Source organism: Novipirellula artificiosorum, assembly GCF_007860135.1.
Classification (GTDB): domain Bacteria; phylum Planctomycetota; class Planctomycetia; order Pirellulales; family Pirellulaceae; genus Novipirellula_A; species Novipirellula_A artificiosorum.
This window is the reverse complement of the sequence record NZ_SJPV01000016.1, coordinates 57672-115342: the sequence shown is the minus strand read 5'-3', so window position 1 is coordinate 115342 and position 57671 is coordinate 57672. Positions and strand designations below refer to the sequence as shown.

Here is a 57671-nt window from a genome sequence, read left to right as displayed (position 1 = left end):
GTGTGACGCTGTGTTTGCCAACCGACGGATGGGTTTCCTTCGAGTACCTCGCCTGGTGGCAAGATGGAATGGGGCTGCCCCCCTTGGTCACAACGAGCACCGACCCGAACGTTTCGCAGGCCAATGCGGGAGTTCTCGGTCAACCCACCACACGGACTTTATTCGGTGGCGAAGAAGTGCTGACCGATACCTTTGAAGGCGGTCGACTCCGCTTTGGCGTGTGGTTGGATCGATGCCACACCTGGGCGGTTTCCGCCGAGTACTTTCAGCTTGGCAGCCAAAGCGAATCGTTTTTCCAGAATAGCAACGGTGACCCGATTTTGGCCCGACCGTTCTTCAACGTGGATCCTACCTCCGGCAGTCCTCGTGAGGATTCGGAACTCGTCGCTTTCAACGGCACGGGGAACACGATCGTTTCGGGTGCTGTCGGTGCCACGGCCGAGAGTCAGTTGGTGGGAGGGGGATTCAATTTTCGCCGGCTCCAGAAAACCAGCGAAGGATGCAACCGATGGTTGTTCAACAATTGCCCTGAACAATACTGCTCGCGAGTTGAAACGTTGTTCGGTTACCGATACCTTCAACTCGACGAGAGCGTGGGCATCTTCGAAAACTTGACCGGTATCGCACCTCAAGCCAACTTCAATATCGTTGACAACTTCCGCACGAAGAACCAATTTAACGGCGTCGATATCGGTGCCGTCTACCGTCAAACTCGCGGAAATTGGACCATTGATGGCTTAGTGCGACTGGGCGTTGGAACGACACACCAAACCGTTAGCATCAACGGTTCGACCGTGATTTCAGGTGATACGACCAATCCAGGTAGCCAAACCTATCCGGGCGGCCTGTTGGCTCAGCAGACCAACATGGGAACCTACACTCGCGATCAGTTTTCGGTGATTCCTGAGTTCAATGCGAACCTGGGATACCAACTCAACGATCACTGGCGGATCATGCTCGGTTATACCTTTATCTACTGGTCGAACGTGGTTCGACCTGGCGAGCACATCTCGCGAGACCTGAACCCCAACCAATTGCCTCCACCGGTTGATCCCTTGACGGGGCCCGCTCGACCGAGCTTCGCATTCGATTCGGTTGATTACTGGGTCCAAGGTATCAACACGGGCTTAGAATACCGCTGGTAAGGGGTATGGCGAGGGATCGTCGAAGTGATTGGCGGATTGTGAATCGTTGTTAACGTTCAAGCCGATTGCACCGAATCTCCGATAGAACAACTACGATGCGCTGGGACGGCAGAAAGCCGACCGCGCTGGCCGAACAGGGACTCTGGTTCCCTTCTCTCAAGACAACTTGCACTCTCCGCACAGGAAACCGACGATGGTCTGGCACCGATTGATCAACCGTCTTGCATCGAAGTCACGAAAAAACGTGGCAAAGAACTCGCGACGCCGCATGCTTGTCGAACGACTCGACAAGCGAGAATTGCTAGCATCGGACCTGGGGGCCATCAGCGGCACAGCCTTCACCGACAGCAACGGTGACGGCACGCTACAGGCTGGCGAAATCCGCCTCGAAGGTGTCCAAGTGCAACTGTACAGCGACAATGGGGCGGGCAATGCCGGAACCCTGGTCACGACCGGTGCCAATGCGGACCAGTTGGTTCAAACCGACACGACCGATACGTCGGCCGCGCCGGCGCCAGGTCAGCCCGTCAAGTCGCCAGGTGAGTATCGTTTCGAAGGCCTTTCGCCGGGTGACTACTTTGTCGTTCAAGACGCGGTCGCTGGCCAGGACATTCCAGCCCCCATTTTGGTCACGATCAGCGACACGGATGACGATGGTTTGCGGACCGAGTTAATCGACGACTATTCGGCAACCGCGGTCACCGTGTTGGCCAATGCGGGTAGCCCGACGACGACCGATTCAACCAGCGCCTCCGAAGCGATTGGGGGCAGCCGTGACATCCAAGCGACGCGTACCAATGGCGTTGGGAATATCTTGATCGAAGTCGACACGGCACAGGACGCCTTGACGATCTCTTCGGGTGGTGGAGGTGTCGGTACCGCACTCGTTCAATATGATGGCGCCGACAATAGCATCGCACTCGATCCGAACGGACTCGGTGGCGTCTCGTTGTCGGGTGAGTTGCCGGTGGATCCAACGGACCCCACGGGCGCTCAGCGTGCTTTCCCCGGATCCGGAGTCTTGATTCAAACGCGTGGTGCGAATGCGGGTGAGATTCTGACGATCACCCTGTATACCGATGCCACGAACTTTTCCACGACTGACGTCAACGTGCCCGTCGATGCAGCTAACTTTATCGAAACCTTCGTGCGATTTGACTCGTTCACGGTTGGTGGCGGCAGCGGTGCGGATTTCCGCAGCATCGGAGCAATCGAAGCTTCCGCACCCTTGACCGGTGACAACGACATTCGCGTCTCGATCCTCGAAGCGTTACAGCCGACGCCTGTGGTCACGAACCTTGCGAACGTGCAGCCGCTGACGCTTGGCGGCGAGGTCTTTGTCGACAATGGTACCGGAGCGGCCCAGAACAACGGGCTCCGCGATGGCAGCGAACCGCTGGTTGTGACTCCAACCACCGTACAGTTGTTCCGAGCGGATCAGGACCCGACGGTCGATTCGCCCATAGCAACGACAACCACCTCTGCGGGAACCTACTCCTTCGCCGATCTGTTGCCAGGTGACTATGTGGTGGTGTTACCAGAGTCCAACTTTACCACCGGCGCCCCTTTGTTTGGTTTTTCCACGAGTACGGGAAACGATCCGGCACCCGATCCCGATGACGATGTTGACGGCGACGATAACGGTTCGCTGGTTGCGGGAGTGGGCGTTGTCAGCGGTGCGATTACCTTGGCAAGCAACACCGAACCCATTGATGATGCCGATACCGACCCGAATACGAATACGACGCTCGACTTTGGTTTCTTCCCTCAGGTGGATCTGTCGATCACCAAAACGGTCAACGCGGCGGGGTCGAATTTGCAAGCCGGGGGACAAGTCGTTTTCGACATCGCTGTGCTGAATGACTCACCGACAGGGGTCGACATCGTTGCTGCAACCAACGCCACGTTTACCGATACGCTGCCCGCGGGTTTGACGTTTGTTGAATTCCGCAATCTGCCTGGATCGGCAACGGGCGACACGGTCAATGGTCAAACGGCAACGGTCAACTTGGGAACGGTCAATCCGGACCAAGCCGCCGTGACGTTCCAGATCGTTGCATCGATTTCAGCGACGCAAACCACGACGGTCACCAATACAGCCTCGATCGCTACCGCCGATCAAGTGGACGTCGACGCAGCGAACAATTCGGAGCCAGAGGATGTCGTGCCAATCGCATCAGACCTCAGGCTGACCAAGACGGGGCCGACAACGCCCGTCAATGCGGGAACGTCGATGACTTACACGATTACCGTGTTCAACGATATCGCCGGATCCGATTTGGCGACCGGCGTGGTTGTGGTTGATACCTTGCCGGTGGGAATCGCGTTCGACAGCGGTAGCGTCGCGGGCGGTTCGGTCACCCAACCGGTCACCTTTGACCCGGCGACACGAGAGATTACGGCCGTGATCGGGGAATTGGCAGCCGGGACCGCTTCGGCCGTCGTTACGCTGAACGTGACGGTCGAGGAGGACGCCGCCAGTCCCTTGACGAACGAGGCGACCGTTTCCTCGACGACCTTCGACCCTGATTTGACGAACAATACCGACAGCGTCGATACAACGATCGATCGCTTGGTCGATGTGGAAATCCAAAAAGTCGTCGAAGCGGGTGATACCGTGGTCGCAGGTGGGACCTACACGTACCAATTCACCGTGGCCAACAATGGCCCCAGCGAAGCTCGTAACGTGCAGATCACCGACGCCCTCGATGCGGATTTGACCTTTGTCAGTTTCGATGCAGGAACGTCCGGGATCACGCGAGTCGCGGGGGATGACCAGAATTTGACGTTTGATGTCGGGATCTTGGCCAGCGGTCAAAGCGAGACCTTTACCGTTGACGTTACCCTGGCTTCATCGGCAACCGGGACGATCGACAACCTCGCAGCGGTTACGACGACCGACCCGGACTCGGATGACACCAACAATAGTGATTCGACCAGCGACGCGGTCACTCGGAATGTCGACTTGATCATCGAAAAGAGTGTTGTGATCTCTGGCGACACGACGGGACGCACCGATGCGGTGCCAGGGCAAGACGAACTGCTGTACACGATCACGGTTCGCCATGATGCCGCCAGCCAAAGCGATGCGACGGACGTCGTGATCACGGATACGTTGCCGGCGGGCGTCCTTGGTGACACGATCACCATCGTGGATATGGCGACCGGCGACTCCAGTTCGTTTGACTCGGCGAACCAGGTCGCAACAGTCACGTTAGGATCCGTCACCATTGGACAAACGCGAACGTTCACGATCTTGACCAGTACGGTAGACGAAGCCGCCACCGCGACGCTGACGAATACGGCCTCGTTGCCGGATCCAGCGGACGGAGTGATCAGCGCCTCGGTCGACACGCCCTTGGCACCCGATTTTGATGTAGTTGTCGCGAAGACCGTTGATAATGCAACGCCCGCCCCCAATGGCACGGTGGTCTATAGCGTTAACTTAACCAATGAAGGGCCGAGCACCGCGACAGGTGTGATCTTGTCGGACGACATTCCTGCCGGGTTGACGTTTGTCAGTGGGACGCTCAATGGTCTCAACGCGACCAGCGATGGAACGACCGTCACCTTCCCCACGATCACGCTTGATGCGAGCACGGCGGCAACCGCGACATTGACCTTCACCGTTGGCGCGTCGGCCAGCGGGCTGATCACCAACACCGCCAGTATCCCCGATCTGTCCGGGGTGGGTGAAAATGATGTGACCAACAACTCTGACACGGCGGACATCACCGTCACGCCGGTGGTGGATGTGTCGGTGACCAAAACCGTCAACCGAACTTTGGCAACCCATGGTGACACATTGACCTACACGGTTGTCGTCTCGAACGCGGGACCCTCGACCGCCGAGGCCGTGACCGCCGTCGATACGTTACCAGCCGGAGTTACCTTCGTAAGCGGAACGGGGCCAAACAATCAAGCCTTGACGGCTACCAACGGAGTCGTCACGGTCGACGGGGGCTCGCTGGCAAGCAGCCAGACCTTCTCGTTCACGATCAATGCAACCGTGAATGCCGGAATCAGCGCGGACCAATTGAACTCGGTCACCGTCAGCTCGACGACGAATGATTCGGATACGACAAACAACACGGCCACGGCAACCACCGCGGTGGATCCGGAAACAGCAACGATCGATGGATTTGTCTTCGTTGATGCAAACAACAATCAGCAATTTGATGCGGGCGAAACCCCTGTGTCGGGAGTCAGCGTCGAGTTGACGGGGACCGATGCGTTCGGGAATGCGGTATCGGTCCAGGACACGACCGACGCGACGGGGCAGTACCTGTTCGATGTTCTTTTTGGAGGAACCTACCAAGTTCAACGGACCGACCGGCCATCGGGATTTCGTGACGGTGGCGAACAAGTCGGAACCGGGGCCAACGCAACGATCAATGCCGTGGACAATGCCTTCACGGACCTTGGTCTCGCGCAAGCCACGGCGGCTGAAGATTTTAACTTCGGCCTGTTGACCGCCTTCATATCGAAACGAGACTTTTTGGCATCCTCGTAGGAATCAAGTCTGCCTTCGAGGACTCACGTCGGGCGCTTCTCGGATGAATCGGGAGCCGGTGTGGAACATCCGAAAGCGTGCGAGCTGATCACAGCAAGACGCGAGTCCTCGGGGGGAGTCGATACGATTCAAGAAAACGAAGCTGTCAGAGAGTGAAAACGCTCGGCCACCGGGGGGAGGCCGGGCGTTTTCTGCATGCCCAAGCGGTGCGGACTGCAACCGAGCAAGCGATCAAGGCTACCTACGGCTTCCGCCGATACGGAAGACCCGCAACGTTTGACCTGCTGCATTCGGGATTGCGGCCAACACCCGACCATCGTCGGAAAACGCCAGCGATTGGATGTACAGCACGTTGCCAAGATCAATCGTCGCTAAGTGCTCACTCGTTGTGATGTCCCACAGATAGGCTTTGCCGCGTCCACCCGAGATCAACCACCGCCCATTGGGGTGAAACCGCACCGCCCACTGCGTTTCCTTTGTTTCCTTCGCCAGCGAATTGCGGGGTTGTCCCGTGGCTGTATCGAAGATCGTGATCTCCCTTCCGCTGCTGACGGCCAACCATTTCGCGTCGTCCGAAAACGCGGCCGCTTGCGTACCCCCTCGGTCCAATGAGATCGTCTTTGTCTGCTTGGCAGTACGCAAGTCAAAAAAGACCAGCGACCGTCCATCGGTCGCCATTGCCTCGACTCCGGTTGTTGGCAACGAAGCTGCGAGTAGATTGCGATCGGACGCCTTGAGCGAACGCTCGGCGCCGGCGGAATCGCCATAGGTTTGCCACACCAATGTCCCACGGTCACCGCCGCTGAGGACAAACTTTGCAGCAGGACTCGGTAAGACCCAATCGGCAGATCGAGCGTATCGATACAGCAACTTCGCATCACCGACTTGTCCGGATTCGTCAACCGTATGCATCTGAGCCTCGCCGCTGCTGGTCGCAGCGAACAGCATTTTTCCATCGGGCGAGAAGGCAACCGACTCGACTTGGCCCTCACTGACCTGCTTCGCATCACCGAGTTGCGTTTGGTTCTGCAGATCAAACATCAAGATCGAGCGATCCAGTTTGCCGGCGGCCAGGAAGCGACCCTGTGGTGAGAATGCCAAGCATTTTACAGTCCAGCCAAGATCCTCGAATTGGCACAACGGTTCAATCTCAATGCCGTCAACGGCCATGTCGGTCGATTCAGCCACTGGCTTCGGTTTGCTCGGCGTCGAACGACTTGACCCCGTTGACGGTGCGCGGGGTGTTGGAAGGGGCCGTGGGGACGGCATCAGGTCCGCGAGATCGGGTGTGGCAAGCTCCGGCATTGGCGGAAATCCCGGTGGCGTGAGCGGGGCGGGCCCGAGCTCCAAGTCAGGCCTGTTGCCGATTTCTGGCATCGGGGGCATCGTTGAGGGTAAAATGGGCGTGGGAAACGATCCAGGTTGTTGCGTTGGATTCGGCATGACGTCAACGTCACGCTTTGCATCCAATGGCGACCGCGGGGATGCTGGGAAAAACGCGAACAACGCTTCACGCTCCACGATGGTGAAACGCTCCTCCCTGCCTGATCCGGGGACCTTGCCGGTCATGATCGCACCGTAGAGCAGCGTTCCACGCAATCCAACTGCCAACGAGTCCCCCGGTTGCAGTTCCTTCGCAGCCTCTCCGCAAGCGATCGTCCATCCGATCTCGGCCAATGCGTCCTTTGCCTCGTCGTCGAATTTCCGGTACGTCGGTACATGGACGATGAACGCACATCGATCCGGATGCAGTTCGCAGTGAACAACAAATTGCCCCTGAGACAGACTCAGGATCCGCTTGCGATCAGCGGTAAACAATGCCTCACGCATCAACTCGAATTTTTCAGAATAGGCGAGCGCCAATTTTTTCGCTGCGGGGCTGTTCCCGGTCGCTCCGTCACCGCCACTGGCGCTCATGACTTGCAGTTCCGCTTCTCGCAAACGCTGCTCATCGGTCGAGAAAGTGCTGGGGAATGCGTTGCCCGCCCCTCGGTCACGATCGGCCCTCCGCCATCCGTCGACGAACGACCCTCCCATGTAGAAAAGCACTACGATCGACAACACGAGCATCGGATAGCCGACGATCAAGCCCGTTAGGGCTTGGCCACGCCCTTCCATGCGGCCCGCGGACGCCTTGATTTTGGACAACGCGAAGTGCCCCGTCACGACTGCGACCAACGAAGGCAGGATCGACAATCCGCAAAGGCACAAGAAGACCGGTGAAACCAACGCCGTGATCATGCTGGTCAGTGCCAAACCCGATGAGACCGGCGGTTGGTTTGGCGAGGACTGCGCAGCGACTCGAACGTTTTCCGAAGCGGCACCCAACGGATCATCGTAAGGGTTCAATGAAGAGTCTCGTGGGTTAGGAAAAGCAAACTGGCCGGGAAACGGGAGGTCTGAATTGTAACTGCCGCGTTGGGTCAGAAGCAAATCCGTGCGAGTTCAGGCTGCTCCGTGCGCCAGGCATTGGGCAGTGGACGAGTGCACCAAGAGTGGAGGTCGTGCAGTTTAGTGTCGCCCACCCAGAGGGCGTTGTGATCGATACAAGTCCCGCTGATGGATTCTGGCTCCCCTCTCCCCGCGCGCTCGCGGGGAGAGGGGCCGGGGGAGAGGGGCTTTCCGTCGGGCAGGTTTATCGCTGTATTGACGGGCATTTGCGTCTGCTGAACCCCCTCATCCCCAGCCCTTGTCCCCCGGAAAATCGGGGGGGAGAAGGGAGCCAGGCCCTCGGATGAAACGGTATTTGCAAAGTCACTCCAAGTTGCCGCGTAGGCAGCATTCCCATCACGCCACAGGGAGGGTGAAGTCCGCAAACGCTTTTTACTTCAAGTACTTAAAAACTGCACGACGTCCGAGCGGGGGGTGGGGAGTGAGGGGCAACAGCCGTCCCTACCGCGGTCCAGTGTTGTTCGAGTTCTGGTGACACTACTTCACGGCGACGATGTAACAGATCCAACTCGGGTCGCTGCCAGCACTTTCTCGGCGTTCCCAATGGGTTTCTTCCTCGTCCTCCTCCTCTTCGATTTCCCAGTAGACATGGGTTTCGCTAAACCCCGCCTCGGCTAACATTTCACGGACCTCGGGAAGGGTCCAGAAACGCCAATGGTACTCGAACGCCCGTTTCAGCTTGCTGCCATCCTTGAACTTAAAGTGAATGTAGAAACTGGCGTCGGCCGTGATTGGGTTGAAGGAGGCTTGTTCCCAGTCATAGCGAAAGCCTTTGCGTCCCTTCTTGATCGTTCGCTTGTCAACGTGCTCTTCGGTGTAGCACTCGCCCCCTCCCATCATGTCCATCACCATGATCCCCTCGGCTTTCAGATTGGATCGGGCGATTTTGAAGTAGTCGATCACTTCAGGGCGTGTTTTGAATAGCCAAAACGAAAAATTTTGAGCCGCCAACACGTCGACTTGCGGGCGATTCCGTTTACGCACGTCTTGCTCAAGAATCTTGACACGGGACTGCTGAGCTTGATCCAGTTTCGCCAAGTTGTGCTCGCGGCCCCACGCCAGCGTTTCGCTACAAAGGTCGGTGCCGACGGCCGTTCGTTTGGAATCAGACTTGGCCCACTCGCAACAGATCGCGAAGGTGCCGCAGAAGTCTTCGCGGAGTGTGTACGGTTTCCGGTGGTACGCGTCTCGAAACGCTTGCTCAAAAAACTCAACTTCATGCTCGGGCGTTTGCACCGATTTCTGGTAACAGTCGAATTTGTCGGCGAGCTCCGCCATCGAAGGCTTGTTCTTGCGATTCTTTTTCTTGCTCATTCGCTTCCGAACGGTTCGTGGTGCGGTCCGGCATTCCGGCGGCAGGATGACACGCGAACTCCGCCGGGATGCTTCTCATGGATGTCGTGCTGGGTGTCGAGAACTCTAACAATCTAACCGCAAGCGCCAAGGCGACTAGGACCGCAGCACGAGCACGGGACAGGGAGCCGTTCGAACCACTCGCTCGGCGACCGACCCAAGCCAAACGTGCTTGAGGAACCCGTAGCCGTGCGACGGCATGACGATCAGATCAGCGGATTCGCGTTTGGCGCAAGCGACGATCTCATGTCCCGCGTCCCCCACAGCCACTCGGATTCGCACCTTTTGGTACTTCTCGTCGCTTAGCTTCTCCTTTAAGCGTTTGATGGTCGATTCCTTGCGATGTGAATCGGAAACGCTGCCGTAAAGATCACTCGGTTCCATCACCAGCATCGGTGGCAACACATGAATCACTTCCACGGTGTTTTCGACACCCGCAATTTCCAACGCTTTCTCCAGGGCTCCATAAGACAAGTCACTGAAGTCAATGGGAACGATCGTTTTCTTGGGATGCAGTCCAGACATGGTCGGTCCTCCGAGGTGAAGTGAAATCGCCGCCACCCTCCCCATGACGCAGGACGGTGACAGGCGTGTTGTGAATCTACCGCTCCATCGTGCCACTCTTTTGACGCAAAACTGGTGCCGCTGGAGCGCTGGTAGCAAAAACGGGCCAATCGGGACCTTCTGTTTTCAAAGCGGTGTGCGTGGATGTCGCAACCGGTGTGTCGAATCCGCACTGCCTTTTCTTCACTCGTCCTTTGTCAACTTTCCATCTTAGGGTAGTAGGACGAGCCCACGAGTCCTTTTGTGTGGCAATGGACAATGCGACGCAAGAAGCAGCCCAGCAGGATGACGAGAAAAGGCATTGCGGAGGTCATCGGTAGCTTCATTCTAGACTTAGTTGGCTATTCGCCGTTGTCGTTTGTCCATGGATTTGCCCCCAGCGACGACGCCCCAGTGCCTTCAAGCCTGTCGTAAATGCGACAGAAAAACATGTGGGTTCACCGTAAATCGTTTTGGGTTTGGACTTGCGACCCCGCTCAGGTGTCTTAGAATCAACCGTTGAACCATCAACGAAATGGAGCGGGCCTTGGCGATTTGGGTGTTGGGTTGGCCGATGCACTCGACCCGACCATACCTCGTTGATCAAAACGCGTTATGCGAGGAGACTGTTTTGCTTACCGAAAGAACCATCGAAAAGATGTTTCGTCAGTTGATGAATGATCCCGACCGCAATGAAGAAACCTTCGAGAAGGCTGAGCAGCTACTTGATGATGAACTTCGAGCGGAAAGTCCTCTTCGGCATCGGCTGACGGTCGAATTGGAAGAATTGCGAGAGTCTGCGGCAAAGACCTAGGACCTTCGCTCGTTGGGCAGGGCGTTCCATCGTGCTCTGCGAATCCAATCACGAAAGGCTGTGAGTCCATCGACAGTTCGGCGGGTGAGATCCGTCGAATGAAGCTGTCCAGGCTTGCAGTCTATTTTTATGTCATGTCAGGAGCGGGAGACGCACGCGAATGACGAGCTTCGCGGCACTCGGAAGCATGAACTCCAACGAGTGCATTGCCCAGATTTAACTTTAGGGTTGGGCCGTAGCGGAAGTCGCCAAGTCTTTCGGTGATTCCGGGGACGGCCGAAACTCACGCACGAGTTCCGCTGCCCCAATGCTTTGCTGTGAAAAACCACTCGTGGACCGTTAGCATTAAATTATAGGGTAGTGGATTTCGCCAGAAATCCGTTACTCAAATGCTCTTTGGGACTTCTGGCGAAGTCCACGACGTCCCAACTCGCAGTTTTAACCTTGACGGTCCACTAGCAGCTGACGCTCTTTCCCCCCCATCGCCACTTCTTGCAACCAGACGTTACCTTCCATGCGAACTCGCCTTGTTCTTTCCTTGACCCTCTTTTCCGCGGTCTTCGTGGGCTTCCTCGATGCCTCACAGCCGATCCACTTGCAAATCGAACCGGTCGCGGCTCCGCAAGCCATGCCGTTTTCGTTACACGATGTTCGCTTGTTGGACGGTCCTTTCAAGCAAGGACAACAGGTTGCTGCGCAGTACTTGCTCGATTTAGAAGCGGATCGATTGCTTGCAAATTTTCGTAAAGAGGCGGGGCTGTCACCCAAGGCGGAGCACTACGGTGGTTGGGAATCGCGGGGTGTGTCGGGGCATTGTGGTGGCCACTATCTGAGTGGTTGTTCGCTGGCCTTTGCGGCAACCGGTGATCCGCGTTTTTTAGAGCGAGTCAACTATTTTGTGCGAGAGCTCGCCGAATGCCAGAAAGCAAACGGGGATGGTTACGTTTCGGCGATTCCCGAAGGCCGCCGAGCTTACGAACAGGTCGCGGAGGGCAACATTCGATCTGCCGGATTCGACTTGAACGGTGTCTGGGTACCGAACTACACCATGCACAAGGTCTTCGCGGGACTGCGCGACGCATACCGATTGGCGGGAAACCGACAGGCGTTGGAAGTCGAGAAGCAGCTTGCGGATTGGTTTGAGAAAACCCATGCGACGTTAAGTGAAGGCCAGATGCAGCAGATCATGGTTGCGGAGCATGGTGGGTTGAACGAGACCTTTGCCGATTTGTACGGGGACACGGGCGATCGACGGTACCTTGCGCTGTCTCGGCGTTTTCATCACAAGGACATCCTTGATCCCTTGGCTCATGGGATCGATATTTTGCCCGGCAAGCACGCGAACACCCAAATACCAAAAATCATCGGTGTTGCGACGCGATACGAGTTGGCGGGCGACAATCAGGACCGGGCGATCGCCGATTTCTTTTGGGATCGTGTCGTCAACCACCACAGCTACGTGACCGGGGGGCATTGTGACCACGAGCACTTTGGTCCGCCTGATCAATTGAACGATCGGCTCAGCACGATGACGACCGAAACATGCAATGTCTACAACATGTTGGCGTTGACGACTCATGTGTTTGGGTGGAATCCTTCGGTGTTGGTCGCTGATTTCTATGAACGAGCGTTGCTGAACCACATGCGGGCGAGCCAGCACCCGGATGGACGGGTGATTTACAACCTTTCACTTCAACCCGGTCACCACAAAGAGTATCAATCGCAGTTTGATGGCTTCACCTGCTGTGTCGGCACGGGAATGGAAAACCATGTGAGGTATGGCGAAGGCATTTACTATCACGATGACCAGCGTCTTTGGGTGAATCTGTTCATTGCTTCGGAGCTGAATTGGCAGGATCTTGGAATCAAGCTGCGGCAAGAAACGGAGTGGCCCGAAGGCGACCAGAGTCAACTCACGATTTCAGCGAAGTCGCCGCAACGTTTTGAACTGCTGTTGCGGCGGCCAAATTGGGCGGGTGACGACTTCGCGGTGTCAGTCAATGGTGCCAAGGTCGGATCCGACGGGGATGCGAGTGGGTACGTCGTGATCGATCGAACGTGGAAGGGGGGCGACACCGTTACGGTCCACTTCCCGATGGAGCTTCATACCGAATCGATGCCGGACAACGCGAATCGAATTGCGATCTTGCATGGCCCGACGTTGCTGGCCGCCGACCTTGGCCCGATCAACGATCCCGAGTCATCCAAGCCGATGTACGTTCCCGCTCTGGTCACGGACGGGAAAGCGGTTGCGGAGTGGGTCAAGCCAACGGCGGCGGAAAAGTCGGAATTTCGAACCGCTGGCGTCGGCCGCCCTCGCGACGTCAACTTGGTGCCCTTTCATACACTTCACGATCGTCGTTATACGGTCTATTTGGACATCTTTGGCGAAGCACAATGGGCCGAGAAGGAACAGGAACTCCGTGCGGAACAGGCTCGAATTCAAGCACTCTCCGCTCGCACCCTCGACGAGCTTCGGATCGGTGAAATGCAGCCCGAGCGTGATCACCAACTGGTCAGTGAGAACAGCCGTGTGGGCGAGCATGCCGGACGCAAATGGCGCGATGCCCGTGACGGTGGTTGGTTCGAGTTTGAGATGCAGGCGGACGGCGAGGTGGCCAACGAATTGCACTGTACGTATTGGGGAAGCGATTCGGGGAACCGACATTTTGAGATCTTGATCGATGGCGAAAAAGTTGCCGACCAGTCGTTGGACCAAGACGCCCCGAACAAGTTCTTTGACGTAACCTATCCCGTTCCGCGATCCTTGACGGCAGGGAAATCGACGGTAGTGGTGACCTTCCAGGCTCACCCCACTGCAATGGCCGGTGGATTGTTTGGATGCCGAATGCTGAGAGCGGAACAATGACTGAGATGGAGCAACAAGCGGATGCATCGTCGGCCGAACCGCCCGCCGGTGTCTTTTTGGTGATCGACGGCATCGATGGTGCCGGCAAATCGACTCAAGTCGGGCGGTTGGCCGACTTGGTCCGGCTCGCTGGTCGGACGGTCTTGCAATCGCGTGAGCCGACCGACGGTCCTTGGGGTCGAAAGATACGTGAGAGTGCAATTTCCGGACGGATGTCCCCCGAGCAGGAACGGCATGCCTTCCTTCAAGACCGTCGTGAGCATGTGCTCACGCGCATCACGCCAGCGCTGCGTCGCGGCGACGTCGTGATCGTCGACCGATACTTTTACTCGACGGTTGCCTACCAAGGGTTGCGCGGTGGTGACACCGAGCATTTGCTTGAGCAGATGTTGGCAGAGTTTCCAATCCCTGACCTGACGCTGTTTTTTGATTTGCCGGTTCCGGTCGCATTGACACGAATCTCGGAAAACCGAGGCGATACGCCAAACGAGTTTGAAGCGAAAGAGGCGTTGACGAAGATTCGCAGCAGCTTCCAGCAGATGGCCAGTGTGTGCCCGGAAGTTTGCACGATTGACTGCAGCGGAACCGCGGATGACGTCACTCGATTGATTGCCAAGGCCTTGCTCGAGAGCCAGGTCTTTGGGAAATGGCCGAATGAATCTGTCGTTCAAGGGACGCTGGTCGCACTGCTGGCCGAGGCTGCTGCTTGATGCACCCAATTTGGCGAGCTATCCGGATGCAGCAAACAAGTTAGAATAGTCGCGACGTTTGGGGTTTTTTGGTGTCAAGCTTGGCGTTAAATTCTTGCCAGCGTCAGGCCGAAATCGCGAAAAGTGCCGCTTTGACTCGGTTCTAAGCGATTAATCGCGTGCCAGAATTGGTCGATACGCTACGGCGAGCACGTTTCTCCTCGAACGACACACCCTACCAGCGGAACGCACAACCAACCATGAGTTTTGACACGACCCCTCGTAAAGGTTCCGACTTTGCCGGTCTTTCCGTCGCGATCATCACTCCGTTTGCCGATGGCGAGGTGGATTACGGTCGGCTGCGAGAGCAGTTGGAGTTTCAGCTTGACGCGGGAACTCGGTGCATCGTTCCGGTCGGGACGACAGGCGAATCACCGACGCTGTCACACGACGAACATGAAAGAGTGATCATCGAGGTCATCCAGTGTGTCGCGGGGCGGGCGAAAGTCATGGCGGGGACCGGCAGCAACAGTACGGCCGAGGCCTTAAGGTTGACCCAGCGAGCGGCGGCCGAAGGTGCGGACGCCACGTTGCAAGTCGCCCCCTATTACAACAAGCCTGCGCAAGAAGGATTTTACCAGCACTTCAAAGCGGTTGCCGAAGCGGTCGATATTCCGGTATGCGTTTACAACATTCCAGGCCGCTGCGGCAAGGAAATCGAGGTCGAGACGATTCAGCGACTTGCGGAGGTTCCGGGCATCACGATGGTCAAGGAAGCAACGGGAAAACTGGACCAGTGCTCGGCCATCGTCGGTTCGACCGATCTAACCGTTCTCTGCGGCGATGATTCTTTAACGCTTCCGATGATGAGTGTCGGCGCCGAAGGGGTGATCTCGGTCGTTGGCAATTTGGTTCCAAGCGACATGATCGCTTTGGTCGAGGCTGCATCGGAGGGTGATCTCGCTCGCGCCGGTCGGCTGCATCACCAACTCTTTGCACTTTGCCAAAACATGCTGGGGTTGGCAACCAATCCGATTCCCGTCAAGGCGGCGATGCGATTGGTCGGCCGCGACACGGGGGAACTTCGTTTGCCGATGACATCCTTGGAAGAGGCTGCGGTTGCAAAGCTTCAGCAAACGCTCTTCGCCTATGGTATCGCCAGCGCGTCGGGTGTTTCGGCGTAGGCAGAGCTTCTTCTCGACTTCGTGTGTCCGCTTTCTGCGATCCCACGTCCCGCTGCAGACTGTGCTAGACTGGCGGGCAGCGACGCGTGAACCCGGGGTCGATGTGAACCAGGGTTTGCGCGTGAACCAGGGTTCCAGTCAAGCGGAGATTCATGTCGATGTTGAGGGTGGGTATCGTTAAGGAGACGTTTCCGCGGGAATCCCGTGTTGCCGCCACGCCGGAAACCGCACGTCGGTTGATCGACAAACTCGGCTTTCGCGTGCTGGTCGAGCAGTCCGCAGGTGACTCCGCCAGTTTTCACGACGAGGCTTACCTTGCGGCGGGCTGTGAGATCGCTGGCGATGCCGCCGATGTCTGGGCTGCTGCGGATATTGTGTTGAAGGTTCGCGCTCCGTCGGAGCACGAGATCGAGCAGATTCGGGAGGGCCAAACGGTGGTTGGTTTTCTTTCGCCTGCTACCAGCCGGCCCTTGTTGGAGCGTTTGGCCTCAAAGAACGCCAACGCATTAGCCATTGACGCGATTCCGCGGATCAGTCGTGCTCAGAAAATGGATGCCTTGAGTTCAACGGCCAATATCGCAGGCTATCGTGCTGTCGTCGAAGCGGCGGGCCTTTTCGGTCGTTTCTTCACTGGACAAATCACCGCGGCTGGAAAAGTCCCTCCGGCGAAAGTGCTTGTCATCGGGGCTGGGGTGGCTGGATTGTCAGCGATCGGAACGGCACGCGGGCTCGGCGCGATCGTACGAGCCTTTGACGTGCGGCCGGAAGTGGCGGAGCAGGTGCAAAGCATGGGTGCAGAGTTTTTGACGGTGCAAATCGAGACCGATGAACAAGGCGGGACGGCGGGTGGATATGCCAAAACCATGAGCAAGGAGTTCATCGATGCGGAGATGGCCTTATTTGCACAGCAGGCTAAGGATGTCGACATCATCATCACCACGGCATTGATTCCGGGAAAGACATCGCCAATCTTGATCACGCGCGAGATGGTCGAATCGATGAAACCCGGCAGCATTGTTGTCGACTTGGCAGCCGTTCAAGGCGGGAACTGCGAGTTGACCGTTGCCGACGAAGTCGTCACGCATGCCGGGGTGCATGTGATCGGCTACAGCGATTTGGCAAGTCGGCTTGGGCACACGTCGAGCCAGTTGTATGGCACCAATCTGTTCTACTTACTTGAAGAAATGGGTGGGGCCGAGCATTTCACGATCGACATGGACAATGTGGTCATTCGCAGTGCGACGGTGGTCAAAGACGGAGCGATCACGTGGCCGCCGCCATCGGTCGCGGTGTCGGCTGGGCAAAAAACATTGGCAAAGGAGCCGCCCGCCTCTCCTGCTGCGGTTGTGGAGCGAAGCTTCGGTTTTGTTGAAATCGTTTCACTGTTGATGGTGACCCTGCTGTTGGTGGCCATTGCGATGACAGGCAACCGCGAACTGATCACCAATTTTACGGTCTTCGCCTTGTCCTGTTTGGTGGGATGGCAAGTGATTTGGAACGTCAGTGCATCGTTGCACACGCCGCTGATGAGTGTGACCAACGCGATCAGTGGCATCATCATTGTCGGCGGCTTGGTCCAGGTCGGGACACAATCCTCCGCTGCGGCAATCCTTGGTGCCATCGCCATTTTCTTTGCCACCATCAATATTGCGGGCGGTTTCTTCGTCACCCAACGCATGTTGAAAATGTTTCGCAGGTAGGCGGAACGAGCCTTTTCGATCACCCCCCCGCAGAGTAATTCATGGACAGCTTGATGATCAGTCTTTTTGGCCTGTTGGCGGACCAAGCGATGCCCTTAAACCAATCGCTTGCAACGGTCGCGTACATCATCGCGGCGGTGCTGTTTATTTTTTCTCTGGCAGGCTTGGCGCATCAAACGACCGCCAAGCGAGGCAACTTACTCGGCATCGGAGGGATGATCCTCGCGATTGCCGCGACCGTTTTGGGTGGGATGACCGGCGGTTTGAATGCGATGGCGGTGGCGATGCTTCCCGCGGCATTGATCGGTGCGGTGATGGCATCGCGCGTTGCGATGACGGGGATGCCAGAGCTTGTGGCGCTGTTGCACAGTTTTGTGGGTTTAGCGGCGGTTCTGGTCGGCATTTCCAGTTACATCGAACCGGGCGTTGCGATCCCGCCGTCGGAGCAGTTGGTCCATGACATCGAGATTTTTGTGGGTGTTTTCATCGGTGCATTAACCTTCACCGGGTCTGTCTTCGCCTTCTTGAAACTGCGCGGAACGCTTTCCGGAAAACCGCTCATTCTGCCCGCCCGGCACCTGCTGAATTTCGTTTTGTTGCTGCTGTGCATTGTCCTCGGTGTTTGGTTCGCGAAAGCGGAGATGAATTCGGGGATGGCGCCGCTATTGATCATGACGGCGATTGCATCGTTCATCGGGATCCACATTGTCGTCGCCATTGGCGGGGCCGATATGCCCGTCGTCGTGTCGATGTTGAACTCCTATTCGGGTTGGGCCGCTGCAGCCGCCGGCTTCATGTTGAAAAACCACGCGCTGATCATCACTGGGGCCCTTGTCGGTAGCTCGGGGGCGATTTTGTCGTACATCATGTGTGAGGCCATGAATCGGAGTTTCTTGAGTGTGATCACCGGCGGTTTCGGTGGCGGCACAGCGGGGTCGGGTCCTGCGGTGGAAATCGAAGGCACCGTGAAGGAGTTTTCGGTTGCCGATACGGTCGATCTGCTTAACGAGTCTCAGAGCATCGTCATTGTGCCCGGCTATGGGATGGCCGTTGCTCAAGCCCAGCACTCGTTAGCCAAGGTGGTGAAGCTGTTGACCGGACGGAACAAGGAGGTTCGGTTCGCGATTCATCCGGTTGCCGGCCGATTGCCGGGCCACATGAACGTCTTGCTTGCCGAAGCCAATGTGCCCTACGACATTGTGCTCGAAATGGATGAGATCAACGAAGATATGTCCGGCACCGATGCGATCTTAGTCATTGGGGCGAATGATATTGTCAATCCTGCGGCGCTGGAGGACCCCAACAGCCCCATTGCGGGAATGCCGGTGATTGAGGTCTGGACCGCCAAGACCTGCGTGGTGATGAAGCGAGGCATGGCGACGGGATACGCGGGAGTCGACAATCCGCTGTTCTACAAAGACAACGCCTACATGTTGTTCGGCGATGCGAAGACGAACATCGACGCGATATCGCGAGCGTTGCAAGCGGGGGAAGAGCGGTAAATCGTCGCGGTCGCGTCACCGAAGAGGGAGCGTCTTAGCCGCCGCTGCCGTGCCGTCACAAAGCGGGTGCTTCTTTGAAAGGCGACCGAAGCGCCGTTGTGGCCGCGTACTAAGCTGCTTTTCTCCAATCCGTGCTCTCCAAGTCATTTTTCACACCAATGGATGTGAAAAAGATTGCCCTTGAAACGCCATGACGATGCCTGTATTTCCCGTCTCTCTTTGAGAAGAAGCGTCGACGTCTTATTGCCTAAGTTAAAAAAATAGGCCACGATTGACCTCGAGTTTGATCCTCTTTGCGATCGATATGCGAAGAAACGGCTTTAGGATTACCATGCTTATATTGAATGCGGTTTTAACAATCGGTGGGCTGACGTTCGTCTTGGCGTCACTACTGGTGGTTGCGAATCGCTACCTCCATGTGACTGAAGATGTGCGAATTGGCACAGTCGAGGACATGCTTCCGCACACCAATTGTGGTGCCTGCGGATTCCCCGGGTGCCGTGCTTTTGCCGAGGCGCTGGTTGAAGGCCAAACGATGGTTGCGAAATGTTCCGTGAGCGGTCCAGCGGACCACACACGGATCGCGGCTTACCTTGGCGTCGACGTCGGTTCTCAGGCCAAGCGGGTCGCCCGTTTGGCGTGTGCTGGCGGCAACAACGTTGCTCGCGATCGTGCGTTTTACCAAGGACATTCGTCTTGTGCCGCAGCCGCCTTGGTGGCGGGTGGGGGCAAAGCTTGTTTTTGGGGGTGTCTTGGGGTCGGCGATTGCGAAGTGGCATGCGACTTTGACGCGATCACGATGAACGTCCATGACATTCCGGTTGTCAACGAAGACCTTTGTACGGCGTGCGGTGATTGCGTTGAAGCGTGTCCCAAGGACTTGTTCTCGATTCATCCCGCCAATCAACGGCTTTGGGTCGCATGTTCGTCACTGGAAATGGGCGATGAAGTCCTTGAGGAATGCGAAGTCGCTTGCACCGGCTGCAGCCGGTGTGCGGCGGATGCACCCCACCAAATTGAGATGAAAAACAGTCTGCCGGTGATCGACTATTCCAAGGGGCCACTGACCGACATGCCGACCCAGCGATGTCCTACGGGGGCAATCGTATGGCTCGATAAGGAGCAAGGCCCGATCAAAGGGCAAGCCGCCAAGAAGGTCATCCGGCGCGGTGAAATCCATCGTGCGACGACGTGAGTTGGAGTTCAACCGTTTGGTTGCTCTGACCGGAAAGAAATGTAATCGATTGAAAGCAGGCTCAAGCCTGAACTCCAAGATTCTCCACACCCTCCCAATCTTATAGAACCCATGGCAAAACCAGCACCTTCATTTAAATTTCCTGGCAAACGCGGCGCCGTTGATGGCAACACGGCCGTCATTCTATGTGAGCGCGAAGGAACGGACGCGGCCGGTGCTTACCCCATTACGCCTTCCACCCAAATGGGTGAGTATTGGGCCGAGGCTGCCGCACAAGGTTACGTCAATACGTCCGGCCGACCGTTGATTTTCATCGAACCCGAAGGGGAGCATGCGGCCGCAGCGGTGACCGCAGGGCTTTCGATGACCGGGTTACGGGCGAGTAACTTTTCGTCCGGTCAAGGGATCGCCTACATGCACGAGTCGCTCTACGCGGCGGTTGGCAAGCGGTTGACTTACATCTTGAATGTTGGTGCTCGGGCGATGACCAAGTCGACGTTGAACGTCCACGCGGGGCACGACGACTACCACTGCATGGACGACACCGGTTTCTTCCAGTTGTTTGCCAAGGACGCGCAGGCTGCAGCCGATTTGAACATCATCTCGCATCGGATCGCCGAACTGGCGCTGACCCCCGGCGCGATCGCGCAAGACGGTTTTTTGACGACGCACTTGATCGAATCGATCCAGATTCCTGAGCGTGCTTTGATCGCACAGTATCTCGGCAATCCTGCGGACATCATCAACACGCCGACCGGGGCTCAGCAGATCCTTTACGGTGACAAGCGTCGTCGGATTCCGGAGGTTTGGACCGTTGACGATCCGATGATGACCGGGACGGTACAAAACCAAGATTCCTACATGCAAAGTGTCGCGGCACAGCGCCCCTACTTTTTCGATCACATTCCTGAGTTGACGCAGCAAGCGATTGACGAGTTCTACGATTTGACCGGTCGCCGATACGATCGAGTGATGACGTATCGTGTGGAGGATGCGGACTTCTTGATCCTTGGCCAAGGCAGCATGATTCCGACCGCGGAAGTGGTTGCCGACTACTTGCGTGAGAGTCGTGGTATCAAGGTGGGCGTGGTCAACCTCGTTATGTTCCGGCCCTTCCCTGCCGACCTGCTTGGCAAGATTTTGAAGGGCAAAAAGGGCGTCGCGGTTCTCGAGCGAATCGACCAACCGTTGGCAGTCGATCTGCCGTTGATGCGTGAAATCAGGGCAACGATGAGCCGTTGTATGGAAAACGGTCGCGACCGAAAAGAAACGCCCTATCCTGCTTTGGAAACCTACACCTCGCTCACCGACGCACCGTCGCTGTATTCAGGTTCGTTTGGGATGGGCAGTCGTGACTTGCAACCCGAAGGCATCATTGCTGCGGTGGAGAACATGCTTCCCGAGGGAGCGAAGCGAAAGTTCTACTACCTCTCGATTGACTTTTTGCGAGAGAACGCTGTCAGCCCGAAGCAGAAAATTCATCAGGAATCGATCGAAGACAAGTATCCGAATATCCGTGAACTTGCGATTCGTGGATCGGAAAACCCGAACCTGATGCCCGACAGCAGCATTACCGTTCGGATGCACTCGGTCGGTGGTTGGGGAGCGATCACGACAGGCAAGAACTTGGCGATGACGCTGTACGATTTGCTCGACTATCACATCAAAGCGAATCCAAAATACGGTAGCGAAAAGAAGGGCCAACCGACGACCTATTACTTGTCAGCATCGCCCGAGCCGATCCGCGTCAATAGCGAGTACTTTTACGTTGACGTTGTCTTGTCCCCCGACCCGAATGTCTTCAACCACACCAACGCGTTGGCGGGCCTCAAAGAGGGGGGCGTGTTCATCATCCAAAGCGATGCCAAAAGCCCCGAGGAAATGTGGGCGAGCATTCCCGAGCCTTACCGCCGAATCATCGTCGACAAAAAGATCAATCTGTTCTACCTCGATGCGTTTCAGATCGCTCGTGAAGTGGCCAGTGATTCGGACCTTCAATTGCGGATGCAAGGGATTGCTTTCCAAGGTGCTTTCTTTGCCGCCTCGCCCGTTGCGGAGAAAGCGGGCCTGTCCGAGCAACGATTGCTCGACGCGATTCACGCTCAGTTGCAGAAGAAATTTGGTGGCAAGGGTGCTCGAATCGTTACCGAAAACATGCAGGTCGTGAAACGCGGCTACGACGAAGTTCGGCAAATTCAACATGGCGACATCGCTCAGCCGGCATCCAATGGACAAGCGGCTTCGGCAGAACCCGCGTTGCCAATGGTGCTGCGGACGATGCCCCGCAGTCAATCGCCGACAACCGATATTCATCGCTTCTGGGAGCAAACCGGCTCCTTCTACGCTCGCGGCATGGGAACCGACACGATCACCGATCCGTTCGTCGGTCTCGGCACCATTCCCGCCGTCACGACCCTGTTCCGCGACATGAGCGGGATTCGGTTTGAATACCCTGAATGGATCGCCGAGAATTGCACCGCGTGTGGCAAGTGCTACACGGTTTGTCCCGATACGGCGATTCCTGGACTGGTGAACGAAGTGAACCAAGTCTTCGAAACGATTGTCAGTCGGGTTCGTAAACGCCAACCCGAATTGAAGCATTTGCCGCGGCAAGCGAGAAAGGTCGAAAAGCACCTGCGCGAGTTCTTGTCGGATTCGCAAGAAACCGACAACGTCGGCAAGATGATCGACGGTGCCATTGCACAAACGATTCGCGGTTTGAATTACGAACCGGAAAAGAATGAAGAGGTGAAGCAAGAGCTCGCGCTGTTCCGTGAAGAACTGGGAGACTTTCAATTTGCTCTTTCGCGTCCCTACTTCACGAATAAAGAAAAGGAAGCCGCGGGTGAAGGTGGATTGCTTTGCATTACGGTGAATCCTTACACCTGCAAAGGCTGTATGGAATGTGTCGAGGTGTGTGATGACGATGCGCTTCGGCCTGCGAAACAAACCGACGAGGCAGTCGCAAAATTGCGTCGCAATTGGAGCGTTTGGCAAGACTTGCCGACGACGCCTCCGAAGTACATCCGTGTCCAGGATCTCGAACAAGGCATCGGTGCACTCGAAACCATGCTGCTCGACAAACGTAACTACTCGGCTCTGGCCAGCGGGGATGGTGCATGTTTGGGATGCGGCGAAAAGAGTATCGTGCACATCTTCACGGCGACGATCGAAGCGCTGATGCAGCCTCGGGTGGCCAAGCATGTCGAATATGTCGATGGCTTGATCGAAAAAATGGAAAGCCATATCCATCGCAAGTTGATTCAAGAAATCGATGTCAGCGATCCGGCTGCCCTGTCAAAGATCATTGACGAGATCGGTTCGGGCGATGTGACGCTTGGCGGAATCGCTGGCTTGGTCGAACAGAAGAGTGGTGGCCAGCCCATCGATCAGCAGTGGCTTGGTCAGATCACCGATCTGCTTGCGAAATTGAAGAAGTTGAAGTGGCGTTACACCGAGGGGACGACCGGTAAGGGCCGAGCCAACGCCGGGATGGTGAACTCGACTGGGTGTTCGTCGGTTTGGGGCAGTACCTTCCCGTTCAACCCCTATCCGTTCCCCTGGGCGAACCATCTGTTCCAAGACGCAACCTCGGTGGCGCTTGGATTGTTCGAGGGCCATATGAGCAAGATGGCCGAAGGTTTCAAAACCATTCGGATGGTTGAAAACGAACTCAGCGGTGGCAAGCCGATGGATGAGGCGATGACCTACTTCAATTGGGAGCAGTTCACCGACGAAGAGTGGGAACTGTGTCCACCGGTTGTCGCGATGGGGGGGGACGGTGCGATGTACGACATCGGGTTCCAAAACCTGTCGCGAGCGATGATGTCCGGCAAACCGATCAAAGTGGTTGTGCTGGATACCCAGGTGTACTCGAACACAGGCGGGCAAGCTTGTACGTCTGGATTCTTTGGGCAAATTTCTGACATGGCCCAGTACGGCAAGGCAACCAAGGGGAAACCCGAGATTCGCAAGGAAATTGGTTTGATCGGAATGGCGCATCGTACGACCTACGTGATGCAAAGTTCGATCTCGAATCCAAACCACTTGATCGAAGGATTCATCGAAGGGTTGAAAACTCGCCGGCCTGCTCTGTTTAACCTCTACACATCGTGCCAGCCCGAACATGGCATCGGCGACGACATGAGTGCCAACCAAGCGAAGTTGGCGGTGGAGTCTCGAGCCTATCCACTGTTCAAGTACAACCCCGACCATGGTGTGCTGCCTGAGGACTGTTTTGATCTCGACGGAAATCCAGCAATGGATGAAACGTGGCCAACCTACGAGTTGCAGTACATTGACAACGGACGCAAGAAGTCAATGGAAATTCCGATGACCTTCGCTGATTTCGCGGCGACGGAAATTCGTTTCCGGAAACATTACCGAGTGGCTCCGATTGAAACTTGGAATGACAACATGGTCCTGATGCATGAGTTCTTAGAGCTTTCCGACGACGAGCGCGAGGGCAAGTTCCCGTTCATTTGGAGCGTGGGCCGTGACAAGGAATTGATGCGTTTGTTGGTTGCGGAGCCGATCGTTCGGTCGTGCGAAGATCGCCGCGATTTCTGGGCCATGCTCCGCTCGATCGCCAAGGTCGGTGAACCGACCATCGATCGTGGTGCGGTGGAAGCCGAAGTTCGCCAAGAGATGACTCAGCGGATCGCGGTGGGAATCGCCAACATGATGAGTGGTGGCGGCGCCGCAGCACTGCTGGATGCACCCGTTGTGCCTTCGACCACCGCCGCAGCCTCGTCCAATGGTTCTGCGTCCGGGGACGGCGAGTACATGGCGCCGTGGATCGATACGCCCGAATGCACGTCGTGTGACGAATGCGTCAACGTGAACAAGAAGATCTTTAAGTACAACGATAAGAAGAAGGCTGAGATCATTGATCCCAATGGCGGGCCCTATTCCGATTTGGTGAAAGCCGCCGAACGTTGTACCGCAGCGATCATTCACCCTGGATTGCCTAAGGATCGTAGTGCGAAAGACATTGAAAAGTGGATCGCGCGGGGTGAAAAGTTTAACTGATGATAGACGCAGTCAAACATCTTTTCGGTGTGAAAACCTTTTCGCACGGAATCCATCCCCCCGACTCCAAGGACGGGACTCGCGATCTACCGATCCGCCAGTTTGCGTTTGCGCCGCTGTTGATCGTGCCGTTTTCTCAGCACATCGGCAAACCGGCGATCCCGGTCGTCGGCGAAGGTGCCGAGGTGACTCGCGGCCAAATGCTTGCGAAGCCGGACGGTTTTATGTCGGTGGCGATCCATGCCCCGGCGACAGGCGTGATTAGCCGCATCGGCTTGACTCCCGCGATCAACGGCAAGATGACGCCGGGTTTCTTTTTGAAGCCCTACGAAGCTTCGACGCAAGAAGTGATGGAAGGTGCTGTGGTCGACCCCGAAACAGCGACGCCCGAAGAAATCTTGACGGCGATTCAGAACGCAGGGGTGGTGGGGCTTGGCGGTGCGGGGTTTCCAACGCATGCCAAGCTGAAAGTTCCCGAAGGCCGCTCGATCGATACGCTGATTCTTAACGGTGCGGAGTGCGAACCGTATTTGACGACGGACCACCGCGTCATGCTGGAACATGCCGAAGATGTGATGCGAGGGATTCCCTATTTGCTTCGGGCCACCCGTGCCGAACGTGTGATCATCGCGGTCGAATCGAACAAACGCGATGCGGCCGAGTCGCTCCGTGCGGCAATCCCTCCGGGTCAGCCGATCACGGTGGAAGTGTTGCCGGTGAAGTACCCGCAAGGTGCGGAGAAAATGTTGACTTCCGCCTTGGTGGGACGCGAAATTCCTTCGGGGGGCTTGCCGCTTGATGTCGGGGTGATTTGCACGAACATCGGTACCACGGCCGAGATCGGGCACTTGTTGCCGCGAGGCATGGGGCTTTACGAGCGAGTGATTACCGTTGGTGGTCCAGCCGTTAAAAAGAAGGGGAACTATCGGATACCGATCGGTACCCCATTGCGGTTTATTCTCGATGTTGTCGGCGTCGAAGACGACATCACGACCGTTGTGATGGGCGGCCCGATGATGGGCGCGGCGGCCTCAAGCCTCGATATCTCGATCACCAAGGGCTCGACCGGCGTGATTGCGTTCACCGAGCGTGAAACGGGGCGGGTGAACAACCAAACTGAGTATCCGTGTATCAAGTGCGGAGCGTGTGTCGATGCGTGTCCGATTTTCTTGAATCCTTCCTCCTTAGGTCTGCTTGCCGAGAAAGGGCGGTACGACGAAATGGTGGACGATTTCCACTTGCGTGATTGTTTCGAGTGCGGTTGTTGCACGTTTGTTTGCCCATCGCATATTCCGCTTGTGCAAAAGTTCCGCGTTGCCAAGGCCGCGGTTCGAAAGGCAGCACAGGTGGCGAAATGACTCAATTAGCTAAAACACTCACCATCCGAAGTTCACCCCATATTCGAGCCAACTCGGGGGTGGACACGATCATGTTCAACGTCGTGCTGGCGATGTTGCCCGTTTGTGCCTATGCGGTCTACGTCTTCGGCATGGCGGCCTTGCTTGTGTTGGTAACGGCGACATTGACCTGCGTTTTGACCGAACATGTCTTGTGTCGGATCAATGGGAAGCCGACCACGATTGGTGATTGGTCGGTGACCATCACCGGCATCTTGTATGGATTGACCTTACCGCCAAGCTTGCCCCTTTGGATCGTGATCGCCGGTGGTGTGATCGCAGTCGGCGTTGGCAAGTACTTGTTCGGCGGCCTCGGCTACAACACGTTCAATCCGGCGCTGGTGGGTCGAGCGGTTTTACAAGCGGCGTTTCCGGCGGCCATGACGACATGGCCCGATGCACCGCTGAACCGGTTTGGATCCTTGCCATCGTCCACGTTAGCGATTCCGCTGACCAAGCCGGTCTATGACGGAGTCTCGGGGGCGACCCCGCTTTCGGATTGGAAGTTCAACGGGGATGCGGCGGACACCAGTGATTTGTTCTTGGGCACGATTAGCGGATCGACGGGCGAAACCTGTGCGTTGTTGATCCTGATTGGCGGAGCCTATTTAGCGGCTCGCAAGATGATGAATTGGCAGATCCCCGCTGCGATTTTGGTGACCGTTGCTGTTTTCAGCGGCGTGCTTTCCCTGATCGACTCGGATCAATTCGCCGGACCTTCCTTCATGTTGTTTTCAGGTGGTTTGATGTTGGGTGCCGTGTTCATGGCGACCGACATGGTCGGTTCGCCGATCACACATCTCGGCAGCATCCTCTATGGGATTTTGATCGGTGTGTTAGTCGTGCTCATCCGAGTATGGGGTGGGATGCCCGAAGGGGTGATGTATGCGATTCTGATTGGTAACGCGGTGACACCGCAAATCGACAATTGGATTCAGCCTCGAGTGTATGGAAGTGTAAAGAAGAGGCCGGCATCATGAGCGAAGAACAATTGAATGTTAGCGACAGTGGTGCTTCGGCCGCAAAGATTTACGGCGTGGTGCTGAGCGTCGGTGTGGTTTGCAGTTTGCTGATTGTCAGCACCTACGAATTCACCAAGCCGATCATCCAAGCGAATAAGTTGGCGGCTCGCGAGCTTGCGATTTTGGAGGTGATTTCGGATGCGGTGACGAGCGAAGCCTTTGTCTTGGACGAAGCGACGGGTGAGTTTCAGAAAGCCTCGGCAAGCTCGGAGGATCAGAATCTTGTCTTTGCGGGGTACAATCAAAAGGGCGAGTTGGCTGGCTTAGCGCTCGGCACGAAAGGCATGGGGTATCAAGATTACATCCATGTGCTGTACGGCTATTCGCCAGAGCAACAGGCCATCGTAGGGATCAGCGTTTTGGAAAGCCGTGAAACGCCCGGTCTCGGCGATCGCATTCAAACGGACCCCGCGTTTTTGAAGAATTTTGAGAAGTTGGACGTCCGTGTCGACGGTGACAAGCTTGCTCACGAGCTTGAGTATGTCAAAGCAGGTGAGAAGACGGACGAGTGGCAGATCGATGGAATTAGTGGTGCGACGATTTCATCACAGGCGACCGCGGACATGTTGCGTGAGAGTACCAACAAGTGGATTCCGCGAGTGTATTCGCGGACCGATGATTTTCGTGGAGGGACCGAATGATGGCCGTTGATCAACAGGCCCCTACGGGCGCGAACGATTTTCTTGACGGTGTGCTGAAACGCAATCCGGTCTTTGTACAAGTTCTTGGCATGTGTCCTGTCTTGGCGGTAACCAATACGGGGATCAACGCATTAGCGATGGGACTTGCGACCGCGTTTGTTTTGCTTTGCTCGAACACCGTCGTGTCACTGATCCGAAAAATCGTTCCTCCGCAAGTTCGAATCGTGACCTTTATTTTGGTGATCGCTACGTTTGTGACGATCGTCGACTATTTGATCCAAGCCATCAGCTTGGACCTTCATAAGGCGCTCGGGGCGTTCATTTCGCTGATTGTGGTGAATTGTTTGATTCTCGGCCGCGCCGAAGCCTTTGCCTCCAAGCATGGAGTCAAACGATCGGTTCTCGATGCCCTCGGCATGGGATCGGGTTTCTTGCTGGGGTTGCTTTGTCTGGGTTGCGTTCGCGAGGTGTTGGGCAACGGATCGCTGTTTGGTTTCCGGGTCTTTGGTGAGTCGTTCCAAGAGTGGACGATCATGATGTTGCCCCCCGGTGGCTTTTTCACCTTGGCCGCATGGCTTTTGTTTTTCAATTGGTACACACAGCGGCGTGCCGTGAAAGCCGAATTGGAAGGAGCGACGGAATGAGTGACGCGTCCTATTGGTCGATTTTTATCAACGCCTGTTTGATCAATAATTTTGTGCTGGCGTATTTTCTCGGCATTTGTCCGTTTTTGGGCGTGTCGGGGAAACGAGACACGGCGTTGCGGATGGGTGCCGCGGTGACGTTTGTGATGTTGGTGAGCTCGATGGCAGCGTTCGGAATCCATGCGCTGTTGCAGTGGGTCGACGCACCCTACCTCGAACTGATTTCGTTCATCGCGGTGATTGCATCGACGGTGCAATTGGTCGAAATGTTTATCAAAAAGATGAGTCCGGCGTTATTCAAGGCGCTAGGGATTTTCTTGCCACTGATCACGACCAACTGTGCGATCTTGGCAGTTGCCCTGTTTCAAACCAATCGTGGATATGGATTCTTACAGTCGATTGTCTTTGCACTCGGTGCGGGTGTTGGATTCACGTTGGCATTGGTTTTGATGGCGGGACTGCGAGAGAAGTTAGAGCTAGCGAAGACACCCGAGATGGTCAAAGGAACTGCGATCACGTTGATTTTGGCGGGACTCTTGTCCGTCTGTTTTATGGGGTTTGCAGGGTTGTTTAATTGAGATGATTGAAAGCCTTCTCAAAGCGACGTTTGGAATCAGCCTGGTGATGGGTGGATGGCTAGCGGTTCAAGCGGTCTGGCGGCATTTCCTCGGAGCGTCGTCGCAAACCGATGCACTCGGAGGAAGAACCGGTTGCCATAGTTGCAATTGCAGCGAGCCATGCGACAATTCGAAAACACCAAAAGGATAACGCGGGAGCATTGTCGTTCAGCCATTTTTTGCTGCGTCCGAGCAATGCTTGAGCCATTTAAGAATTGACCGACGCCTGACGCAGGCGGAAGCCTGTGCATTAACATCAGGTAAATAACTTAATCGAACGAGAGAGAGAGAATGCGATTACAGGATTACGATACGAAGACACGCTACCAAGCAAAAGTGCTTCGCAGTGAACGACTCACTCCGGCTGAATCACGGCATGAGGTGCGCGACATTACGGTCGAAATTGAAGGTCCGGATTTTAACGTCGAGGTGGGTCGGAACATTGGCGTGCTCGCGCCGGGGCGAGCGGAACTCGGCCAAGAGTATCATCTGCGTCTGTACGGCGTGGCCGATTTGCCGGGGACGTCCGATGATGGCAGCAAACAAGTCACCATCTGCGTTCGTCGCTGTACTTACATTGATCAATACAGCGGGGAAGAGTATCCCGGCGTTGCCTCCAATTACCTCTGCGATCTGAGCCCCGGCGATGCCTTGACCATCACCGGACCTTATGGCCAGCCGTTTGAGGTGCCGGCAGATAACGAAGCCAATTTGATTCTGATTTGTGCCGGTACCGGGATCGCGCCGTTTCGAGCTTTTGTGAAACATCTCTACAAAGAGCAACCCGACTTCAAGGGTTGCATCAAGTTATTCCATGGCGGACAAACGGGGCTCGATCTGTTGTACCGAAACGACGAGAAGGATGACTTTTCTTTGTACTATGATCGCGACACCTTCGAGGCAATCGACGCACTGAGCAAGCGTCCTGGGTGGAGCGATGCCAGTGGATGGGGCCACGCGATGCTTGATCGTGCCGAAGAGCTTTCGAGTCTGCTGAATGATTCGAAGACGTATGTTTACGTCGCAGGTGTCGAGCGGATTCGCGACGAATTGGATGAAGTGCTCTCGTCGGTCGTTGGACCGCACCAGAATTGGGCCCAGCGAAAGGCTGAACTGCAGAGCGAAGGCCGTTGGACCGAGTTGCTCTACTAGAACATCGTTTTATGAACGTAGCCACCGTCGCCAGACGGTGGAGCATTTCAAAAAATGACATGGGATGTAGGGCCGCTTCTATCGATCCACTCGCGGCTGGGCGAGGAATTCGTTTGCCGTGGCGATGCGCTCGGTTTCAGCGGGTTCACGCGGGCCGAACAGCGATCCAAAGAACCCGGGCGAATCGGGCTTGGACGCGGGATCCTCTTTTTGGACGAAAAGGTTGGACGGAGAAAGCCGACTCGGGTCAAAGATTTCCTTCGTTTTCTGCCAGCTCTTGGACGCCGTCTGTTTGACGTCGCTGACCAGCCCGTCTTTCTTTTTGACGATCCGAGTTTTGTCATCCTGGCCTGGCAACATGCTCTTCAGCGATGGCATTTTCCATTGGGGCATTTTCCAGTTCATCGGATTCAGACCACTGGCAAACTCACCGAAGGTGGGGGGTGAGGTGCCTGTTGGCGATTCAGCCATCGCTTGCTTGCATGGCGACATCAAACCGAACGCGATCACACAACTCGCCAACGCTGTTGTTGCCTTGTTCATTCCAGAAGCTCCTACTGCTATCAAAACCGGTTTTCGCCAACGCCTCCGAATCAGATGGAGCGGATTCGAGCGTTGGATCTGTAACGAATGTATCGACCGCGGCTATCGCATTTCCTGAGCGATGCTGGCAAGATCAATTTTTTTCAGGTCAAGTGCAGGGCACCGCTGAGCGAAAGCCTTTACTGGTGGACCGGAATTTCATAATTGAGGATTCGCCGTCCGTCCTGCTCACGTGCTATCAATAGCATGGTGCCTCCCAAAAGCTGTGCACCATCCGGCCAATAAAAATCGCGGCGGGTGGTTTGCCCGGGTTCGATGGTGATGAATCGGCGTTGGTATTGCCGTCCTGCTTGTGGGAACAGCATGCAATCATAGGATTGAGTTGCGTCGGAGTGATTGATCATCTCCATTTCGACTCTCAGTTGACCGCCATCGAGGATCCGCGTCGTGGATTTCAGTTCGAGCCCGGTCGGGCCCACCGTCACATTGCGGTAAACGGTCAGACGTTTGGGTGGGACGGTTTGGAGTTCGAAATCGAGCGCCAATTCATATTTTCCCACTTTGGCATTATTACCGAGCACGACCTCGACCTGCTGGTTCGTCGTGCTGCCGCCAAGCAATTCCCACTCGATGGACGGTTGCTCAAATGACCATGCTTCGGGCCCGCGAATTCGCATCGTCCCCGCCAATCCATCGCGGCTGGGGTTTGCGAAGGTCACATCGATCGGTTGGATTTGGCCCAACAGACTGTCGACCTGCGTTTGTGCGATATCGACCGACATGCGAAATGCTAGCAGGTCAGGATCCACGCCGACCAAGAAGAGGGGTAGTTTGCCGATCTTAATCCGGTGCACTTGGCGATTTTCATAGGTTTCGACCGGCAACTTCTCCGTTTTCCCCCACACATCGATGGCTTGGACGTTTTCGCCTAAGTACAGGATCTCTTCTTGGGGTTGGTTGGACCAGACCATCAGGACGGCACGGTTTGCTGCCGCGAAAACGATATTCGGAGCGTCGCATCTCAACCGCAGCGAGCCGACTTGACGGAGGTTTCCGATCAACTGTGCGGTGGTTCGCCATGGCAACAGAAGCACATCGGGGCGGCTTTCATGATTGAGTAGGCCGTGATCTTCGTCATGTGGGTTGCTGACAAACGCGGCTTCGACACGATGCTTGCGCACCGTTGCCATCCGCAAGACGAGGTCCAACACGCGGTCGTCTCGATCATAACGCGTTTTTGAAATGGGATCGAGCAGCACCCACGTGTCAGGGCCGTCCGACTGGCTTTGTTGATGTTGATGCAACTCGAGGGCGGCGTCCAATTCATCGGCCGTTAATTCGGGAGATCCGGATCGACACACCGCCTGCCAGGATGTCTCGCTCTCGGGTAGTGGCGGCTCGCTCCAAGGCCAGCAGATCGCAACTTCGAGCGGTTGGCCGTACCCTTGTAGCCCGATCGAGATGTTGTTGATCGAATCTCGTAGGTGGCTCCGTCCGAGAAAACTAAAATCTTGGTCCGATCCCAGTTGCCACTTGCGTACCTTCAGCGTCAATCGGGTCATCACCGGTTCCAACAAAGGCTGCCAGATCTTGGCATCGCGGAACAGCTGAGAGGCAACCACTTCGCGGCGCGAGCGAAGGTCGTAAAGTGGCACCTGATCTTCACGTGGTTGATCCAGCATCCCGACGGTTTGAATCTCGTTGTCCTGAAAACGCGTAAAGATCTCGGCAACTCGGTTCGCCTGCTGATTGTCATCGGGGGCAACCCAGCATGGGTACTTGACCCAATCCACACCGAGCTGCGTTAGCCAGGTCACGAGCTCGCGGGGCGAGATGCGTTCATGATAATCATTGCGCGGCGTTTGAATTTCGGAAGTGTTGATGTCTCGATGACTTCCTCCACGGGGCAGTCGATCGCCGGTCGGAAGTGTCCATCCAAAGCATCCAGGACTGGTATCCCCGGGCAGCGGTTCGATCACGGCCAACGTGGTTTCCGTCGCCAGCGAAGAAAGGTTTTGACCCTCCAGTGATGCGGCGATTTGATAAAACCCGGGCGGCAATCGAGGGAGATCCCAACTGACCTGCATGTCCAACTTCGTTGTCGGCGGCGCCGTTGTTCTGCCAGCCTCGTCATGTTCGCTGCTCGCTGCGTTGGGTTCAATCGACGCGAGTTGCGACTTGATCTCGTTTCCATCCACATCGAACAAACGAAAATGGACGCGTGACGCCCCCGTTGGTAATCCAAGGACGATCGCGGTCGCGGTGGCCGTTCGGCCGTAGGGGTAGATACCGAGTGGCTCATTGGTAACGAGTTGCAATTGAGGAAAGGGCTCGATTTGTAGGTCATCAAACCCGATGCTGCCGCGTATGTCTTCGAGACCGTCTTCGGCGCCATCGACGATCAAACGCACACACATCTCGGTCGCCGCGGGCGGTGGCTGGACATTATTGACAACCAATTTTGTCCATGCCGTCGTCCCGCGAACCGGCTCTGTCGCATGAGATTCGATCTCTTTGCCGCTCGCATCATAGAAAACGAACTCGACTCTGGCGTGGTCATGCCGGAGCCCTTGTGTTGTGACCCGCGCCGTAAAGCGATACTGGTACAGACCGCTGGTGTTGACTTTGGCCGACTGGACCATGGCGAGTCCGCCGTCCAGGTCGACTCTCAGATAGCGGTCGACCAAGAAGTCCGCGATCGAAGGCGGCAACACCGGCAAACCGCTGAATTGTTTTCGCAACTTGGGCCAAACACGCATCACGGCGCTGTCGAGGTTTTGGCATTGCTGTTCAAACGCGGGGTCGTGGGCTGCGATCGCAATTCCGACGTATTGAGGGTGGCGGTGTCCGCGAGAGCGTCGCCAACCGTCTGGCCAATCGTCAAAGTTCGCGTCGCTTTCACGACCGAAACTCCAACGGAACGTTTCAAGTTGGCGATGAATATTACTTGAGACGCCGCTGTCTGCGTTAGCCTCGGCACCGCTCGCTGGATTGCCACCCAACAACTGACCACTCGCTGTCACCACACATACCGATAAAAACAAGATTCGCAGCACTCCACCACCCCTTGTGGCGGTGGTTCGCCGCACATCAAGCGTCCTTTCGTTTTGATCAGGGTGGCTTAAACTACCGCAAGTTTGGCGAATCATAGGGATGAACAAAAAGAGGACAGACAGTGGCGGAAATCAAAGTAGCGGTCCGAATCGATAGCATTCCCGTGAAGTTGCCAAAAGCACTCCAATTGGCTGCTCAGTGTGGAGCGACGGCCGTGGAACTGTGCGCGCGCACTGCAGTTCGGCCTTCGGATTTATCGGACACTGGCATGCGGCAATTGCGGAAAATGCTGGATGATCTGAATTTGCGGGTTGCCGCACTCCGTTTTCCGACCCGACGTGGCTACGATAATCCGCGGGATTTGGAGCAGCGAGTCGATGCGACCAAGGCGGCGATGCGGTTGGCCTACCAACTGGGTGCCAATGTGGTGGTCAACCAAATCGGCACGATTCCCGAGTCGGAGGAGGACACCGGATATCAAACGCTCAAGGCCGTGATCAATGATCTCGGCCGCTATGGAGCCCGTGTCGGAGCTTTCTTTGCCGCGGAAACCGGAAGTGAATCCGGCGAGAGGTTGGCGGAACTGCTCGACGAGAGCGAAGAGGCTTTTGTCGCTGCGGCACTCAATCCGGGGCAATTGATCGTGAATCGTCACAGCCCCGCGGATGCGATTTCTGCATTGAAAGAACGGATCCTGGTGGTCAATGCGGTCGATGGCGTGATTGACTTGGCCGCCGGTCGAGGGATCTCGGTTCCTCTGGGCCAGGGGACGGCCGATTTCCCAGAGCTCCTTGGTCGACTCGAGGATTTTCAGTATCGCGGGTATTTTGTCGTCGGCAGACGCGAAATGGCGAAAGAATCGGTTCTCGAGGAACTGCAACAAGGCGTCGAGTATTTGAGGAGCCTTTGAATTGTGGCGTGCATTCGTCACGCTGCCATTCCAAACCGATTACAATGTCTGCATTCGCAACGTCACGCACTCCCTTACCGAGCGAACCGATTCGAATGACCGAACCGTCCTCCTCCCTCGCCGCCCTCCTTTTTCTCGGGATTGATGTTGGCGGTACGGATGTCAAGTTGGGTGTGGTCGACACCGAGGGGCAACTTGTCGCCGAAGATCGCACGCCGACCGCTCGTTTGGGGACGCCAGCCAACGTCTTTGAACATGCTCAAGCGTTCGCTGAAACCGTGATGGCTTCGCCGGTTGGCGACAACGGACAACTTGCGGCGGTCGGATTGGCGGTCCCAGGCGTGTTGGATACGCGTGAGTCGGTGATCCGTGAAGTGGTCAATTTGCAGGGCTGGCTCGGAGTTCGGCTGCAGGATGAACTCGATCGCGTCTTTCAACTGCCCTCGACCGTGACCAATGATGCTAATGCCGCCGCCTATGCAGAACACGCGCTGCGACATCTTCAGACCCAATCATTGGCTCTGGTGACACTCGGTACCGGAGTGGGATGTGGAATGGTGGTCGCTGGTGAACCGTTTGGTGGTGATCATGGTTGTGCCGGCGAACTGGGACACATCACCATCGACTTCAGCGATGCTGCGCTCGCGTGTACGTGTGGCAGTCGAGGTCATCTGGAAACCTACGCCGGCTCCGGTGGCGTGGTTGCACGAATGCAAGCGCTGCTCGAAAAATCCGACCAAGCGAACTCCACGGGGCGATCCCTTGATCCGTCCGATCCGATCACGCCTCGCATCATCGCTGCGGGAGCGGAATCCGGCGATTTGCTCTGTCAGCAAGTCATTGCAGAGACGGCCGCCTATGTTGGCCGAGCGATTGGTTTGATCGGACAAATTGCCAACCCCGCCGTCGTGTTGCTCGGCGGAGCCATGACATTCGGAGGTGAGGCGAGTGAAGTGGGACGTCGCTTTCTGGAAACCGTTCGCGAGACGGTGAAACGGACAACGCTGGTTCAAGTGGGTGAGAACATCTGTGTCGACTTCGCGACCTTGGGCAACCAAGCTGGCGTGATCGGTGCCGCGATGGTCGCTCAGCATCGTTTAGAGGTTCTAAACACTTCTCGCCAAATGTCGAATTCCTAGACCTCGGGCTGCGTGGATCACGCGATGGCTTGATGCAGAACGCCCAACCGCAAGGAGCGAAACCGCGAAATCCTCAATGTGGTTTGGGTTCGATTTTCTCCTGACGCTGTATCTCGGTTGACGCGGGAGTCTCATGATCCGTAGACGCGGCCTTCTGCTGAAAAAAAAGAAGATTGCTGGTTTTGTGGCCAAGCTCGCGGAATGCGCAACGAATTCCCAAACAGCATCGTCTTGTTGCGTCGGTCCGCAAATGGATCCAGTCCGCTAAGATGGATGGTGCGCGCAGAAGACGTCCCGCCCGCAGCCGTCCCATTCCATGGGGTGACTCCACCCTTCACGTTGTTGTAGAGTTGGTAACATGAGTCAGGTTCTCGAATCCATCTTATCCCTTCAGACGCCATTCAACATGGTCGTGATGGTTGTGTTGATCGGCTGCACCGCAGGAGTGATCACGGGGATTGCGAAGGAGGTTCGCAAGTACATGTGCCATCGCGAGGAGGTCGAGCTGAAACGTGACCTGCTCGCCCGAGGCATGAGTGCCACGGAGATCGACCAAGTGGTGCGCTCGCAATCGCCTTCGGTGTGACACCCTTGGCAGAGAACCACTCGGGACGGCGGTTGCGACGGCCCCTCGAGACCCACCGGCGGATACACAAGCTCTTGCTAGAAGGAACGATATCCAAACGAGCCATTTGCTTTGCCAGGCACTTGCTGCAAGCGGTTTGTTGAGTTGCCAGCTTACTCAATGGATATATCGACAATCCGAAGCACGCCTGCGGGTACCGTTAGTGAGATTCGTCCTTGGGTGATCGGCAAAGATTTGCCACTGAGAATGTCGCGGCAACTGGCACCTTGAACGTGCTGCAACACAATCGTCGCATCGCGATCCGCAGGCGACACGTATCCCGGGTCAATCAAGGTAATGCGAATATGCGTTTTATTGATCCGAGATACAACCCACGCAACATCACCCTCGACTCGAATCGGTAGCCGGGTGGCGGAACGCTCAAGGGCTGCGACAGCGGTCTCTTTGTACTCGCGAGCCGACACACTGCGACAGTGTTTGTTATAGAAGAACTCGCCGTCCGTCACCAATTTTTCGCGAAACCGACTATGTTCCGAAAGATCGATGTCAGCTGGAACGCTCGCAATCAGCCCGTAGGGATTGGTCAGCAGAGAATTGAGCATGCGACGTCGGCTTCCCATTGCGTAGTTGCTGAAGTCAGCATCGTCGGTCAGAGCGTCACCCCAGTAGCAATCCATCCGATCGAAAACCATCGGTTCTTCTCTCGGAGCATAAAGTGACGTCGCATGGCCATTTTTGCCGTGCTCAAGAAATCGACTTGCCGGAGTTTTCATTCCCAAACACAAGTCTGAGACCGACAGCAAATCCTCTGGATCTGGTGGCGTGATGATCCCTTTATCAAGCATCTGATAGAACGTCGCCAAGTCTCGGGGATCGCCCTGGTCGATGTTTACCAAACACGTCTCAGCACCCAACGCCGTTCTCATCGCCAAGGATCTCATTAAATGCGTCTGGTTCTGCTGTGCACCCCATTCCCAGAACCGAGAGAAGTTGGCATTGTCGGTCACCGCTCTTGCGGACAAAACGTCGAAATAGCCACACAACCAAAGCCCCATGCGTCCTGATAAACTGATTGTCTGCGTTCGTCCATTCGTCTCTTCCATGCTTGGAACGAAGACGTCACGGTACTTGTCGCCCAACAAAGTCTCACGCCATAGATCCAAGTAGCAACTGGCATTCCAGAAGATATTCTTATTGCGAAGAACAACCTTCGCGGTACCGTGCTGTCGGCAAAGCTCCGCGATGGGAATCAAATGCGTGCGAACGGCATATTCCATCGCTTCATCGGTTCTTTCCATCTCCGGAAAGACGAACGCCTTTGCCATCGTCGGCGCTGCCTCAAGAATTCCTTCAATCGTACGGAGCTGCATGTAGAAAGGATCATTGCCGTGACCGGCCCAAAGCGCAAACGGCTCTTTCCGCTCCTCACGCTCTCTGGCAAACGCAATAATCTGCGCCGCCGAGAAATCGTACTTGTGCCGCGTTTCGCCTTTGGTGCTCCAGGGAGCAGCCAAGATGTCTCGATCATAGTCTTCAGTAAAAAGATTGTATTGAACAAAACACACGTTCTCGTAGTCGTGCCGGCTGAGGAAATCCTCGCCAATCTCCTCAGCAGACCCACCGGTAACGATCGTCGTTGGCTTCACTGCCGTCTGGTAATCAGGTCGAGAAAACTGTTCAACTTGGTTCGCTAGCTGCTGCAAGTTATTCTCCACTTCAGCAAGTCGCCCAACGGCCGTTAGATTCTGGTACTCAGATTTCCAGTCTTCTTGACCCAGATGCAACGAATAGATTCCGTCACCACCCGAAATGCTGCTTCCTAGAAACACGGTTTCGGTTTCCGGATCAAATGCCGCGCACGCGTGTGAGTAGGGGCCATCGACGACATCTTCAATTGTTCCGCTCGGCGAGTAAATGATCATTTCATCTCCGTATAGCCCCAGGATCCGTTCGCTGTGCTTGCTTTCCCCTCCGATTTTCGTCAGCCGATTCATTTGATAAGGCCGATTCTGAATCCGACCATCCGGCGGCGACGAAAGCACCGTGTGCCCATCCGTCGAGAAACTATCTGCCGCGAAGCTCGTCGTTGCCACAGAAATATGAAAGAAAACGGCAGCTGCAATCCATGGAATTGCATGGCTCGAAATAAAGGATGCGACTTTGGAATCCATGCTGAAAGTCAGACGTGTTTGGCCAGAGGGAGGCGGTGGGAGAAGAATCCAGAAATTTACAACTAGAGAATTGTATCATCACTCGCCGAGCGACGCGTCGGATTGCCCAATCAAAGGCTTATCGCGAATCGATCGACGACATTGAAAGGAACCTCGAACTGAAAACCGAAAAACTAACCTGACTCCGGCGAAGCCTTCCTTAGGAACTGTTCACGCCAGACGGATTGCATCAAGAAGTTTACGCAAGCGATGCACTCCGATCATCTTTGGATGAAGCCGGTATTATCCGAAACTCTCGATCAACTGCGTGGTTGAAGTTAGAGGCGTGGGGTGACCGTATCGGGCTCGACACGACTTGTTGTGTCGGGACATGCTGGCAAAATGTAGCCGGATGGCCGTATGACAGCAGATGACCATAGGCTCAAAATTCACAAACAGGAAACAGCATTGACTAGCCGAAACAGAATCATAGTGGCGTCGCTCGTTCTGTTGCTCAGCGCGTGGTCAGGATTTTTCTGCGTAGCCCAGAACTATCCCATCGTAGACACTGGCCAGGAGCGAGCCTACGACAACCGCATTGAGATTGTCTATCCCAAGAGCAGTGAACCGTTTTTTGGCCAGGACGCTCAGTACGAAGGAAATCAACCGTCGTACCGAGACAACGGGGATGGGACGATCACGGATTTGGTAACAGGACTCATGTGGCAGAAGGATCCTGGGCCGAAGAAAACGCTTGACCAGGCGATTGCTGGTGCGCCCGCCTGCAGACTCGCGGAATACGACGATTGGCGGCTGCCGAGCATCAAAGAACTCTACTCGCTGATCCTATTCAGCGGCGAGGACGTCAATCCTCAATTGACGGACACCTCGGGCCTAAAGCCTTTCATCAATACCGAGTATTTCGATTTCTCGTATGGCGATCCAGCCAAGGGCGAACGAATCATCGATTCGCAAATGGCGACGTCAACGAAATACGTCAGCACTACGATGAACGGCAGTGATACCGTCTTCGGCGTCAACTTTGCCGACGGCCGCATCAAGGGCTACCCCGCCAGCATCCATCGACCTGGCAGGGGGGCGAAAGGCTTTTTCGTCTTCTACGTTCGCGGCAACCCCGACTACGGAAAGAACATTTTTTGCGACAATGGCGACGGAACGATCACCGACGAAGGTACCGACCTGACCTGGATGCAGCTAGATAGCGGGCACCTGAAAGCTGGAAAATCCAAGGACGGAAAGCTGAACTGGGAGCAGTCGCTGCAATGGGCCGAAAATCTGGAATACGCGGGGCATTCCGATTGGCGGCTGCCGAACATCAAGGAACTTCAGAGTATCGTCGACTACTCGCGTTCGCCCGACACGTCCAATTCGGCGGCAATCGATCCGTTGTTTCGCGTGACGCCGATCCGTGACGGGCTCGGGGATCTCAATTATCCGTTCTACTGGAGCAGCACATCACATCTTCGCGATGGCGGAAATGCATCGACGGGCTGTTACGTTGCGTTCGGCCGTTCGCAGGGATGGATGCAGGGAAGATCTGGCGGCCAATACAACCTGCTTGACGTCCATGGCGCCGGCTCACAACGTAGTGATCCGAAGGCAGGCGACCCAACGCAGTTCCCTCACGGCCGCGGCCCACAGGGAGACGTGATCGAAATCTACAACATGGTCCGGGCTGTGCGAGGCGGCGATGTTACGACACGGAGCGAAGGCCCGGAGTTGGAACCGCAGCGGGAGATGCCGCAACGTTCTTCCAACAGACCGTCTGAAGGCATGATGCCCAGCATGCGAGGCAATCCCCAACAAGGCAACATGCGAGGTGGGCGACGGCCCCTGGGAGAGCGAAACGCTCCAGGCGACGGGCAGCTTCGGGAGCCGAACGATCGGAGTTCGCTCGAAAGCCCCGCGAGTGAATGGCCGACGGACACCGGCCACGAAGCTCGCGCCAACGCTGCTTTGAAAGAGCTGCCGCCGAGTTTCGTGTTCATCTTGGCGGATGACATGGGCTGGACCGGGCTTTCCACTTCGATGGACCGGAGGATTCCCAACTCGAAAAGTGACTTCTATCAGACGCCGAGGATCGACGAGTTGGCTCGCCAGGGCATGCGGTTTTCTAACGCCTACTCGCCAAGTTCGTTGTGTACTCCTAGTCGTGGTAGCATCCTGACCGGAAAGAGCCCGGCTCTAACTCGCATCACCACGCCGGGTCGTGCAAGCGGCCAATCGAGGGGAAATCACAAACTGATTCCTCCACGTCACGTCGACGCGCTGCCCGAAAGTGAGACCACGATTGCCGAGGTCCTTCAGAATCATGGTTACTCGACGGCACATTTTGGAAAATGGCATTTGAATGGAGGGGGCCCCGGATATCACGGCTTCGATACGCATGATGGCGATACTGGAAATGGCGGCGGCGGAGAGTACGAAGATCCTAATCCGAAAGATATCTTTGGAATCACCGATCGAGGCATTGCGTTCATGCGACAGCAGGTGGCCCAACGCAAGCCTTTCTATCTGCAATTGTCACACTACGCTGTGCATTCCCCGCCGAAGGCCCTCGCCGCTACAAAGAGCGAGTACGAGCAGAAGCCATCAGGTGCGCGTCACAGTAGCGTTATTCATGCAGCGATGACTCGTGACTTGGACACGGGAGTCGGCATGATTCTGGATAGTATCGAGCGTCTGGGAATTGCGGAAAACACCTACGTGATCTTCATGTCTGACAACGGCGCCCCGGCGGGCCCACGCAAGAGATCTGAGAATATGCCACTGTCCGGGGGCAAGGCAACATTCTGGGAGGGCGGCATTCGAGTTCCCCTGATCATTCGGGGACCGGATGTTCCCTCGGACGCTACTTGCCACGAACGCGTCGTGGGGTTCGATCTTTTTCCGACACTTTGCGATTTGGCCGGTGGGATTGAGATTCCCGACGACGTGGAGGGCGGCAGCTTAACATCGATGATGACAAGCAATCCAATGGGCATGGTCCAACGTCCAAGTCCCGACTTGGTGTTCCATTTTCCCCACTATGCTCAAGGTGCCGAGCAATACCCGCAATCGGCGATCTACCAGGGTGACTTCAAGCTACTGCGAATCTACGAGACGAAAACCAACCACCTGTTCAAATTGTCCGATGATATCGGGGAGCTAAACGACTTGGCCAAGAACATGCCAGAGAAGGTCGCCAAAATGGAGAAGGATCTCTTCGCATATTTTAGCGAAGTGGAGGCTCAGATGCCCATCGAGAATCCCAACTATGTGCCTGAGGCCTCCCCGCCAAGCGGTCGCGCGTCCGGCGGTCGGTCAATGGGCGGTGAGGAGCGTTCTACTGGAAATCGGCAAGGCGGCGCCGGTCGACCAAATCGTAGACCACGCAGAGGAAGTTGACGAACTTCATCGAGGAGGCGATCAAGGCAAGGCTGCTTCGCACGAATCCCGGTCTGCGATTCTGTCCGATCTTCCCTCGGTTGCGTCCACTGCTTGATGCACCCTGATGATTCGCAAGGGTTTGGGCAGTACCCCCTAAGGGATTCGAACCCCTGTTTCTGGACCGAGAAGTCCAGCGTCCTGGGCCGCTAGACGAAGGGGGCGGATGTCGGAGGTCAGCAAACAGCAAGTCGTTGTAGCTGCCAGCGGACCTCGGTTTCCTGTTGACGAATCACCGACGCCTGCCCTAATCGGCTTCGCCAGCACGAGTGACGACTTTGTCGATCAACCCGTATTCGCACGCTTCTTCCGCACTCATGAAGCGATCACGATCGGTATCTTGTTCGATTTTTTCGAGCGTGTGACCGGTATGCTCGATCATGATCTCGTTCATGCGCTGTTTGATACGGCGAAGTTCACCGACATGAATTTCGACTTCGCGTGCGGTGCCTTGCATCCCCGCAAGCGGTTGGTGGATCATGATTCGGGCATTGGGCAAGGCGTACCGTTTGCCGCTGGCGCCGGCGGTCAGCAGCACCGCACCCATCGAGGCGGCTTGGCCAATGCAATAGGTTGCAACATCACACGAGACAAATTGCATGGTGTCGTAAATCGCCATCCCCGCGGTGATGCTGCCGCCGGGTGAGTTGATGTAAAGATGAATGTCGGCCTTGGGGTCGTCCGATTGCAGGAACAACATTTGGGCGACCAAGGCATTCGAAATGTGATCGTCAACTTGCTGGCCGAGGAAGATAATTCGATCTTTCAGCAGCCGGCTGTAGATGTCGTAGACGCGTTCTTCGCGACCGCTTTTTTCGACAACGTAGGGAATCATGGGCATGGTTGATCTTTCGGGTGGATGAGTTGTGCGTGTTGATCGTGCAAAAGGGATGCGGGTTAGTCGTCGTCTTCCTCGGTCGCCGGTGGCTTGGTCAGGATGTCATCGACCAAGCCATAATCTTTGGCTTCCGAAGCACTGAGGAAAAAGTCGCGATCGGTATCTTTGGCAATTTGTTCCACCGATTTACCGCTATGAGAGCTGATGATCCCGTTCAGGACATCACGGTAACGGAACATCTCCGCTGCTTGAATCTCGATATCGCTGACTTGGCCGCCGACGCCACCCATCGGTTGGTGGAGCATGACTCGGCTGTTGGGTAGGCAGAAGCGTTTCCCCTTGCTGCCGCCAACCAAAAGGACCGCGGCGCCGCTGCACGCTTCACCGACACAATAGGTTGCAACGGGGCACGACAGCATTTGCATCGTATCGTAGATCGCGAGCGTCGCGGTGACCGATCCGCCAGGCGAATTGAGGTAGAAATGAATGTCTTTCCGTCGATTTTCGCTTTGCAGGTAAAGCAGCTTCATTACGACATCGTTGGCGTTCGCATAGTGGATCTCGCCCTGGAGAAACACGATCCGGTTTTCGAGCAGCAAGTCGCCCAGGGTCAATTGGCGTTGGCGTTGGTAGCTCTGGTACGAATGGCTGTTGGTCAGTTCGTGGTTGTGAGGCAAACCGTGAACAGGCGGCAGGTTCATGCAATAATCTTTCAGACGAGTGGCTGTTGTTTTGACGAACGTTTCCGAACCCCGCTGTCGCGTGACGTCCGTCGCGTGACGCAGGCCGGCTTTTGAAACGCAGAAGTCGACTCGGGTGTGGCCCATTAGTGTTCGTGATTCTGGCCGAGATGGCAAGCCGGGTTGGAAAAGCGGGCCGAGGTTTGAAAGCGGGTCGTGCTTCGCTTGGTCCGGACCTGCCCTGGCACGAAACCTCACCACTGCCGGAACAGCGCGCTCCGTCCAAGGTTGGTTTGGCAAACTAGGGTAAATCGCCCACGAAGTGCCGCTGTCCAGCTAGGCGGCGTGTTGCTGAGGAACGGGGGAGGCGTCACCGAATTCGGCGTCGGATTCGAGCTCCAGTAGCATTTCCAACGAGCGACACATCCCGTCGATCGCTTCATCGCGGCGGAGCACCGGGCGAGCAGCCCAGGCACGGTTCAGCAAGACTTCAATGCCGATGAAGGTTTGTTCGGGAAACGCCGACCGCATCGCCGTCACCAGGCTCTCGGTCGTACCTCGACGCGGGTAGTTCCTGCGGACGCGAACCATCGGCACCTCCTCGTACATTTCGTCGATCCAATCCAGGCAAAAATCCACCTCATCTTCCCGTGATGGATCATAAAGTAGCCCCACGTCGGTGCGACGAAGGGTACCGTTTTTTCGCGAGACAAAGGAGCGGATCGACAGATGGACCACCACGGGATGCTGATGAAGTAACTCGGCAATCGCCGTTTGGATTCTTTGGCGGTAGGGGTGATGGATTTCCGCAAGCAAGCGATGGCGGGTTTCGTCCCCAAAACGTCGTGCCGACGGGGGGAAAACCGAGCGATGTCGGGCGGATCGGGTGACATCAACCAAGTCCGCAGCGTATTCGTTTTCAATCAGCGGTACCGACAACCTTGCCGCCATCTTCCGAGCCGCGTAGCGTGCGGCTGGGTCCAGCAGCGATTCCCCAAGCGACGAGCTGCCGTGTGGTGTGGAGTTGCCGGAATCGATCAGCCACGAAGGCGTCCGATCGCCTCCCGTTTCGCAGCTAATGAGAACGCTCATTGAATTTGCCTTCGGGTGGGTAGGTGATTGCAGGGCCGCCGGGTCGAAAGCACGTTCAACGGCGGACTCCAACAATCGACTGTTTTCTACCCCAAAACTCTGGCTCGCGTAAACGCCGATCTGAGGCGCCGAGTTCCTTGTTGCTAGCATAACGGATCGGCGATTTCGCCCTTGCAAATGCTTTGACTTAACGCGTATACGAGAACCATCAAATACTCTTTTTCCTATCGAACTGGAATCGAATCGATGCGTCCAGCCGTGATTGCCTGTTTGTTCTGCGCCGTAACCCTGCTGACCAACCCCTGTCGTTTGGCAGAGGCACAAGCTCCTTCCGGAGGCATGGGGCTTCCGGCTGCCGAAGTGCCGCCGAGTCTGCAGCAGCAACCTAGTTTCCGGCCACCCCCAACCGGGTTTCAGCCAAGCGGGACCGCGACGCAAGGTCCATCGACGAATCCAGCCCCCGCGTCGCAAAGACAAACCAGCGGGCAAGTTAGCGCAGGGGGGCAGTTGCCGCGATCGGCGGGGCAAGAGCACCGCGTTTACGATTTGACGCCCTACACGCGTTATTTGACCAAGCAAGATCACCCCGAGCAGGCGGTGGTGGATTGGATTTTACGAGAAACGGGCACCGACGTCTGGTTTTCGGAACCCTTCGGTTTTTTGAACGCCAATCGTGAAACGTTGTCGGTTTACCACACTCCCGAGGTCCATGCCGTGATCGCAGGGATCGTGGATCGGTTTGTTGCCGGAGAGACGGAGCCGCAGATCATGCATCTCAGACTGATGACGGTCGGCAACCCGAATTGGCGAGCGCGAGCACACATGTTGATGACCCATGTCCCTGTGGACACGCCGGGCGTTCAAGCGTGGCTTTTGAGCAAGGAAAACGCTGCGATGGTGTTGAATCTGCTGCGGCAACGGACCGATGCTCGAGAAGTTCAGGCGGTCGACATCCCCGTGTACAACGGACAAACGCAAAATCTATCGAAAACCAACGGCCGCAACTATGTTTGCAACGTTCGTGAGTCACCCAATGGATGGCCTCCCTACGAACCGGAAACGGGCGAAGTCCAAGAAGGGTATCGATTGGGGCTCAGTCCGCTGCTGAGTACCGATGGTCGCGTGATTGATTGCATGATCAAGGCCGAGATCGACCAAGTGGACAAACTAAATCACGTGGATCTTGAATTGCCGCTGCGAAACCAGCAAGTCCACCGGGCGCGAATCGATGTGCCTCAGGTGGTCAGTTGGCGGTTGCACGAGCGTTTTCGATGGGAATCCGATAAGGTCTTGCTGTTGTCGTGTGGTGTCGTGGCCAGCCCCGAGCGGTCGGCGGTCTCTTCGATCCCCTACCTCGACGCATTCACCGGAACGACGTCGGGTCGAGCCGACGCGTTGTTGTTCATCGCGTTTCGTGGTCGAGCCTCGGAAAACCTGGCATCCCCGATGGCTCCCGCCGCGGTCCCCCAAACGGCAGCTGCTGCGACTTACGACTCAACCAGTCGCGGGCGATATTAACCCCCCTCAAAGTTTCGTGTCATCTGTTTAGAATGTCGGAGTTCAATTCCATCCCGATCCTTCCCCAATCAGAAAACACGCCGGCTACGACCGCGAACCTTTATGGACAGATCCAAATCACAACGCGTGGTCATCACCGGTCGCGGCGTTGTCAGCCCTCTTGGAAACGATCCCGGTGAGTTATTGGCCGCATTGCGGTCGGGCAAAAGTGGCGTTCGCCCGTTCACTCAGGTCCCGCGCGGCGTGTTGTGCGTCGATCACGGAGCCGAAGCGGTCGACTTTACCGGCCATATCTCTAACTACGGACCGCTCGACAAGTCTTTGCAACGGACGATTCGCAAAGGCAGCAAGGTGATGTGCCGCGAAATCGAGATGGGGGTGGCGGTCGCTCAATTGGCCATGCACAATGCCGGATTGACCGAAGACAAACGGGATCCGGAGCGAGTGGGCGTGGTGTATGGATGTGATTACATCATGTCACTGCCCGAGGAATTTATTTCCGGAATTCGCAAATGCATGAACGAGGATGGCAGCTTTGACTTTGATCGTTGGGGGCAAGAGGGCAAACCCGAAGTCAACCCACTTTGGTTGTTGAAGTATTTGCCAAACATGCCGGCCAGTCATATTGCGATCTACAACAATTTACGTGCAGCCAATAACTCGATCACGGTCCGTGAAGCGTCAAGCGGTGCGGCGTTGGGTGAGGCCGTTTCAACGATTCAGCGAGGACATGCAGACGCATTGATTGTTGGGGCGACGGGGTCGCGAGTCCATCCGTTGCGAACGTTGCATGCTTCGCTGCAAGAAAAATTGGCCGCAGACACCGACGATCCATCCAAGATGAGTCGTCCGTTCGACGCGTCCCGGGACGGTAGCGTTGTCGGTGAGGGTGCAGCGGCGATGGTGTGTGAATCGCTTGAGCATGCAAACGCGCGGGGAGCAAACATTCTTGGCGAGATCGTTGGCTACAGCAGCAGTGCAGTAGGCCCTTCGGCGGGTCCAGACTATCTCAAACAAGCGGTTCGAAACGTTTTGCTCGGCGCGCTTGGTCAAGCCGATCCAAAATCGATTGGGCACCTCCATGCTCATGGCCTCGGGACGGTGGAATCGGATCGGGATGAGGCGGAGGCGATCGCCGAATTGTTTGGTCACCCGCAGTCGCAACCGCCGGTGACCGCGGCAAAAGGCCACTTTGGTAACCTCGGTGCCGGTGGGGGCATGGTCGAGATGGTGGCAAGTCTCGATGCGCTCGGTGGCGAACTGTTCTCGATCCTGAACTGCAGCCACTTGGATCCTGCTTGCCCGATCAATGCTTGTGTCGATCCCACCACGCCGGCCGGAGACAACTTCATCAGCGTCAACGTGACCCCACAGGGCCAAGCGTCGGCGGTTCGGATTCGGCGTTTCGAATAGTCGCGGCAAGGGTGGCCGATTCTTGGTACCATGAAGGGGGCAGCGACGCTTTGCATGGGTAGCCTCGCGTCGCCGTTGTTTTTTTGACATTTTGCTGCAAAGCCGTCTTGAGGCCGATAGCTCCAATCACGGCCCCCCATCCCCTGCGAGGTGACCCCCGATGAATCAATGTGACAGGTTTGAGCGACGCCAGGTTTTGAGGGTGGGGGTCGCTGCGGCGATCAGCGCCGGCACGGTCACGAGATGGATCGATCGCGCTGCCGCCGAAGAAAATGTCGGAAAGATCGGTTCGCCTTGGCTTCGCAAAACGTTAAAGATCGGCATGATCAGGGTCGAGGGAACGTTGACCGACAAGTTCGCGGCTGCCAAGCAAGCGGGGTTCGCGGGAGTTGAACTTAGCGCTCCTGGGTTTGATGTGACCGCAGCCACCGAGGCCGCTCAAGCGACGGGGCTTGTCGTTGATGGAACGGTCGGAGCCGACCACTGGCAAGTCCGTCACACCGACCCCGATCCCGAGGTCCGGGCAAAGGCGCTTCAGAGCCTCAAAAGGGGCCTCCAGCAAACCGCAGACGTGGGGGCCGACACGATGTTGTTGGTGGCCGGTCACGGTAAGGATGGCAGCGACGAGGAAGTTTACAAACGAGCGTTTGACAACATCAAACAAGCGTTACCGGTCGCCGAGAAGCTTGGCGTGTCCATCTTGATCGAAAACGTTTGGAACGATTTTTTATATGACCACGAAGGTGGGGCGGACCAAACCGCCGATGCGTTGGCCGCCTTTATCGACGATTTTGATTCGCCTTGGATCGGTGTTCAGTACGATATCGGGAACCATTGGCGCTACGGCGATCCTGCGGCTTGGATCCGGACGTTGGACAAACGCATCAAAAAGTTGGATATCAAAGGCTTTTCGCGGCAGACGGGGGAATTCACGAAAATTACCGAAGGCGATATCGATTGGCCGAGTGTCAAGCAGGCCCTGCGTGACATCGGTTACACGGGATGGTTGGCTGCGGAAGTTGGCGGTGGCGGTCCCGAGCGGTTAACGGAGATCAGTGATCATCTCGAACAAGCTCTCCAGTGCAGTGAGTCGCTAACGAGTGTGCGATAGTCCTTCTTCATCAAGCAGCAATCTTGATTCGTGTCACATCTCGGTCATGCCCGATGAGGTGGTTGAGTGGGTGATGGAAACGTCACCGCTTGTGATCGTTGACGGTACGTACGGAGGAGGAGGGCATGCGAGACGTTTGCTTGAACGATTGCCGTCAGGGGAAGGGCACGTGATTGGCCTCGATCGCGATCCCGCTGTCAGTCAGCGTGTGGAAGGGGAGGAAGCGACCAACCCATCCTTCGATTCGCGTTTGACGGTTTTCTTGGCAAGTTACGAACAGACCCCTAAGGCGTTGGCTCGATTGAATCTGGAACAGGCCGATGCGCTCGTCTTGGATCTGGGACTTTCCAGTGATCAGTTGGCTGACCGAAATCGCGGCTTTAGCTTTACTCAGGACGGGCCGCTCGATTTGCGTTTCGATCCGGAAAATGGTACCCCCGCGAATCGTTGGTTGGCTCAGCACGACGAGAAACAGATCGCCGATGCGATCTATCAATACGGTGAAGAGCGTTTCAGCCGCCGGATTGCTCGAGCGATCGTTGCAAGGGCTCGTGAGCGGCGGCCGGTGGAGTCGGTGAACGATCTTGTCGAGATTTGCCGGCGCTGCGTCCCGCGGAGCCGCAACCATGATATTCATCCTGCCACGCGGACGTTCCAGGCGCTACGGATCGCGGTGAACGATGAGCTCGGTATCCTCGAACGGACGCTGGCGGATGCGCCCCGTTGGATCGCCGCGGGAGGTCGATTGGCGGTCATCAGTTTCCATTCGCTTGAAGATCGGATTGTGAAGACCGCGTTCCGCGACGATGATGCGTGGGATGTGTTGACCAAGAAACCGTTGCGACCGAGTGAATTGGAAATTGCCAACAACCCTCGTAGTCGAAGTGCAAAAATGCGAGTTGCACAAAGGAGATGATGATGGATCAAAATGCGGAACAACTTCGTTTGCTCTCGATCTTTCACTACATCGTTGGGGCAATCATCGCATTGTTTTCCTTGTTTCCGGTGATTCATCTTGCGGTGGGAATTGCGATGGTCGCCGGGGCGTTTGAAAACCCAGATCAAGGCCAACCGCCGCCGACTTGGTTCGGGTGGTTTTTTATTCTCTTCGCGTTGGCCTTCATCGTGATTGGGTTGGCTGTCGCATCGTGTGTGTTGATCGCTGGACGCAATCTTTCTCGCCGATCCGGTTATACGTTTTGTTTTGTGGTCGCGTGCATTGAGTGCCTTTTTATGCCCTTTGGAACCATTCTGGGTGTGTTCACGATCGTGGTCCTGAACCGTCAGGGTGTTCGGGAATTGTTTGCACCGTAGGGCTGATGTCTGAGTCAATCGCGGTGGAGCCAACCGCGACGGTAGAACAACGTCAGCATGACGGTCTCAGTCTCGATTTCGGGGCAACAGGCGACCACGCCAAGTTGTCCCACCTCGAACGTAGTGATGGTACAGCGCACTGGCAAAGCAACAAAAGATCGGGATCGCTGCGAGAGGAAAGCAGACCGCCTTGGACCATCGAAGTGAGCATAGCCGCGAGGCGGAGATCAGCAGGGTTGCTTGGGCCAGTATCGCCGAGGCTGCGGATGCAATCATCCAGGCATGGTTTTCTGCCACACCGATCATGAGGGTCAGAAGTGGTGTCCCGTAAACGAAGATTGGCAGAAACATTAAGGGGATTGCCAAGGGGACGGGGTGGACGGCTGTGAGGATGTTCTTGGTGAACCCCCAAAAGGCATCGCGATTGGTTTTGAATAATCGCACTCGCAGAAGATCGGGTGCAAAATAGAAGCGAGTTCGGAAACCATGACGCTTGATGGTGCGGGCGAGTTGGACGTCGTCGAGAGCTTCTTGTTTGACGCCGGCGAGTCCACCGATACGATCGAGTACGGTCCGCCGAGTCATCATCATTGCACCTGCTGCAACCGCTTCGTCGGACGCCGGGTCGTCAAGTCGTGTGGTTAAGAAACGGACCATCCCAACAATCATCAATTGTGGGACGATGACGTTTTCCCAGAACGTTTCAAGTTGGACGGTGGGAAACAAACTGATGAAATCGAGCTGTCGATCTTCCATTTCCGCTAGCGCGACGGCAAAGCAATCAAGCGAGTGGATCACATCGGCATCGGTGAACAGGACGAAGGGAGCCGTGGTTGTCTCCAGTCCGGTTTGCGTTGCCTCCAGCCCGGTTTGCATCGCATTCGCTTTGCCAAACCATCCCTCTCGCAATTCGGGATCGTGGATGACCGTGACGCGTTCGTCGGAGTCCGCGATCGATGTCGAAATTTCTGCGGTTCCATCGCAGGAATGGTCGTTGACGATGCAGACGCGTAGGTTCCCCGATCGTTGAGCCAAGATGCTTCGAGCCGCCTGCTCGAGATCAGCCTGTTCGTTCCGAGCGGGAACGATGACGTCGATCACGGCGTTGGGGGCCGCTTCACCGTGCGGAAACGAAAGGGTCTCAACGATTCGAAATGCACGTCGAAATGCAAACCCAAGGGCGAGAGCGGAAAACGCCAAAAGGACCGAAAGAAACGTGAGAATGAGATTGCAAATGGTTCACGCCTCAAGGGGAAAAATGGGGGAACGAGAGGTCCTCCCGCCTACATCCTACCGCCAGGACCGCACGCCGTGCAAACACCTTTTGCCAGCCGTTGACCTACAGAAGATTGACTTTTCTTGACTTTTGGCTACCCTAGATAAAGGCGCGACCTTACTCTCCTGCCCCCTTTCCTCCCTCAACGAGACGAGTCAAATCGTCTAGCCTGATGACACACAATAGGTTTGCTCACCGTTGCCTGTATGGCATGTTGTTGGCCTGGGTCAGCACTTGGATAGTTGTTGTGCAGGCGAGTGCCCAAGGGGTGAATGCGGAAATCGAAGCGACGGCGCAATTCGACCAGACTTCGGCGACCGATTCGGTTCGCTTCTCGTTTGACGGGGTTCCATGGCGTGAGGTGGTCAACTGGATCGCCGAAGAAGCGGACCTTGCCCTCCATGTCGGTGACCTGCCGCCTGGCAGCTTTACCTATTCCGATCCCGAGTCGTTCACGTGTCAAGAAGCGATCGATCGGATTAATTTGTTTCTGCTATCGGAAGGCTACACGCTGGTTCAAAGTGGAAAGCTCTTGTCGGTCATCAATTTGGGTGATCCCCGGAGTCTCCAGCAACTTGATGTGCTTGCCGAGTTGGTGACGGTCGATCGGCTTGCAGCAGCAAAGAATCACGATGTCGTCAAGTGTTTCTTTCCGCTCGGTGAACTGGAGGCCGAAGACGCGGTGGCGGAGTTGTCGGCGCTCAAACTGATGATGGCACCCACGGTTCTTGCGAAGACCAATCAATTGCTGATCACGGATACCGTTGCGAAGTTGAAAAACGTGCAAGCGGTTTTGCAAGCGTTTGAACCGGACGGGATGGACAATGGGACGATTGTTCAGAGTTTTGCGCTGCAAAATGTTGATGCCGAAGACATCTTGGTTGTCGCTCGCCCACACCTCGGATTGGCGACCGGCGAGATGATCGGCATCGACGTCAGTTTGTCAGCGGATTTGCAGGGGAAGCATATCTTTGTCACGGGAGTGGAAGACAAAGTCAAATTGATTGAAAACTTGGTGCGGGCCATCGATCAACCGGCCGAATCAATGACATCGTCCAATCAAGAAATGGAATTGCGGTCTCATCTGATCGAAGGTGGCAACGTCGAAACGGTTTATAACGTGCTGCAGACCTTGCTGGCCGGCAAGTCGGTTCGTTTGTCGATGGACGAATCGACTCGCAGTGTGGTTGCATTGGCTAGCCCATCGGTCCAGCAAGAGATCGCTCAGACGGTCACGCAGTTGCAGGCATCCGATGCGGCGTTTGAAGTGATTCCGCTGAAAACGGTGGATCCGTACTTCGCGATTAGTCTGCTGGAGCAAATGCTCGATCTTCCTGGGCCGCTCGATGATCTCGACGAGATCGATGAGGATGCTCCGAAAATTGATGCGGATCCAGGAAACATGCGGCTGTTTGTTCGCGGAAAGAAGCATCAAATTGAACAGATCAAATCGATTGTCGAAGGTTTAGAGCAAGACGGTGTGGTCCGTGACGTGAGCGATCAAATTCGGGTCCTGCCGCTGCGTGGAAAGCAAGCGGTAGAAACCGTCGTAACGGCGGCTAAGTTTTGGCGCTCGGCAAACCCGATTCTTTTGCTTCCCTCGACCGACTCGGAGTCTTCGGATCAGATCGAGCGTGTTCCAAGTGGTGAGATTCTATCCTTGCCCTCCAATGAGGGTTCCAGCGTTGATCCTTCGCAGTCGGATTCCTTGGAGTCTGCTGCCACCAACGCGAAGGTACTGACCTCGATCAACAACCACCAAGCGTTTCCCATTCGTGTTCAGGTGACTCCAAGAGGATTGATACTTCAGTCCGATGACACCGTGGCATTGGATCGCTTTGAGGAGCATTTGCGTTCAGTAGCGGGGCCGGTCGATTCCTTACCGTCGCCACCGGTTGTGTTCTACCTGCAACACGCCAAAGCCGACGACGCATTACGGATGTTGGGAGAATTGATCGACGGTGGCGAATCGGCAAAAGAAGGGGAAGCGGGAACCTTAGTGAACGGTTATGTTTCTGGGGCTTCGTCCGGCGCGTTGAGTAGCTTCATTATGTCCCAGGACGGAACGACGACGATGATGGCAGGTTCCATGACGGTGGTTGCGGATTCTCGGTTGAACCGCTTGATCGCGCAAGGAAATGCTGTCGAAATGGATCTGATTGAAGGCTATTTGCGGATCATTGATAAAGATCGCAGTATCACCTCGATTGAAACGTATGGGACGTCGCATGTGATCGAGTTGGTCAACACAAATGCCAGCGAAGTGGCCGTGGCGATTCGCGAGGCGTTCGCGGGGCGAGTGACCGGTGCGACGGGGGCGGGGGGGCAACCCAACCAGCGCGGAGCGGCTCAGCCGGCTCAGCGTGAATCAGGCGGCAATCGAGACAATGAGAATCAAGAAGGGGATCCCCGAAAAGCGGGCGCCAAGCGACCGGCCAGCCAGCCGGTCAAAGATCTTGAGCCCAAGATCACCGTGGCGGTCCATGAACCGAGCAATTCGCTGATTGTCACTGCGCCGGACTCGTTGTTCGCGGAGGTTGAGAAATTGGCGATGGTGATCGATGCTCGCGGCGAGCAATCGGTGGAGGTGGTCACGCCGATTAGTAGCGAAGTCTTCGGCGCTGTGTTGCAGCAGGTCCTGCTCGGAGAGGAGCGTTCCCGCAATGACCGTTCGACATCTCGTTCGTCGGGAAATTCCTATCAACGTAGTCGAACCGACCGCTAAGCGAGGGGATTGAGATGGGGCCAAGGGATATCAACGAAATGGGTGTTCCGTTCAAGTTCGCAGTCCTTCCCTTGCTGCTTTTGGGTGTCAGTGGTTGGTGCAGCAATTGCTTCGGCCAGTCGGGTTTGCGTGATTCGCTTGAGCGGCTCGATAGGAACGGAAATGGTGAAATCGATCCCGCTGAGATCACCCCACTCGCCCGTCCCTATCTCGAGAGGATTGCGAAATCACGGCGACTCTCGCTGGACCGACCCAATGGGATCGATAAGTGGCAAGAAGCGGCACGGATCTATCATGCGTTTCAAAACGGTGTGGTGGGAAAAAAGATTGTCCCCGAGGACAATCGTAGCGTCATGCCGTTCGGCCCCGATCCCGATCAGCCGCTTGTACCGGAGTTTGGTTTGCCCGAAGTCAAGTATCCTTACATTCAAGATGACCTCGATGAAGCCGATCAAACGATCCGACGTCACGATCGCAATCGAGATGGGTATATCGATCGATCGGAAGCCAGACGAGCAACGTGGACGCACCGCGATCCTTTTGACGAAGATATCGACCAAGATGATCGGTTGAGCCGGTTGGAGCTCGCGCAACGTTACGCGCGCCGCCGGCTACTGTCGGGGGACTCCGATGAATTGATCCAAAAAGCACGTCGCACCGGTAACGGGATCGAACCGTCCAAACCAGCGGAACGCCAGGGACGAGATGATTCGCAGTGGTGGCGCGGCGGCAGCCGATACTACCTGACCGCGACGATTTTAGGCCGATTCGATTCCAACAAGAACGGTCGGCTCGATGCAAACGAAGCGGCACGCATCGGTATCCCGATGGGCCGAATGGATGTCGATCGCGACGGCGAATTGTCTCGCGATGAATTGACGACGTTCCTGCTCGAAATGCAAGACGAAGCAGGCGAAACGGCCGAAGGCTTGCCCGCTTGGTTCTACGAGCGCGACGCCAATCGGGACGAGCAGGTCGCCATGGCGGAATTCACGGACGAGTGGACCGCGGATCAGGTCGAGGAATTTGCGTCGCTTGATACCAACCGTGATGGGTTGTTGACGGTCTCAGAAGTGATCCAGTCCAAAGCGATGGTTGGGGGCAGCTACGTGAATAACAACGCGGAAGTGCTGCCGCCAAAGAAGGCGGTTCTTTCCGAAATCGTAGTCGACGAAGACTACCTCATCGGCGATTTGAACATCACACTTTCCATCAGCCATACGTCGACGGGCCAGCTTGATGCTTTCCTGACCGGACCCGATGGTCAACGAATTGAACTCTTTACGGAGGTGGGGGGCCATGATGACCATTTCGACCAAACGGTTTTTGATGATCAAGGGCGATACCCCATCACGAAGGCAAGGCCGCCGTTCAAGGGGACTTTCTTGCCGGAAGGATTGCTGAAGCGTCAACCCAGTCTGGGCCATTTTAATGGCCAAAGTATTAAGGGGGTGTGGCAGCTAACGATCAGCGCAACTCGCAGCGACCGATTTGGAATGTTGCACAATTGGGGGCTCATTGTGAAGCCGCAGGAACAAATGCCCGGTGATTCAACGTCCGCTGATTCAACGTCCGCTGCGGAGAACGCGAACCGTGGCACTCCGGCGATTCGCGAGAGGTGATCTTATCGTGACCGGAACGGATGGCCGGCGATCACCGCGATTGTTACCGTATCCGCTGGATCACCCCGACGCGTTCACTTTGCCGTTTTCCGACTGAGGCGTCCTCCATCCCACCCCATTGCCCCTCCCTCCCTCCCTCCCTCCCTGTCCTCCCTCCCCATCATCCCACCCCCTGCTGAGAAACCCTTCATGTTCTTATCGGTCCGAACAAGCACGAGAAAGTTATCCTCTACCCGACCACGTTTTGCTTTAAGGGCCGTCAATCTCGGCACGAGCGCGAGACGCAGCATGCCCCTGTTCCGCATCATGATCGGCCTTGTCGTGATCAGCATGGTTGCGTGCGGCCAGCCGGTTGGGGCTGCGGCGCCCCTGCGTGAGGTGCCGGCGGATGATGAACACCCGCAGCGGATGAAGGATGTGCATTCCGTCGTCCGCTATGCTGAATTCGGAGCCCGGGGCGACGGCGAGACCGACGATCTCGACGCCATCTGCAAAGCCCATGCGTTCGCGAATCAGCATGGGCTTGCCGTGAAAGCCGATGAGGGTGCGACGTACTACCTCGGAGGCAAAGACAAAACGGCTGTCATCCAGACCGACACCGACTTGGGTTCCGCTCGTTTTCTGATCGATGACACCAACGTCAAGAATCGTAATGCCCACGTTTTCTTAGTGAAATCAGCATTGAAGCCGTTCGAACCCCATGGAGTCTCTTCACTGAAGAGGAATCAGCGGAAACTGAGCGTGTCGTTTCCCCAAAGTTGCCTTGTCAGTGTCACCAACAGCAAGGTCAAACGTTTCATCCGCTATGGAGCGAACCGCAACAATGGGGTTGCACAGACGGATGTGTTCCTCGTCGACAAAGACGGCAAGGTCGAAAAGGACACACCGATCGTCTGGGATTTCGACACGATCACGAAAATCAGCGCTCGCCCGATGGACACGACGACATTGACCATCCGTGGAGGACGTTTTACCACGATTGCCAACGCCGCTGAGTCGAAATACGCCTACTACAACCGCGGCATCGCCATCGAGCGTTCGAATGTCGTTGTCGATGGACTGGAACACCGGATCCGCGGCGAAGGAGATCACGGCGCACCCTATGGTGGGTTCATCGACATTGATACCTGCGCCAACGTGATGGTCCGCAACACGGTTTTGACGGGGCACAAGACGTATCGGACGATCGGTGCAGCAGGCGTTCAAGTCTCCATGGGGACTTATGACATTTCGATCAACCGGGCCTTAAATGTGTCCTTCGTGAACTGCAGTCAGACCAATGACATCAAGGATGGCCAGTACTGGGGAATCATCGGATCGAACTGCTGCAAGAATCTTCTTTTTGACAACTGTACCTTCTCGCGGTTTGATGCCCACATGGGTGTTGCCAATGCGACCCTTCGCAACTCGACCTTGGGCCATGCGGGCATCAACGCAATTGGCAACGGGACCTTCACGGTCGAGAACACCACGATCTACGGAAGGACCCTGATCAACCTGCGTCCCGACTACGGCAGCACGTGGCGGGGTGAGTTTATTTTCCGCAACTGTGTCTTCGTACCCGCTTGCGGCAAGCCGGTCAGCGCCAGTCTGATCGGCGGATCCAATTCCGGCCAGCACGACTTCGGTTACACCTGTTCGATGCCTCAGCGGATCACCATCGAGTCGCTCCACATCGACGACACCAAGCACCCTGAGAACTATCGCGGACCAGCCATTTTCTCGAATTTCAATGGCAGGTTCACCGACGCATCCTACGTAGAGAAATTCCCCTACGTCAGGACCAAGGAA

At 56.1% G+C, this 57671-nt stretch carries 38 protein-coding genes and 1 tRNA gene (2 of these 39 cut by a window edge); 28 read left to right on the top strand and 11 right to left on the bottom strand.

The features are described from left to right. Both Poly41_RS29010 and Poly41_RS29005 read left to right on the top strand, forming a co-directional pair. Positions 1-1145: the 3' portion of a BBP7 family outer membrane beta-barrel protein gene (locus Poly41_RS29010; protein WP_146530867.1), read on the top strand. It extends 571 nt beyond the left edge of the window; the window shows 1145 of its 1716 coding nt (coding positions 572-1716); its start codon lies off the left edge, out of view; its stop codon occupies positions 1143-1145. A 193-nt stretch (positions 1146-1338) separates the two neighbouring features. Beyond that, positions 1339-5658, top strand: coding sequence for a beta strand repeat-containing protein (locus Poly41_RS29005; protein ID WP_146530866.1), 4320 nt, complete (start codon positions 1339-1341; stop codon positions 5656-5658). Between the two features lie 237 nt (positions 5659-5895). Here the strand turns inward: Poly41_RS29005 and Poly41_RS29000 are convergent, their stop codons facing one another. The 3 genes from Poly41_RS29000 to Poly41_RS28990 all read right to left on the bottom strand — a co-directional run bounded on the left by Poly41_RS29000 (position 5896) and on the right by Poly41_RS28990 (position 9987). Continuing rightward, a complete protein-coding gene (locus tag Poly41_RS29000; protein WP_146530865.1) occupies positions 5896-8007 on the bottom strand; it encodes a DUF4190 domain-containing protein in 2112 nt (703 codons plus the stop codon). Between the two features lie 579 nt (positions 8008-8586). Continuing rightward, positions 8587-9423, bottom strand: coding sequence for a class I SAM-dependent methyltransferase (locus tag Poly41_RS28995; protein WP_146530864.1), 837 nt, complete (start codon positions 9421-9423; stop codon positions 8587-8589). Between the two features lie 135 nt (positions 9424-9558). Next, the gene (locus Poly41_RS28990) at positions 9559-9987 is read right to left on the bottom strand and encodes a universal stress protein (protein WP_197231770.1); all 429 of its coding nucleotides are present in this window, start codon (positions 9985-9987) and stop codon (positions 9559-9561) included. A gap of 649 nt (positions 9988-10636) precedes the next feature. Between Poly41_RS28990 and Poly41_RS28985 the strand changes: the two genes are divergently transcribed. The 14 genes from Poly41_RS28985 (at position 10637) to Poly41_RS28920 (ending at position 30462) form a co-directional block, all read left to right on the top strand. After that, positions 10637-10819: a hypothetical protein gene (locus Poly41_RS28985; RefSeq protein WP_146530862.1), complete on the top strand. Its 183-nt coding sequence runs from the start codon at positions 10637-10639 to the stop codon at positions 10817-10819. A 514-nt stretch (positions 10820-11333) separates the two neighbouring features. Further along, positions 11334-13688, top strand: coding sequence for a glycoside hydrolase family 127 protein (locus tag Poly41_RS28980; RefSeq protein WP_146530861.1), 2355 nt, complete (start codon positions 11334-11336; stop codon positions 13686-13688). Beyond that, positions 13685-14398 (top strand): dTMP kinase, encoded by a 714-nt coding sequence (gene tmk, locus Poly41_RS28975; protein WP_197231769.1) that lies wholly within the window; start codon positions 13685-13687, stop codon positions 14396-14398. The genes Poly41_RS28980 and tmk overlap by 4 nt, the downstream gene beginning before the upstream one ends. A gap of 239 nt (positions 14399-14637) precedes the next feature. Next, positions 14638-15561: a 4-hydroxy-tetrahydrodipicolinate synthase gene (dapA, locus tag Poly41_RS28970; protein WP_146530859.1), complete on the top strand. Its 924-nt coding sequence runs from the start codon at positions 14638-14640 to the stop codon at positions 15559-15561. Between the two features lie 152 nt (positions 15562-15713). Then, positions 15714-17261 carry a Re/Si-specific NAD(P)(+) transhydrogenase subunit alpha gene (locus tag Poly41_RS28965; protein WP_146530858.1) on the top strand — a complete coding sequence of 516 codons (1548 nt, stop codon included), beginning with the start codon at positions 15714-15716 and terminating at the stop codon, positions 17259-17261. Positions 17262-17302: 41 nt separating this feature from the next. Continuing rightward, positions 17303-18763 carry an NAD(P)(+) transhydrogenase (Re/Si-specific) subunit beta gene (locus Poly41_RS28960; RefSeq protein WP_231616034.1) on the top strand — a complete coding sequence of 487 codons (1461 nt, stop codon included), beginning with the start codon at positions 17303-17305 and terminating at the stop codon, positions 18761-18763. Between the two features lie 331 nt (positions 18764-19094). Continuing rightward, positions 19095-19958, top strand: a complete 864-nt coding sequence (locus Poly41_RS28955) for a (Fe-S)-binding protein (RefSeq protein WP_146530857.1) — start codon at positions 19095-19097, stop codon at positions 19956-19958. 111 nt (positions 19959-20069) lie between these two features. Beyond that, entirely contained in the window at positions 20070-24989 is a 4920-nt protein-coding gene (locus tag Poly41_RS28950; protein ID WP_146530856.1) for a 2-oxoacid:acceptor oxidoreductase family protein, read from the top strand. Continuing rightward, on the top strand, positions 24989-26347 hold the full coding sequence (rsxC, locus tag Poly41_RS28945; RefSeq protein WP_146530855.1) for an electron transport complex subunit RsxC: 1359 nt from the start codon (positions 24989-24991) through the stop codon (positions 26345-26347). Before Poly41_RS28950 ends, rsxC begins: the two co-directional genes overlap by 1 nt. After that, positions 26344-27366 (top strand): RnfABCDGE type electron transport complex subunit D, encoded by a 1023-nt coding sequence (locus Poly41_RS28940; protein WP_146530854.1) that lies wholly within the window; start codon positions 26344-26346, stop codon positions 27364-27366. The genes rsxC and Poly41_RS28940 overlap by 4 nt, the downstream gene beginning before the upstream one ends. Then, entirely contained in the window at positions 27363-28049 is a 687-nt protein-coding gene (locus Poly41_RS28935) for an FMN-binding protein (RefSeq protein WP_146530853.1), read from the top strand. Before Poly41_RS28940 ends, Poly41_RS28935 begins: the two co-directional genes overlap by 4 nt. Next, positions 28046-28693, top strand: coding sequence for an electron transport complex subunit RsxE (gene rsxE, locus Poly41_RS28930; RefSeq protein WP_146530852.1), 648 nt, complete (start codon positions 28046-28048; stop codon positions 28691-28693). Before Poly41_RS28935 ends, rsxE begins: the two co-directional genes overlap by 4 nt. Next, complete coding sequence (locus tag Poly41_RS28925; RefSeq protein ID WP_146530851.1) at positions 28690-29271, top strand: electron transport complex protein RnfA; 582 nt, start codon at positions 28690-28692, stop codon at positions 29269-29271. Before rsxE ends, Poly41_RS28925 begins: the two co-directional genes overlap by 4 nt. Positions 29272-29601: 330 nt before the next feature. Beyond that, positions 29602-30462, top strand: a complete 861-nt coding sequence (locus Poly41_RS28920) for a ferredoxin reductase domain-containing protein (protein WP_146530850.1) — start codon at positions 29602-29604, stop codon at positions 30460-30462. A gap of 78 nt (positions 30463-30540) precedes the next feature. Here the strand turns inward: Poly41_RS28920 and Poly41_RS28915 are convergent, their stop codons facing one another. Together Poly41_RS28915 and Poly41_RS28910 are read right to left on the bottom strand one after the other, a co-directional pair. Next, positions 30541-31005: a hypothetical protein gene (locus tag Poly41_RS28915; RefSeq protein ID WP_231616033.1), complete on the bottom strand. Its 465-nt coding sequence runs from the start codon at positions 31003-31005 to the stop codon at positions 30541-30543. A 179-nt stretch (positions 31006-31184) separates the two neighbouring features. Continuing rightward, positions 31185-34154, bottom strand: coding sequence for a hypothetical protein (locus Poly41_RS28910; RefSeq protein WP_146530849.1), 2970 nt, complete (start codon positions 34152-34154; stop codon positions 31185-31187). 26 nt (positions 34155-34180) lie between these two features. Here Poly41_RS28910 and Poly41_RS28905 point away from each other — a divergent pair, with 26 nt between their 5' ends. The 3 genes from Poly41_RS28905 to Poly41_RS28895 all read left to right on the top strand — a co-directional run bounded on the left by Poly41_RS28905 (position 34181) and on the right by Poly41_RS28895 (position 36694). Beyond that, positions 34181-34969 (top strand): sugar phosphate isomerase/epimerase family protein, encoded by a 789-nt coding sequence (locus tag Poly41_RS28905; RefSeq protein ID WP_146530848.1) that lies wholly within the window; start codon positions 34181-34183, stop codon positions 34967-34969. A 44-nt stretch (positions 34970-35013) separates the two neighbouring features. Beyond that, on the top strand, positions 35014-36108 hold the full coding sequence (locus tag Poly41_RS28900; protein ID WP_231616032.1) for an ROK family protein: 1095 nt from the start codon (positions 35014-35016) through the stop codon (positions 36106-36108). 358 nt (positions 36109-36466) lie between these two features. After that, positions 36467-36694 carry a hypothetical protein gene (locus Poly41_RS28895; protein ID WP_146530847.1) on the top strand — a complete coding sequence of 76 codons (228 nt, stop codon included), beginning with the start codon at positions 36467-36469 and terminating at the stop codon, positions 36692-36694. 152 nt (positions 36695-36846) lie between these two features. Here Poly41_RS28895 and Poly41_RS28890 read toward each other — a convergent pair whose 3' ends face one another. Beyond that, a complete protein-coding gene (locus Poly41_RS28890; RefSeq protein ID WP_146530846.1) occupies positions 36847-38865 on the bottom strand; it encodes a hypothetical protein in 2019 nt (672 codons plus the stop codon). A gap of 447 nt (positions 38866-39312) precedes the next feature. On the opposite strand from Poly41_RS28890, the gene Poly41_RS28885 reads away from it, so the two are divergent. Beyond that, the gene (locus Poly41_RS28885) at positions 39313-42252 is read left to right on the top strand and encodes a sulfatase-like hydrolase/transferase (RefSeq protein ID WP_197231768.1); all 2940 of its coding nucleotides are present in this window, start codon (positions 39313-39315) and stop codon (positions 42250-42252) included. Positions 42253-42381: 129 nt separating this feature from the next. On the opposite strand, the gene Poly41_RS28880 is transcribed toward Poly41_RS28885, so the two are convergent. The 4 genes from Poly41_RS28880 to Poly41_RS28865 form a co-directional block, all read right to left on the bottom strand. After that, positions 42382-42455, bottom strand: a tRNA-Arg gene (locus Poly41_RS28880). Between the two features lie 83 nt (positions 42456-42538). Next, positions 42539-43132, bottom strand: a complete 594-nt coding sequence (gene clpP / locus Poly41_RS28875; RefSeq protein WP_146530844.1) for an ATP-dependent Clp endopeptidase proteolytic subunit ClpP — start codon at positions 43130-43132, stop codon at positions 42539-42541. A gap of 56 nt (positions 43133-43188) precedes the next feature. Beyond that, positions 43189-43830, bottom strand: coding sequence for a ClpP family protease (locus Poly41_RS28870; protein WP_231616031.1), 642 nt, complete (start codon positions 43828-43830; stop codon positions 43189-43191). 315 nt (positions 43831-44145) lie between these two features. Beyond that, a complete protein-coding gene (locus Poly41_RS28865) occupies positions 44146-44901 on the bottom strand; it encodes an N-formylglutamate amidohydrolase (protein ID WP_197231766.1) in 756 nt (251 codons plus the stop codon). Positions 44902-45147: 246 nt separating this feature from the next. On the opposite strand from Poly41_RS28865, the gene Poly41_RS28860 reads away from it, so the two are divergent. The 5 genes from Poly41_RS28860 (at position 45148) to Poly41_RS28840 (ending at position 50257) form a co-directional block, all read left to right on the top strand. Then, positions 45148-46419 (top strand): hypothetical protein, encoded by a 1272-nt coding sequence (locus tag Poly41_RS28860; RefSeq protein WP_231616030.1) that lies wholly within the window; start codon positions 45148-45150, stop codon positions 46417-46419. Between the two features lie 102 nt (positions 46420-46521). Further along, positions 46522-47832 (top strand): beta-ketoacyl-[acyl-carrier-protein] synthase family protein, encoded by a 1311-nt coding sequence (locus Poly41_RS28855; protein WP_146530841.1) that lies wholly within the window; start codon positions 46522-46524, stop codon positions 47830-47832. 160 nt (positions 47833-47992) lie between these two features. Next, positions 47993-48943, top strand: coding sequence for a sugar phosphate isomerase/epimerase family protein (locus Poly41_RS28850; RefSeq protein ID WP_146530840.1), 951 nt, complete (start codon positions 47993-47995; stop codon positions 48941-48943). Then, complete coding sequence (gene rsmH / locus Poly41_RS28845) at positions 48933-49859, top strand: 16S rRNA (cytosine(1402)-N(4))-methyltransferase RsmH (protein ID WP_261344923.1); 927 nt, start codon at positions 48933-48935, stop codon at positions 49857-49859. Before Poly41_RS28850 ends, rsmH begins: the two co-directional genes overlap by 11 nt. Next, positions 49856-50257: a hypothetical protein gene (locus Poly41_RS28840; RefSeq protein WP_146530838.1), complete on the top strand. Its 402-nt coding sequence runs from the start codon at positions 49856-49858 to the stop codon at positions 50255-50257. Before rsmH ends, Poly41_RS28840 begins: the two co-directional genes overlap by 4 nt. A gap of 66 nt (positions 50258-50323) precedes the next feature. On the opposite strand, the gene Poly41_RS28835 is transcribed toward Poly41_RS28840, so the two are convergent. Then, positions 50324-51358, bottom strand: coding sequence for a glycosyltransferase (locus Poly41_RS28835; RefSeq protein ID WP_197231764.1), 1035 nt, complete (start codon positions 51356-51358; stop codon positions 50324-50326). A gap of 347 nt (positions 51359-51705) precedes the next feature. Here Poly41_RS28835 and Poly41_RS28830 point away from each other — a divergent pair, with 347 nt between their 5' ends. From Poly41_RS28830 to Poly41_RS28820, 3 genes are all read left to right on the top strand, one after another. Continuing rightward, positions 51706-54258, top strand: a complete 2553-nt coding sequence (locus Poly41_RS28830) for a secretin N-terminal domain-containing protein (RefSeq protein WP_146530836.1) — start codon at positions 51706-51708, stop codon at positions 54256-54258. A gap of 38 nt (positions 54259-54296) precedes the next feature. Then, positions 54297-55880, top strand: coding sequence for a proprotein convertase P-domain-containing protein (locus Poly41_RS28825; RefSeq protein ID WP_146530835.1), 1584 nt, complete (start codon positions 54297-54299; stop codon positions 55878-55880). Positions 55881-56168: 288 nt separating this feature from the next. Next, positions 56169-57671, top strand: partial view of a hypothetical protein gene (locus Poly41_RS28820; protein ID WP_197231763.1) — the 5' portion only. It continues 105 nt past the right edge of the window; 1503 of the gene's 1608 nt are visible here — the first part of the coding sequence; it begins with the start codon at positions 56169-56171; the stop codon falls past the right edge of the window.

Bases quoted from the DNA above. Each gene is read 5' to 3' on its own strand.
- Poly41_RS29005 (WP_146530866.1), top strand. From the start codon at position 1,339: ATGGTCTGGCACCGATTGATCAACCGTCTTGCATCGAAGTCACGAAAA.
- Poly41_RS28995 (WP_146530864.1), bottom strand. From the start codon at position 9,423: ATGAGCAAGAAAAAGAATCGCAAGAACAAGCCTTCGATGGCGGAGCTC.
- Poly41_RS28990 (WP_197231770.1), bottom strand. From the start codon at position 9,987: ATGTCTGGACTGCATCCCAAGAAAACGATCGTTCCCATTGACTTCAGT.
- Poly41_RS28980 (WP_146530861.1), top strand. From the start codon at position 11,334: ATGCGAACTCGCCTTGTTCTTTCCTTGACCCTCTTTTCCGCGGTCTTC.
- tmk (WP_197231769.1), top strand. From the start codon at position 13,685: ATGACTGAGATGGAGCAACAAGCGGATGCATCGTCGGCCGAACCGCCC.
- dapA (WP_146530859.1), top strand. From the start codon at position 14,638: ATGAGTTTTGACACGACCCCTCGTAAAGGTTCCGACTTTGCCGGTCTT.
- Poly41_RS28965 (WP_146530858.1), top strand. From the start codon at position 15,714: ATGTCGATGTTGAGGGTGGGTATCGTTAAGGAGACGTTTCCGCGGGAA.
- Poly41_RS28960 (WP_231616034.1), top strand. From the start codon at position 17,303: ATGGACAGCTTGATGATCAGTCTTTTTGGCCTGTTGGCGGACCAAGCG.
- Poly41_RS28955 (WP_146530857.1), top strand. From the start codon at position 19,095: ATGCTTATATTGAATGCGGTTTTAACAATCGGTGGGCTGACGTTCGTC.
- Poly41_RS28950 (WP_146530856.1), top strand. From the start codon at position 20,070: ATGGCAAAACCAGCACCTTCATTTAAATTTCCTGGCAAACGCGGCGCC.
- rsxC (WP_146530855.1), top strand. From the start codon at position 24,989: ATGATAGACGCAGTCAAACATCTTTTCGGTGTGAAAACCTTTTCGCAC.
- Poly41_RS28940 (WP_146530854.1), top strand. From the start codon at position 26,344: ATGACTCAATTAGCTAAAACACTCACCATCCGAAGTTCACCCCATATT.
- Poly41_RS28935 (WP_146530853.1), top strand. From the start codon at position 27,363: ATGAGCGAAGAACAATTGAATGTTAGCGACAGTGGTGCTTCGGCCGCA.
- rsxE (WP_146530852.1), top strand. From the start codon at position 28,046: ATGATGGCCGTTGATCAACAGGCCCCTACGGGCGCGAACGATTTTCTT.
- Poly41_RS28925 (WP_146530851.1), top strand. From the start codon at position 28,690: ATGAGTGACGCGTCCTATTGGTCGATTTTTATCAACGCCTGTTTGATC.
- Poly41_RS28920 (WP_146530850.1), top strand. From the start codon at position 29,602: ATGCGATTACAGGATTACGATACGAAGACACGCTACCAAGCAAAAGTG.
- Poly41_RS28915 (WP_231616033.1), bottom strand. From the start codon at position 31,005: ATGAACAAGGCAACAACAGCGTTGGCGAGTTGTGTGATCGCGTTCGGT.
- Poly41_RS28910 (WP_146530849.1), bottom strand. From the start codon at position 34,154: ATGATTCGCCAAACTTGCGGTAGTTTAAGCCACCCTGATCAAAACGAA.
- Poly41_RS28900 (WP_231616032.1), top strand. From the start codon at position 35,014: ATGTCTGCATTCGCAACGTCACGCACTCCCTTACCGAGCGAACCGATT.
- Poly41_RS28895 (WP_146530847.1), top strand. From the start codon at position 36,467: ATGAGTCAGGTTCTCGAATCCATCTTATCCCTTCAGACGCCATTCAAC.
- Poly41_RS28890 (WP_146530846.1), bottom strand. From the start codon at position 38,865: ATGGATTCCAAAGTCGCATCCTTTATTTCGAGCCATGCAATTCCATGG.
- clpP (WP_146530844.1), bottom strand. From the start codon at position 43,132: ATGCCCATGATTCCCTACGTTGTCGAAAAAAGCGGTCGCGAAGAACGC.
- Poly41_RS28870 (WP_231616031.1), bottom strand. From the start codon at position 43,830: ATGAACCTGCCGCCTGTTCACGGTTTGCCTCACAACCACGAACTGACC.
- Poly41_RS28865 (WP_197231766.1), bottom strand. From the start codon at position 44,901: ATGAGCGTTCTCATTAGCTGCGAAACGGGAGGCGATCGGACGCCTTCG.
- Poly41_RS28860 (WP_231616030.1), top strand. From the start codon at position 45,148: ATGCGTCCAGCCGTGATTGCCTGTTTGTTCTGCGCCGTAACCCTGCTG.
- Poly41_RS28855 (WP_146530841.1), top strand. From the start codon at position 46,522: ATGGACAGATCCAAATCACAACGCGTGGTCATCACCGGTCGCGGCGTT.
- Poly41_RS28850 (WP_146530840.1), top strand. From the start codon at position 47,993: ATGAATCAATGTGACAGGTTTGAGCGACGCCAGGTTTTGAGGGTGGGG.
- Poly41_RS28840 (WP_146530838.1), top strand. From the start codon at position 49,856: ATGATGATGGATCAAAATGCGGAACAACTTCGTTTGCTCTCGATCTTT.
- Poly41_RS28830 (WP_146530836.1), top strand. From the start codon at position 51,706: ATGACACACAATAGGTTTGCTCACCGTTGCCTGTATGGCATGTTGTTG.
- Poly41_RS28825 (WP_146530835.1), top strand. From the start codon at position 54,297: ATGGGTGTTCCGTTCAAGTTCGCAGTCCTTCCCTTGCTGCTTTTGGGT.